The organism is Methyloceanibacter sp. (assembly GCF_041573655.1).
Taxonomy (GTDB): Bacteria; Pseudomonadota; Alphaproteobacteria; order Rhizobiales; family Methyloligellaceae; genus Methyloceanibacter.
Genome location: NZ_JBFFQD010000016.1, coordinates 1 through 51,013, shown reverse-complemented (window position 1 = coordinate 51,013; position 51,013 = coordinate 1). Strand labels below are relative to the sequence as shown.

At 63.5% G+C, this 51,013-nt stretch carries 49 protein-coding genes; 32 read left to right on the top strand and 17 right to left on the bottom strand.

Going from position 1 to position 51,013, the window contains the following annotated elements:
• From ABY454_RS05840 to pnp, 15 genes are all read left to right on the top strand, one after another.
• Window positions 1-405, top strand: a 405-nt coding sequence (locus ABY454_RS05840) for a PhoH family protein (protein WP_372929245.1), incomplete at its 5' end; no start/stop codon positions are given.
• Window positions 402-941, top strand: a complete 540-nt coding sequence (ybeY, locus tag ABY454_RS05835) for an rRNA maturation RNase YbeY (protein WP_372929244.1) — start codon at window positions 402-404, stop codon at window positions 939-941. The genes ABY454_RS05840 and ybeY, both read left to right, overlap by 4 nt.
• Entirely contained in the window at window positions 938-1,924 is a 987-nt protein-coding gene (locus ABY454_RS05830; RefSeq protein WP_372929243.1) for a hemolysin family protein, read from the top strand. Before ybeY ends, ABY454_RS05830 begins: the two co-directional genes overlap by 4 nt.
• Window positions 1,925-3,529, top strand: a complete 1,605-nt coding sequence (gene lnt, locus ABY454_RS05825) for an apolipoprotein N-acyltransferase (protein WP_372929241.1) — start codon at window positions 1,925-1,927, stop codon at window positions 3,527-3,529. It begins immediately after the preceding gene.
• Between the two features lie 101 nt (window positions 3,530-3,630).
• On the top strand, window positions 3,631-4,047 hold the full coding sequence (locus ABY454_RS05820) for a helix-turn-helix domain-containing protein (RefSeq protein ID WP_372929240.1): 417 nt from the start codon (window positions 3,631-3,633) through the stop codon (window positions 4,045-4,047).
• Window positions 4,048-4,147: 100 nt separating this feature from the next.
• Window positions 4,148-5,323 (top strand): methionine adenosyltransferase, encoded by a 1,176-nt coding sequence (metK, locus tag ABY454_RS05815; protein WP_372929248.1) that lies wholly within the window; start codon window positions 4,148-4,150, stop codon window positions 5,321-5,323.
• A gap of 74 nt (window positions 5,324-5,397) precedes the next feature.
• The gene (locus ABY454_RS05810) at window positions 5,398-6,099 is read left to right on the top strand and encodes a tRNA (guanosine(46)-N(7))-methyltransferase TrmB (protein WP_372929239.1); all 702 of its coding nucleotides are present in this window, start codon (window positions 5,398-5,400) and stop codon (window positions 6,097-6,099) included.
• A gap of 158 nt (window positions 6,100-6,257) precedes the next feature.
• On the top strand, window positions 6,258-6,800 hold the full coding sequence (gene rimP, locus ABY454_RS05805; protein WP_372929238.1) for a ribosome maturation factor RimP: 543 nt from the start codon (window positions 6,258-6,260) through the stop codon (window positions 6,798-6,800).
• A gap of 57 nt (window positions 6,801-6,857) precedes the next feature.
• On the top strand, window positions 6,858-8,582 hold the full coding sequence (nusA, locus tag ABY454_RS05800; RefSeq protein WP_372929237.1) for a transcription termination factor NusA: 1,725 nt from the start codon (window positions 6,858-6,860) through the stop codon (window positions 8,580-8,582).
• Window positions 8,583-8,603: 21 nt separating this feature from the next.
• Window positions 8,604-9,284 (top strand): RNA-binding protein, encoded by a 681-nt coding sequence (locus ABY454_RS05795; RefSeq protein WP_372929236.1) that lies wholly within the window; start codon window positions 8,604-8,606, stop codon window positions 9,282-9,284.
• A gap of 1 nt (window position 9,285) precedes the next feature.
• Entirely contained in the window at window positions 9,286-11,781 is a 2,496-nt protein-coding gene (gene infB / locus ABY454_RS05790; RefSeq protein ID WP_372929235.1) for a translation initiation factor IF-2, read from the top strand.
• Between the two features lie 49 nt (window positions 11,782-11,830).
• A complete protein-coding gene (gene rbfA, locus ABY454_RS05785) occupies window positions 11,831-12,220 on the top strand; it encodes a 30S ribosome-binding factor RbfA (RefSeq protein ID WP_372929234.1) in 390 nt (129 codons plus the stop codon).
• 23 nt (window positions 12,221-12,243) lie between these two features.
• The gene (gene truB, locus ABY454_RS05780) at window positions 12,244-13,164 is read left to right on the top strand and encodes a tRNA pseudouridine(55) synthase TruB (protein WP_372929233.1); all 921 of its coding nucleotides are present in this window, start codon (window positions 12,244-12,246) and stop codon (window positions 13,162-13,164) included.
• Window positions 13,165-13,321: 157 nt separating this feature from the next.
• A complete protein-coding gene (gene rpsO / locus ABY454_RS05775) occupies window positions 13,322-13,591 on the top strand; it encodes a 30S ribosomal protein S15 (RefSeq protein ID WP_372929232.1) in 270 nt (89 codons plus the stop codon).
• A 103-nt stretch (window positions 13,592-13,694) separates the two neighbouring features.
• Window positions 13,695-15,815 (top strand): polyribonucleotide nucleotidyltransferase, encoded by a 2,121-nt coding sequence (gene pnp, locus ABY454_RS05770; RefSeq protein WP_372929231.1) that lies wholly within the window; start codon window positions 13,695-13,697, stop codon window positions 15,813-15,815.
• A gap of 67 nt (window positions 15,816-15,882) precedes the next feature.
• On the opposite strand, the gene ABY454_RS05765 is transcribed toward pnp, so the two are convergent.
• The 4 genes from ABY454_RS05765 to fabA all read right to left on the bottom strand — a co-directional run bounded on the left by ABY454_RS05765 (window position 15,883) and on the right by fabA (window position 18,990).
• Complete coding sequence (locus tag ABY454_RS05765; protein WP_372929230.1) at window positions 15,883-16,095, bottom strand: hypothetical protein; 213 nt, start codon at window positions 16,093-16,095, stop codon at window positions 15,883-15,885.
• A 158-nt stretch (window positions 16,096-16,253) separates the two neighbouring features.
• Window positions 16,254-17,138, bottom strand: coding sequence for an enoyl-ACP reductase FabI (gene fabI, locus ABY454_RS05760; RefSeq protein WP_372929229.1), 885 nt, complete (start codon window positions 17,136-17,138; stop codon window positions 16,254-16,256).
• Between the two features lie 49 nt (window positions 17,139-17,187).
• Window positions 17,188-18,408, bottom strand: coding sequence for a beta-ketoacyl-ACP synthase I (gene fabB / locus ABY454_RS05755; protein ID WP_372929228.1), 1,221 nt, complete (start codon window positions 18,406-18,408; stop codon window positions 17,188-17,190).
• A 33-nt stretch (window positions 18,409-18,441) separates the two neighbouring features.
• Window positions 18,442-18,990, bottom strand: a complete 549-nt coding sequence (gene fabA, locus ABY454_RS05750) for a 3-hydroxyacyl-[acyl-carrier-protein] dehydratase FabA (RefSeq protein ID WP_372929227.1) — start codon at window positions 18,988-18,990, stop codon at window positions 18,442-18,444.
• A 283-nt stretch (window positions 18,991-19,273) separates the two neighbouring features.
• Between fabA and irrA the strand changes: the two genes are divergently transcribed.
• Complete coding sequence (gene irrA / locus ABY454_RS05745) at window positions 19,274-19,681, top strand: iron response transcriptional regulator IrrA (RefSeq protein WP_372929247.1); 408 nt, start codon at window positions 19,274-19,276, stop codon at window positions 19,679-19,681.
• Here irrA and ABY454_RS05740 read toward each other — a convergent pair.
• A complete protein-coding gene (locus tag ABY454_RS05740; protein WP_372929226.1) occupies window positions 19,678-20,211 on the bottom strand; it encodes an SH3 domain-containing protein in 534 nt (177 codons plus the stop codon). The two genes, irrA and ABY454_RS05740, sit on opposite strands and share 4 nt — an antisense overlap.
• Window positions 20,212-20,419: 208 nt before the next feature.
• Here ABY454_RS05740 and ABY454_RS05735 point away from each other — a divergent pair, with 208 nt between their 5' ends.
• Window positions 20,420-21,412 (top strand): 2-hydroxyacid dehydrogenase, encoded by a 993-nt coding sequence (locus ABY454_RS05735; RefSeq protein ID WP_372929225.1) that lies wholly within the window; start codon window positions 20,420-20,422, stop codon window positions 21,410-21,412.
• Here the strand turns inward: ABY454_RS05735 and ABY454_RS05730 are convergent.
• The 6 genes from ABY454_RS05730 to ubiE form a co-directional block, all read right to left on the bottom strand.
• Complete coding sequence (locus tag ABY454_RS05730) at window positions 21,409-22,659, bottom strand: FAD-dependent oxidoreductase (protein WP_372929224.1); 1,251 nt, start codon at window positions 22,657-22,659, stop codon at window positions 21,409-21,411. The genes ABY454_RS05735 and ABY454_RS05730 overlap by 4 nt on opposite strands.
• Window positions 22,660-22,739: 80 nt before the next feature.
• A complete protein-coding gene (locus ABY454_RS05725; protein ID WP_372929223.1) occupies window positions 22,740-23,576 on the bottom strand; it encodes a ThiF family adenylyltransferase in 837 nt (278 codons plus the stop codon).
• A gap of 46 nt (window positions 23,577-23,622) precedes the next feature.
• A complete protein-coding gene (gene dut / locus ABY454_RS05720) occupies window positions 23,623-24,072 on the bottom strand; it encodes a dUTP diphosphatase (protein ID WP_372929222.1) in 450 nt (149 codons plus the stop codon).
• Complete coding sequence (coaBC, locus tag ABY454_RS05715) at window positions 24,069-25,292, bottom strand: bifunctional phosphopantothenoylcysteine decarboxylase/phosphopantothenate--cysteine ligase CoaBC (RefSeq protein ID WP_372929221.1); 1,224 nt, start codon at window positions 25,290-25,292, stop codon at window positions 24,069-24,071. Before coaBC ends, dut begins: the two co-directional genes overlap by 4 nt.
• A 44-nt stretch (window positions 25,293-25,336) precedes the next feature.
• Window positions 25,337-26,914, bottom strand: a complete 1,578-nt coding sequence (gene ubiB, locus ABY454_RS05710) for a 2-polyprenylphenol 6-hydroxylase (RefSeq protein ID WP_372929220.1) — start codon at window positions 26,912-26,914, stop codon at window positions 25,337-25,339.
• A gap of 15 nt (window positions 26,915-26,929) precedes the next feature.
• Entirely contained in the window at window positions 26,930-27,703 is a 774-nt protein-coding gene (gene ubiE / locus ABY454_RS05705) for a bifunctional demethylmenaquinone methyltransferase/2-methoxy-6-polyprenyl-1,4-benzoquinol methylase UbiE (RefSeq protein WP_372929219.1), read from the bottom strand.
• An 87-nt stretch (window positions 27,704-27,790) separates the two neighbouring features.
• On the opposite strand from ubiE, the gene mutM reads away from it, so the two are divergent.
• The 10 genes from mutM (at window position 27,791) to ABY454_RS05655 (ending at window position 40,101) form a co-directional block, all read left to right on the top strand.
• A complete protein-coding gene (gene mutM, locus ABY454_RS05700) occupies window positions 27,791-28,672 on the top strand; it encodes a bifunctional DNA-formamidopyrimidine glycosylase/DNA-(apurinic or apyrimidinic site) lyase (RefSeq protein ID WP_372929218.1) in 882 nt (293 codons plus the stop codon).
• Between the two features lie 13 nt (window positions 28,673-28,685).
• Window positions 28,686-29,504: an enoyl-CoA hydratase gene (locus ABY454_RS05695; protein WP_372929217.1), complete on the top strand. Its 819-nt coding sequence runs from the start codon at window positions 28,686-28,688 to the stop codon at window positions 29,502-29,504.
• Between the two features lie 62 nt (window positions 29,505-29,566).
• Complete coding sequence (locus ABY454_RS05690; RefSeq protein WP_372929216.1) at window positions 29,567-29,866, top strand: putative quinol monooxygenase; 300 nt, start codon at window positions 29,567-29,569, stop codon at window positions 29,864-29,866.
• Window positions 29,867-30,011: 145 nt separating this feature from the next.
• Window positions 30,012-30,278: a 30S ribosomal protein S20 gene (gene rpsT, locus ABY454_RS05685; RefSeq protein ID WP_372929215.1), complete on the top strand. Its 267-nt coding sequence runs from the start codon at window positions 30,012-30,014 to the stop codon at window positions 30,276-30,278.
• A gap of 590 nt (window positions 30,279-30,868) precedes the next feature.
• Window positions 30,869-31,315, top strand: a complete 447-nt coding sequence (locus tag ABY454_RS05680) for a rhodanese-like domain-containing protein (RefSeq protein ID WP_372929214.1) — start codon at window positions 30,869-30,871, stop codon at window positions 31,313-31,315.
• A 114-nt stretch (window positions 31,316-31,429) separates the two neighbouring features.
• A complete protein-coding gene (gene dnaA / locus ABY454_RS05675) occupies window positions 31,430-32,881 on the top strand; it encodes a chromosomal replication initiator protein DnaA (RefSeq protein ID WP_372929213.1) in 1,452 nt (483 codons plus the stop codon).
• A gap of 203 nt (window positions 32,882-33,084) precedes the next feature.
• Window positions 33,085-34,206, top strand: coding sequence for a DNA polymerase III subunit beta (gene dnaN / locus ABY454_RS05670; protein ID WP_372929212.1), 1,122 nt, complete (start codon window positions 33,085-33,087; stop codon window positions 34,204-34,206).
• Window positions 34,203-35,396 (top strand): DNA replication/repair protein RecF, encoded by a 1,194-nt coding sequence (gene recF, locus ABY454_RS05665; RefSeq protein WP_372929211.1) that lies wholly within the window; start codon window positions 34,203-34,205, stop codon window positions 35,394-35,396. Before dnaN ends, recF begins: the two co-directional genes overlap by 4 nt.
• Window positions 35,397-35,463: 67 nt before the next feature.
• Window positions 35,464-37,896 (top strand): DNA topoisomerase (ATP-hydrolyzing) subunit B, encoded by a 2,433-nt coding sequence (gene gyrB, locus ABY454_RS05660; protein WP_372929210.1) that lies wholly within the window; start codon window positions 35,464-35,466, stop codon window positions 37,894-37,896.
• Window positions 37,897-38,262: 366 nt separating this feature from the next.
• Window positions 38,263-40,101 (top strand): transglycosylase domain-containing protein, encoded by a 1,839-nt coding sequence (locus ABY454_RS05655; RefSeq protein WP_372929209.1) that lies wholly within the window; start codon window positions 38,263-38,265, stop codon window positions 40,099-40,101.
• Window positions 40,102-40,111: 10 nt separating this feature from the next.
• Here the strand turns inward: ABY454_RS05655 and ABY454_RS05650 are convergent, their stop codons facing one another.
• From ABY454_RS05650 to ABY454_RS05630, 5 genes are all read right to left on the bottom strand, one after another.
• Complete coding sequence (locus ABY454_RS05650) at window positions 40,112-40,954, bottom strand: M48 family metallopeptidase (RefSeq protein WP_372929208.1); 843 nt, start codon at window positions 40,952-40,954, stop codon at window positions 40,112-40,114.
• An 89-nt stretch (window positions 40,955-41,043) separates the two neighbouring features.
• Entirely contained in the window at window positions 41,044-42,315 is a 1,272-nt protein-coding gene (locus ABY454_RS05645) for a polyhydroxyalkanoate depolymerase (RefSeq protein ID WP_372929207.1), read from the bottom strand.
• A 108-nt stretch (window positions 42,316-42,423) separates the two neighbouring features.
• On the bottom strand, window positions 42,424-43,023 hold the full coding sequence (locus ABY454_RS05640; RefSeq protein ID WP_372929206.1) for an SCO family protein: 600 nt from the start codon (window positions 43,021-43,023) through the stop codon (window positions 42,424-42,426).
• Between the two features lie 2 nt (window positions 43,024-43,025).
• Window positions 43,026-43,778, bottom strand: a complete 753-nt coding sequence (locus tag ABY454_RS05635; RefSeq protein ID WP_372929246.1) for an ABC transporter permease — start codon at window positions 43,776-43,778, stop codon at window positions 43,026-43,028.
• A gap of 98 nt (window positions 43,779-43,876) precedes the next feature.
• Window positions 43,877-44,689, bottom strand: a complete 813-nt coding sequence (locus ABY454_RS05630) for an ABC transporter ATP-binding protein (protein WP_372929205.1) — start codon at window positions 44,687-44,689, stop codon at window positions 43,877-43,879.
• Window positions 44,690-44,753: 64 nt separating this feature from the next.
• Between ABY454_RS05630 and ABY454_RS05625 the strand changes: the two genes are divergently transcribed.
• Window positions 44,754-46,157, top strand: coding sequence for an ActS/PrrB/RegB family redox-sensitive histidine kinase (locus ABY454_RS05625; protein ID WP_372929204.1), 1,404 nt, complete (start codon window positions 44,754-44,756; stop codon window positions 46,155-46,157).
• 208 nt (window positions 46,158-46,365) lie between these two features.
• Window positions 46,366-46,941 (top strand): ActR/PrrA/RegA family redox response regulator transcription factor, encoded by a 576-nt coding sequence (locus ABY454_RS05620; RefSeq protein WP_372929203.1) that lies wholly within the window; start codon window positions 46,366-46,368, stop codon window positions 46,939-46,941.
• Between the two features lie 12 nt (window positions 46,942-46,953).
• On the opposite strand, the gene ABY454_RS05615 is transcribed toward ABY454_RS05620, so the two are convergent.
• Entirely contained in the window at window positions 46,954-47,433 is a 480-nt protein-coding gene (locus ABY454_RS05615) for an MmcB family DNA repair protein (RefSeq protein WP_372929202.1), read from the bottom strand.
• 127 nt (window positions 47,434-47,560) lie between these two features.
• Between ABY454_RS05615 and egtB the strand changes: the two genes are divergently transcribed.
• The 3 genes from egtB to ABY454_RS05600 all read left to right on the top strand — a co-directional run.
• Complete coding sequence (gene egtB, locus ABY454_RS05610) at window positions 47,561-48,850, top strand: ergothioneine biosynthesis protein EgtB (protein WP_372929201.1); 1,290 nt, start codon at window positions 47,561-47,563, stop codon at window positions 48,848-48,850.
• Window positions 48,850-49,857: an L-histidine N(alpha)-methyltransferase gene (egtD, locus tag ABY454_RS05605; protein WP_372929200.1), complete on the top strand. Its 1,008-nt coding sequence runs from the start codon at window positions 48,850-48,852 to the stop codon at window positions 49,855-49,857. Before egtB ends, egtD begins: the two co-directional genes overlap by 1 nt.
• Window positions 49,858-49,933: 76 nt before the next feature.
• Window positions 49,934-51,013 (top strand): diphosphate--fructose-6-phosphate 1-phosphotransferase (locus ABY454_RS05600; protein ID WP_372929199.1); only part of this gene is annotated, 1,080 nt, incomplete at its 3' end.

Below are 51,013 nucleotides of genomic sequence, written 5' to 3'. Positions count from 1 at the left end.
GCGCCGGAGCGGGTCGAGCGCGGGCTCGAGACCGGCGTCATCGAAATTGCGCCGCTTGCCTTCATGCGCGGGCGCACTCTCTCCCATGCCATGGTCATTCTCGATGAGGCGCAGAACTGCACGCCCATGCAGCTCAAGATGTTCCTCACGCGCCTCGGCGAAGAGAGCAAGATGATCGTGACGGGCGATCCGACGCAAGTCGACCTGCCGCCCGGCCAGGATTCCGGCTTGAACGCCGCCATCGAGATTTTGCACGGCGTCGATGAGATCGACGACATCGCCTTCTCGAGAGCAGACGTGGTGCGCCGCGAACTCGTCGGACGCATTGTCGAGGCCTACGAGGCCGCCCCCAAGGACCAGAGTTCAAAACGGTCCAAGCCGCGTAAGGGCGGGGGAAAGCGATGAGCGAGGACGGCCCTAGTCGCAACAGCGAAGACTCTCCGCAAGCGGCGACGCTGGCGGTCGAAGTCGTGCGCCATGGCGATGCCTGGGAACACAGCGCGATCAGCGATCCCAGCGTGACGCTCGCCGCGCATGCCGCATTCACTGCGGCACCGCCGGCGCGGCTTGAGCCTTGCGAACTGGCCATCACGCTCACCGACGATGCGGAAATGCATGACCTCAATCGCAACTGGCGTGACAAGGACCAGCCGACAAACGTGCTATCGTTTCCCGCAGGTGACGCGCCCGGCGAACACGGATCGCTTGGCGATGTGGTAATCGCTTTTGAGACCACGCAGCGCGAGGCGGAGGAGACCGGCATCGCGCTTGCCGACCACGTTTCCCACCTCGTCGTGCACGGGGTCCTTCACCTGCTCGGCTTCGACCACCGCAACGATGCTGAAGCCGAGCAGATGGAAGACCTGGAGAGACAGGCGCTAGCCTCGCTTGGGATCGCCGATCCTTTCGCAAGCGTGGCCGCCGCGGAGGTGACACGATGAGCAACCCCTCGCCCGAGCGGATGCTTGAGAACGCGCGAGCACAAACCGACGACGAGGAGTCGACGTGGTTCGCCCGCTTGTTGCAGACCTTCGGCCTTAACGAAGAGCCGGACTTGCGCGAGCTGATCGAGAGCGCGCTGGCGCGCAGCAAGAGTGACACGCTGAGCCCGCAAGAGCGCAGTATGTTGCGGAGGATCTTGCACTTCGGCGCACTGACGGTCGAGGACGTCATGGTGCCCCGCGCCGACATCGTCGCGGTGGACGACAGCGTCAACATCGAGGAGCTGATGCGCGTGTTCCGCGATGCTGAGCATTCGCGCTTGCCCGTGTACCGCGAAACGCTCGACGACCCGCGCGGCATGATTCATATCCGCGACTTGATGTCGTGGATCACCGAGCAGGCCAACGTAGACGACAAACTCGGCCTCGGCCGAGTCGATCTCAAGCGAAGCGTTGGTGCGATCAGAATCGCCCGTGAGCTGATCTACATCCCCGCTTCCATGTCGGTGCTCGATCTTCTTTTGAAGATGCAATCGTCGCAACTCCACCTCGCACTCGTGGTCGACGAGTATGGCGGCACCGACGGGCTGGTCTCGATCGAGGACCTGGTGGAGGAGATCGTCGGCGAGATTGCCGATGAACACGACGTCGAGGACGAGCCGCTGATCCATCTCGACCCGCGCCTCGGGCTCATCTGCGATGCGCGCACGCCTGTCGAAGATCTCGAGAAGCATCTCAAGATCGATCTGGTTTCCGACGAGCAAGAAGAGGACATCGATACGCTGGGCGGCGTGGTGTTCTCGATCTCCGGACGCATTCCGGCACGCGGCGAGCTCGTGGCGCACCCCTCGGGAATCGAGTTCGAAGTGCTGGACGCCGATCCGCGGCGCATCAAGAAGCTGCGCGTTCATGTTCCGAAAGACAAAGACCCGGCAAACGCCGGTACCGGGACCGACGCCAAGCCGGAACAGAGCGCGCCTTAAGTGTCCGTTCTAACCGTCATGTCCGGTGCCGCGGCCTGGGTCGGCGGATTGGCGGGCGTGCGGCGCGCGGGCTTCGCGTTTTTGCTCGGCGCGCTTGCCGTGCTTGCCTTTGCCCCTGTTCACGCCTGGCCGGTGATGTTCCTGAGCTTCGGCGGTTTGGTGTGGCTGCTCGACGACTGCGCCGCCAATGATGCGCGCGGCGCGCGTCTGAAGTGCGGAGGCGCAACGGGGTTCTGGTTCGGCTGCGGATTTTTTCTTGCCGGGCTGTATTGGCTCGCCGAGGCCTTTCTCGTGGAGCCGACGCGGCATGCCTGGCTGATCCCCTTTGTGATGACGGCATTGTCCGCCGGCATGGCGTTGTTCTATGCGGCGGCCGGCGTGCTTGCCATGGCGCTGTGGCAGCCGGGACCGGGCCGCATCTTCGCGCTTGCCATTGCCTTTGGGCTCGCGGAATACGCGCGCGGCCATGTCCTCACCGGACTCCCTTGGAATCTGATCGGCTATGCGCTGTTGCCCGAAGGTCCGCTGATGCAAATGGCCGCCCTGCTCGGCGTGTACACGTTGTGTGTTCTTGCGGTCGCGCTCTTTGCGGCACCGGCTGCAACCTGGAGTGGGCAAAATACGTGCAGCAAGTGTGCTGCGGGCGTTGCCGCGACACTCCTTGTGCTGCTCGGGCTTGGCTATGTCTGGGGCGACCGACGCCTTGCGGCGACCACGGACGGCGACACGGACTTACGCCTTCGCATCGTCCAAGCGAATATTGACCAAGCCGACAAGTGGCGCCCCGAGAATGCCGCGAAGATTTTCGGCGACTATGTCGAGCTTACGCGCGCTCCGGGGCTTGAGGACACCGACCTCGTCATTTGGCCGGAGACGGCGCTACCGTTCTTTCTTGCCGATACGTCCGAAGCACTCACCGCCATCGGCGACGCACTGCCGCAAGGGACACATCTGCTGGTTGGCGCTGCGCGCGCCGTGCAGGAGCGAGACGCGGACGCAATCCTGTCAGAGGAGCGCGTCTACAATAGTCTTCTCCTATTGGACGAGAACGGACGCGTGCGTGAAGCTTACGACAAGGTCCATCTCGTGCCATTTGGCGAGTATTTGCCGTTCCAGGATTTTCTCGAAAGCCTAGGCGTCATGCAGATGACCGGCGTGCGCGGCGGCTTCAGCGAGGGGACCGGCTCGCGCTTGCTGGAGGTTCCCGGCGCACCATTGATGCGTCCGCTTATCTGTTACGAGATCATCTTTCCCGGCGAAGTCGGCGATACGCGGGTGCGTCCAGGTTGGCTTCTCAACGTCACCAACGATGCGTGGTTTGGCACGAGCGCCGGGCCTTATCAGCACTTTCACCAAGCGCAAGTTCGCGCTGTCGAACAAGGCTTGCCGTTGGTCCGCGCGGCGAACACTGGAATCTCGGCGGTGATTGATGCGCAAGGACGCGTTCTCGCCGAGATCGGTCTCGGCGAGCGCGGACTGATCGACGCAGTTTTACCCAATGCGGGCCCGCATCTCGGCGAGAAACATTATACCTTAGTACTATGTTTCGTTCTGTTCGCTTTGCTCTGCATCGTCTTGTACTTTCGTCGCACGCTGCAACCTTGACGGACTCAAGAGCCGCCCCTATGAACCAGAGTGGGAAGGGGAAGGTCCCAAAAAGTCTTTGATGAAGTTTCCTTTTTTGAGATGAGGATTCTAAAAAACGAATGGCAGGCAAAAAGCCCAACCCCGTTGACACGCACGTCGGTAGCCGCGTGCGGTTGCGCCGAATGCTACTCGGCATGAGCCAAGAGCGTCTCGGCGAAAGCATGGGACTCACTTTTCAGCAGGTTCAGAAATACGAGAAGGGCGTGAATCGCGTCGGAGCGAGCCGCCTGTTTCAAATCTCCAAGATCCTCGATGTTCCGGTGCAATTCTTCTTCGAGGATGCACCTCATGTGGACGGAGCAGGACAACCGGCGGGCTCCTCTGAGCCTGACTCGGAGACCTTTATCCTGGAGTTCCTGAATAGCCGTGAGGGGCTGGAGCTGAACCGCGCATTCGTCAAGATATCGGACGCCAAAGTCCGCAAGAGCGTTGTCGATCTTGTCCGCGCTTTGGGTTCGGGCGGAAGCGCGAGCTAACTCTCGAGTTTTCTGGGCTTGACCTTCGGCTTCGCCGTTGCCAGAACCGGAGCCAATCTTGGCCGCCGGGCCTATCGTCTTGTCCAATTGGGAGTTTGCAGTGTCCCGAGGAAGCTATCTCTTCACCAGTGAATCCGTGTCGGAGGGCCATCCCGACAAGGTGTGCGACCGTATTTCCGATGCGGTCGTAGATCTTTATTTGGACGCCGATCCGCACTCCCGGGTCGCCTGCGAGACGCTTGTCACCACAAACCGGATCGTGCTCGCCGGCGAGGTCCGCGGGCCGGAAAGCGTGACCAAGGCCAAGATCGAAGCGGCGGCGCGCAACGCCGTACGCGAGATCGGCTACGAGCAGGACGGCTTCCACTGGCAGAACGCCGCCTTCGATAACTATCTGCACGAGCAGTCGGCCGACATCGCCATGGGCGTGGATGCCGATGCCGAGAGCGAGAAGGACGAAGGCGCGGGCGACCAGGGCATTATGTTCGGTTATGCCTGCCGCGAGACCGAGCAGCTCATGCCGGCGCCGATTTTCTATTCGCATCGCATTCTCGACGAGATGGCAAAGGCACGTCATGCCGGCCGCACGCCCGAACTCGGACCCGATTCCAAGAGCCAGGTGACGCTGGTCTATGAGGACGGCAAGCCGGTGCGCGCCGACTCCGTCGTGGTCTCGACCCAGCACGGCGAGGCTGCAAGTTCAGAGCGCATCGAGGAGATCGTGCGGGGTTTCGTCGAAGACGTCCTGCCCAAAGGCTGGATGAACGGTTCGACCAAGCTCTACGTCAACCCGACCGGCCGCTTCGTCATCGGCGGACCTGACGGGGACGCCGGTCTCACCGGCCGCAAGATCATCGTCGATACATATGGTGGCGCGGCGCCGCATGGCGGTGGCGCCTTCTCCGGCAAGGACCCGACCAAGGTGGACCGCTCGGCAGCCTACGCCGCGCGGTATCTCGCCAAGAACGTCGTCGCCGCCGGCCTTGCCGACAAATGCACGCTTCAAGTCGCCTACGCCATCGGCGTGTCGCAGCCTCTGTCGCTCTACGCCGACCTGCACGGCACCGGCAAGATCTCCGAGGACAAGCTGGAGAACGCGTTGCGCGAGGTGATGGACTTGAGCCCGCGCGGCATTCGCGAGCATCTGGGCCTGAGCCGGCCGATCTACGAGCGCACAGCGGCCTACGGCCATTTCGGCCGCCAGCCCGACAATGACGGCGGTTTCTCGTGGGAGCGCCTCGATCTCGTCGAGCCGATCCGCGGCGAACTTAGCTAGCGCGCCGGTTCCCTTCGCCAAATCAATCCATGCGGCTAGGCTCGCCCGGGCTAGGGGCGTAAAACGCCGGCATGATGACGGACGATCCCGACCGGCTTGAGGCCACACGCTTGCGCTCCTACGGCCGGCGCAAGGGCAAGCGCTTGAGCCCGCGGAAGGAGCGCTTGGTTGCGGAGTTGCTGCCGCGCCTGCGTCCCGACCTCACTCAGCCTCCCCCGTCCGATCCTACCGCGCTCTTCCCCGTGCCGGTGCGGGAGGTGTGGCTCGAGATCGGCTTCGGCTCCGGCGAGCACCTCCTCTGGCAAGCCGAGCACCACCCGGGCGCCGGCATCATCGGCTGCGAGCCCTATATCAACGGCGTCGCCGCAGCACTCGGCGGGATCGAGGATCGAGGCCTGCAACGGGTGCTGCTCCACGATGACGACGCGCGGGATGTCCTGGCGTGGTTGCCGCAGAGCTCGATCGCCCGCGCCTTCATCCTGTTTCCCGACCCCTGGCCCAAGAAGCGTCAACAGAAGCGGCGTTTGGTCACGCCGGAGATGGTGCAGGCCCTCGCCCGCGTCGTGAGGCCCGGCGGGACCTTGCGCTTTGCCAGCGACGACACCGACTATGCGGGCCAGGTCCTATATGCGGTCAACCAGAACGGCGCCTTCGCCTGGTGCGCGGAAAAGGCGGACCATTGGCGGGAGCGGCCGGACGACTGGCCGCAGACCCGTTATGAGGGCAAGGCCTTGAGTGGGCGTAAGCCCGTTTACCTTGAGTGGCGGCGCCTTTAGGGCCCAAGCGGCTTGAACCCCAAGAAAAAGCCCGTATATTACGGGCAGAAACTCATGGTTGATTTGATCAGGAGTGGGCCGCGGCCCGCTCCTTTTTATTAGGGTCCCCGGCTTTTTTCCGAGGAGCCTGAACCCCGCCATCAATACCGAGCCTTGCGTTGAGTGAAGAACGCCTTTTCGTCAGAGAGACAGGGCCGGAGCGAGCGGTTGCCGACCTCGCCGAGCCCGTGCTCAACGAGCTCGGGTTCCGGCTGGTGCGGGTGAAGATTTCAGGCCGCGACGGCGGCACGGTGCAGATCATGGCCGAACGGCCCAGCGGTGAGATGTCGGTGGACGATTGCGCGACCATCAGCCGGAGATTGTCTCCAGTGCTCGAGGCGTACGACCCGATGCCGGGGACCTATCGTCTGGAAGTCTCCTCGCCGGGCATCGACCGGCCACTGGTACGGCCGAGTGACTTCGCCAATTGCGCCGGTCACGAGGCAAAAGTCGAACTGAAGGAGCTCGTCGACGGACGCAAGCGCTTCAAAGGCGCGATCGAGGACGTGACCGATGAAGAGGTGCTTTTGAAGATCGAGCTGGAAGGCAAGGCCGAGCCCGTGATCATCGGCCTTCCCTTCCCGCTCATCAGCGAGGCGAAGCTCGTCGTCAACCTCGATGGCTTCAGGACAGATCTTTCGGGCGACAAGCCCGTTCATTGAACTTTCGCGGGCCCACGAGGCGGCGCGAACGAACACAACGGAGTTGGAGGCTAGAAAATGTCTCAGGCAGGCGTTAGCGCCAATAGGCTGGAGCTCTTGCAGATCGCCGATGCGGTCGCGCGCGAGAAGGCGATCGACCGCGACGTCGTGATCACCGCCATGGAGGACGCCATCCAGAAGGCGGCGAAGTCCCGCTATGGCAGCGAGAACGAGATCAAGGCGGAGGTCGACCCCAAGACCGGCGAAATCTCGTTGGCGCGACTTCTCGAAGTGGTCGAGGACGTTACCTTGGAAGCGACGCAGATCGCGCTCGCCGAGGCGCGCCGCAAGAACCCGGCCGCACAGGTGGGCGACTTCATCGCCGAGCCCCTGCCCCCGCTCGACTTCGGGCGCGTGGCGGCGCAGAACGCCAAGCAAGTCATCGTGCAGAAAGTGCGCGAGGCTGAGCGCGAGCGCCAATTCGAAGAATATAAGGATCGCGTCAGCGAGATCGTGAACGGCATCGTCAAGCGCGTCGAGTACGGCAATGTGATCGTCGATCTCGGCCGGGCCGAGGCCATCGTGCGCCGTGACGAGACTCTGCCGCGCGAGAATTTCCGCTATGGCGACCGCATCCGCGCTTTCGTCTACGACGTGCGGCGCGAGCAGCGCGGCCCGCAGATCTTCCTGTCGCGCACGCATCCCGAATTCATGGCGAAGCTGTTCGCGCAGGAAGTTCCGGAAGTCTACGAAGGCATCGTCACCATCAAGTCGGTGGCGCGCGATCCGGGCAGCCGCGCCAAGATCGCGGTCGTCTCCCGCGACGCCTCCATCGATCCGGTTGGCGCGTGCGTGGGCATGCGCGGCAGCCGCGTGCAGGCGGTGGTGAACGAGCTTCAGGGCGAAAAGATCGACATCATCCAGTGGTCGCCCGACGCCGCCACGTTCATCGTGAACGCGCTTGCTCCTGCGGAAGTGGTCAAGGTCGTGCTCGACGAAGACGCCGAGCGCATCGAGGTGGTCGTGCCGGACGAGCAGTTGTCGCTTGCCATCGGCCGCAAAGGCCAGAACGTGCGGCTCGCCTCTCAGCTCACTGGCTGGGACATCGACATCATGACCGAGGCTTCGGAGTCGGAGCGGCGCCAGGCGGAGTTCGCCGAGCGTTCGGCCAAGTTTATGGAAGCGCTCGACGTGGACGAGGTGATCGCCCAGTTGCTCGCTTCGGAAGGCTTCTCCTCGGTGGAGGAAGTGGCCTTCGTCGAGCCGACGGAGATCTCCTCCATCGAAGGCTTCGACGAGGAAACGGCCGCCGAGATTCAGACCCGGGCGCGCGAGCACCTTGAGAAGCTCGAGGCGGAGCTGAACGCCAAACGTAAGGAACTCGGCGTCGCCGACGAGTTGATGGAGGTGCCCGGTCTCAATACTGCGATGCTGGTGGCGCTTGGTGAGAACGACGTAAAGACCGTCGAGGACCTCGCCGACTGTGCCACCGACGACCTGGCCGGCTGGAACGAGCGCCAGGAAAAAGAGACCACGCACTACGACGGCTTTCTTGAGGCCTCCGGCCTGACGCGGACGCAATGCGAGGACCTGATCCTGGCGGCGCGGGTGAAGGCCGGCTGGATCGACGAGGCCGATCTCGTGGCCGACGAGGAAGAGGCGGAAGGCGAAGAGGTGGACGGCGAAGTCGAGGGCGAATCCGGGGCCGAGGCGGCCGAGACCACTTCCGAAGGCCAGACCGAGACTGAGACCAAAACTGAAACGGGCGAGAAGCCTGCTGAAGACGACGCCTCCGCGTCATGAGGCGGTTAGGAGACAGAGCTGTTGCGGATCGAGGCGACGGAGATAGGCGAGACCAAAGGGCAGCCGGCAACGGATACGTTGCGCCGCTGCGCGGTCACGCGCGTCCAGCGTCCTAAGGACGACCTCATCCGCTTCGTGCTCGGGCCTGACGGCACCGTCGTTCCCGACCTGAAGGAAAAGCTCCCCGGCCGCGGCGTCTGGCTGACCGCAGCCCATGAGACCGTGGCGCAAGCGGTCAAGCGCAAGGTCTTCAGCCGGGCACTGAAAGCCGAGGCGAAGGCCTCAGAAGGCCTTGCCGACCAGGTCGGCGCCCTTCTCACCGAGACCGCGCTCCAGGCACTCGGGATCGCCAACAAGGCGGGCAACGTGGTTTTCGGCCACACCAAGGTCGAACAGGCGTTGGGCGCGGGAAGCGGCAAGGGGCACGTTGTTGCGCTGATTCACGCCTCCGACGCCGCCGACGATGGCTGCCGGAAACTTGATGGAAAAGCCCGCGCAACCACCGAAGGACGCGGTTTCCCAACGGTTCGCGCCTTCAGCGCTGATGAATTGAGTTTGGCATCGGGCAGGCCAAATGTGATACATGCTGCCCTAATCCCGGGCGGAGCGGCTCGAAAATTTCTCGCGGCGGCCTCGCGCGTTGAGCGCTACCGCATGGGTCCCTCCGCATTCGCGGACAGATACGGATTGGATACGGACTAGAATGAGCGAAGCGAACGAGAGCGACGGCAAGACGAGCGGGCGCAAGATGACGCTCAATGTGCGCCGAACCGTGGAGTCTGGCCATGTGCGCCAGAGCTTTAGCCATGGGCGCTCAAAGTCCGTTGTGGTCGAGAAGAAAAAGCGCCGCACGATCGGCTCGGGCAGCGCCGCACCGACTGTTGAAGAGCCCAAAACCAAACCGAAGGCAAAGGCCGCCGAACCGGCCCCCAAGCCGGCGCCGGAAGAGAAACAGCGCCGCTCGGGCGTGGTGCTGAAGCAGCTTTCCGAAGAGGAAAAGGGTGCCCGCGCCAAGGCACTCGCCGATGCGAAAGTCCGGCAGGCTGAGGAAAAGGAGCGCGCTAAGGAGAACGCGACCCAGGAGGCCCAGCTGGCCGAGCAGCAGGCCACGGAGGCGCGCGAGGCCGAGGAACGCAAGCGGAAAGAAGAAGAAGAAAAGGCAAAGGCCGCCGCCGAGGAAAAAGCCAAGCCGAAGACCGTGGAGCTGCAGCGCAGCAAGCATCTCAAGCCGGAAGCAGAGAAGCAGCCTTCGCGCGCCCCCGATGCCCGCCACAAGAAGGGCCCCGCTGCCCCCCGGCGCGGCGAGGAGCGGAGGGTCCGCGGCCGCCTTACCATCACCAACGCGCTCGACGAGGAGCAGCGTCAGCGGAGCCTTGCCTCGCTCAAGCGTCACCGCGAGCGCCAGAAGAAACAGGGTGCCGGACCGCAATCGACGCAGAAGATCGCGCGTGAGGTCACGATCCCCGAGGCCATCACCATCCAAGAGCTCGCCAACCGTATGGCCGAGCGCGGCGTCGAACTCATCAAGCACCTGATGAAGGACGGCGAGATGCACAAGATCACCGATGTGATCGACGCCGATACGGCGGAGCTCATCGCCGAGGAGTTCGGTCATACCGTCCGGCGCGTGTCCGAAGCCGATGTTGAAGAAGGCTTCATCGGTGACGACGACGATGCCGAGAATCTTCAGCCGCGCGCGCCGATCGTCACGATCATGGGCCACGTCGATCACGGCAAGACCTCGCTGCTCGACTCCTTGCGCACCGCGAACGTCGTCGCCTCGGAAGCCGGCGGCATCACCCAGCATATCGGCGCCTATCAGGTCACCGTGCCGTCGGGCCAGAAGATCACCTTCATCGACACGCCCGGCCATGAAGCGTTCACCGCCATGCGCGCCCGCGGCGCGAAGGTGACGGACATCGTGATCCTGGTTGTGGCCGCCGACGACGGCGTGAAGCCGCAGACAATCGAGGCGATCAACCACGCCAAGGCCGCCGAAGTGCCGCTGATCGTGGCCATCAACAAGATCGACACCCCGGGGGCCGACCCAAACAAAGTCCGCACCGAGCTGCTTAGCCACGAGATCGTGGTGGAGAGCATGGGCGGAGACACGCTTGAGCTTGAGGTCTCGGCGCTCAAAAAGACGAATCTCGACAAGCTGCTTGAGGCCATCGTGCTCCAAGCTGAAGTGCTCGAACTCACCGCCAATCCCGATCGGCCCGCCGAAGGCGTCATCGTCGAGGCGAAGCTGGAACGCGGACGCGGGCCCGTGGGCACCGCGCTGATCCAGCGTGGCTCACTGAAGCTCGGCGACATTGTGGTGGCAGGCTCCGCCTGGGGCCGCGTGCGCGCGCTGATCAACGATGTCGGCGACCAAGTCAAGGAAGCCGGACCGTCGGTCCCGGCGGAAGTTCTCGGTTTCGATTCCGCGCCGGAAGCGGGCGATCAGTTCGCCGTCGTGGAGAACGAGGCGCGGGCGCGCGAGATCACCGACTACCGCGATCGCGAGCGGCGCAAGCGGCAGGCCGTTGCCGGCCAGCGCGGCAGCCTCGAGCAGATGATGACCCAACTCCAGGAGACCGGAGTCCAGGAGTTTCCGCTTGTCATCAAGGGCGACGTGCAGGGTTCGGTCGAGGCCATCTCGGCGGCGCTCGCCAATCTGGGCACCGACGAAGTTCGGGCTCGCGTCGTGCATTCGGGCGTGGGCGGCATTACGGAGTCGGACGTGTCTCTGGCATCGACGTCAGGCGCGGTACTCCTCGCCTTCAATGTGCGCGCCAACACGCAGGCCCGCGAGCACGCTGCCCGGGACGGCGTCGAAATCCGTCAGTACGCGGTGATTTACGACCTGGTCGACGACATCAAGGCGGCCATGTCCGGCCTGCTTGCCCCGACCGTGCGCGAGACATTCCTCGGCAACGCCGAAATCCTGGAGGTGTTCAACATCTCCAAGGTCGGCAAGGTGGCCGGCTGCCGCGTAAGCGAAGGAAAGGTCGAGCGTGGCGCCCATGTCCGGCTGATCCGCGACAACGTTGTGGTGCACGAAGGCAAGCTGTCCACGCTCAAACGCTTCAAGGACGAAGTGAAAGAGGTGGTGGCGGGCCAGGAATGCGGCATGGCGTTCGAGGGCTACCAGGACATGCGCCAAGGCGACGTGATCGAGTGTTTCGAGGTCGAGCACGTTCAGCGCACGCTGTAGGCCTGAGCGCCCGCGTCATCCATTCGGCGCTTTCGAGAGAAGCCAGACAATGACCCCGCGAGACAAGGGCCGCGGCCCGAGCCAACGCCAATTGAAAGTCGGAGAGCTGATCCGCCACGCACTGGCGGAGGTCCTTTCGCGCGGCGACGTCATGGACGACGTGATCGCGCGTCATTCGCTCACGGTTCCCGAAGTCCGTATGTCGCCGGATCTCAAGCTCGCGACCTGCTTCGTGATGCCGCTGGGCGGCGGGGAAGCGGACGATGTCGTCGCACACCTGGAGAAGCACAAGCGCTTCTTGCGCGGTGAGCTGGCCAGCCGCGTCTCGCTCAAATTCATGCCGGAGCTGCGCTTCAAGGTCGATACCTCGTTCAAGACGTCGGCGCGGATCGATGAACTGCTCGCCTCGCCGCAAGTCGCGCGCGATCTCGACGAGTAGGCGATTCGCAAGGGAGCGACGGCATGGCGCGGCGGCGCAAGGGCCTGGCGATCAGCGGTTGGCTGATCCTCGACAAGCCGGAAGGCATGACTTCGACCAAGGCCGTGGGCCGCGTCCGGTGGCTCTACAACGCGGCCAAGGCGGGCCATGCCGGCACGCTCGACCCACTTGCCACGGGCATCCTGCCGATCGCGCTTGGCGAGGCGACCAAGACCGTGCCGTTCGTGGTGGACGGCTCCAAGACCTACCGCTTCACGGTGCGCTTTGGCGCCGAGACCGACACCGACGACACGCAAGGCAAGGTGCTGGAGACGTCGGACCGGCGGCCGACGCTCTCGGAGATCGAGGCGGCGCTGCCACGCTTCACCGGCGAGATTTCGCAAATCCCGCCCCGCTACTCGGCGATCAAGGTCGAGGGCGCGCGGGCCTACGATCTGGCCCGTGACGACGAGGACTTCGTACTGGAGCCGCGGATCGTGAACGTCGACCGGCTCGATGTGGTGGACCAGCCGGACGCCGATCATTGCGTGCTGGAGGCGGATTGCGGCAAGGGCACCTATGTGCGCGCGCTGGCACGCGATCTCGGCCGGGCGCTTCAGTGCCTCGGCCATGTGTCGGCACTTCGGCGCACGAAGGTGGGCGCCTTCACGGAGGATCGCGCCGTTCCCCTTTCGGTATTGGAGGAATGCGCCGATGAGAGCCGGGAGACGCTGATGGCAAGGCTGCTACCGGTGGAGGTGGGGCTTGAAGACCTTCCGTCGCTGACCATGAGTTCGGCCGACGCCAGCCAGCTCCGCCAGGGGCGCGCCGTTCTCCTCAGGGGCCGGGACGCGCCGCTCGTCACTGGCCCGGTCTACGCGGTTTCCAAGGGCGAATTGGTCGCACTTGGGGAGGTCGAGGAAGGCGAATTCAGGCCCCGGCGGATCTTTAACCTTTCGTCCTAGGCGCCCAAATTCCGCTGGTCTCTAGCCCCATAATCCCTATAGTGCAGCGCATCGTGCGGGGGCCGGATTTGGCCCCTGTCGCGATTCTAGAACCGACCGTGCTGGACGACATCCCGGCTCGGCCCTGTCAAAACCCTCAAATTACAAGGATATCCCGATGTCGATTAGCGCTGAGCGCAAGCAAGAGCTTATCAAGGAATACGCGACCAAGACGGACGATACCGGGTCGCCAGAAGTTCAGGTCGCGATCCTCACGGAGCGGATCAGCAATCTGACCGGCCATTTTAAGACACATGGCAAGGATAACCATTCGCGGCGCGGGCTCCTGAAACTCGTGAGCCAGCGGCGCCGGCTGCTCGACTACGTCAAATCGACGAACGAGGACAGGTACCAGAAGCTCATCAACCGGCTCGGTATCCGCCGGTAGCTTTCCGTTGAAAATGCGGCCCGAGCTTCCATGCATATAACCGGGCTCCCGCGCCACCGGGCGCGGGATAGCCTTATCTTTCCCCACTTACTGGGACACACACATGTTCGATAAACACACCGTAGAAATTGATTGGGGCCGACGCCCGCTGAAACTTGAGACCGGGCGCGTCGCCCGCCAGGCCGACGGCGCAGTGCTCGCCACCTATGGCGATACATCCGTTCTCGCCACCGTCGTCTCGGCCAAAGAGGCAAGAGTCGGGATCGACTTCTTTCCCCTCACCGTGAATTACCAAGAGAAGACCTTCGCCGCGGGCAAGATCCCGGGCGGCTACTTCAAGCGTGAAGGACGCCCGACCGAGAAGGAGACGCTCACGTCTCGCCTGATCGACCGGCCGATCCGTCCGCTGTTCGCCAAGGGCTTCAAGCACGAGACGCAAGTCGTCACCACCGTGCTGTCGCACGACATGGAAAACGACCCGGACATCGTGGCCTTGGTGGCTGCGTCCGCCGCGCTCACGCTCTCTGGCGTGCCGTTCCTCGGACCCATCGGCGCCGCGCGCGTCGGCTATATCGACGGCAAGCATGTGCTGAACCCGATGGTGGACGAGATGCCCGAGACGCAGCTCGACCTCGTCGTCGCCGGCACCACCGACGCCGTGCTCATGGTTGAGTCGGAGGCCAAGGAGCTTCCTGAGGACATCATGCTCGGCGCCGTGATGTACGGGCACGAGCACTTCCAGCCCGTCCTCGACGCCATCGTCAAGCTCGCCGAACGCGCGGCCAAGGAGCCGTGGGAGCTCAAGACCGTAGACAACTCGGAGATGGTCGAGAAGGTCCGCGGGATGGCCGATAGCGGTCTGCGCGAAGCCTACGCCATCGCCTCCAAGCAGGAGCGCCGCGACGGGATCTCCCAGATCAAGGAGAAGATCGTCACCGAGCTCGTGCCGGACGACGACGACGGCACCCTCGCTGGCAAGGTCTCCGGCGCCTTCAAGGAAGCCGAGAAGGACGTGGTCCGCGGCAGCATCCTTGACACCAAGAAGCGCATCGACGGACGCGACCTAGAGACGGTGCGTCCTATTTCATGTGAAGTCGGCATCCTGCCGCGCACGCATGGCAGCGCGCTGTTCACCCGCGGCGAGACGCAAGCGCTGGTGGTCACGACCTTGGGCACCGGTGAGGACGAGCAGTTCGTTGACGCCCTTCAGGGTACGTACAAAGAGACGTTCCTGCTGCACTACAACTTCCCGCCCTACTCGGTCGGTGAGACTGGGCGCATGGGCTCTCCGGGGCGGCGCGAGATCGGCCATGGCAAGCTCGCTTGGCGTGCCGTCCACCCGATTTTGCCGGACCGCGAGCAGTTCCCATACACCCTTCGCGTCGTATCGGAGATCACCGAGTCCAATGGTTCTTCGTCCATGGCAACGGTCTGCGGTACCTCGCTCGCCATGATGGACGCCGGTGTGCCGCTCAAGCGCCCCGTCGCGGGCATCGCCATGGGCCTCATCAAGGAAGGCGACAAGTTCGCCGTTCTGTCCGACATTCTTGGTGATGAGGACCATCTCGGCGATATGGACTTCAAGGTGGCTGGCACGTCCGAGGGCGTCACGTCCCTCCAGATGGACATCAAGATCACCGGCATCACCGAGGAGATCATGAAGATCGCGCTCGACCAGGCTAAGGGCGGGCGCATGCATATTCTCGGTGAGATGGACAAGGCGCTGACCGGCGCACGTCCGGAGCTCGGCGAGTACGCACCGCGCATCGAGACGATCAACATCCCGGTCGACAAGATCCGCGAAGTCATCGGTTCGGGTGGCTCCGTGATCCGCGAGATCGTGGCGGAGTCCGGCGCCAAGATCGACATCTCCGACGACGGCACAATTAAGATCGCCTCGTCCAACGCAGAGTCGATCCGCGACGCCATCGCCCGCATCAAGTCGATCGCGGCAGAGCCGGAGGTTGGCGTGATCTACCAGGGCAAGGTCGTGAAGGTGATGGAGTTCGGCGCGTTCGTGAACTTCTTCGGCCCGCGCGACGGCTTGGTCCATATCTCGCAGTTGGATGAGGGCCGCCCGAAGCAGGTCACCGACGTGGTCAAGGAAGGCGACCAGGTCTGGGTCAAGCTGCTCGGCTTCGACGAGCGCGGCAAAGTCCGCCTGTCGATGAAGGTCGTCGACCAGGATACCGGCAAGGAAAAGGAACCCGCCGAGGCCAGCTAGGCCGGCGGAACCTTACCAATCGTCAGAATATTGAGAGGGGCGCTTCGGCGCCCCGATCCTTTTGTGGCTAGCTGTTCGGCGCCTTGGGGATCTTGGTTGTGTCCTTGGTGCACCGCGTACCGATGATCGTGTACTTGGTGTTCTCGCCCTGCCACACGCTGCCCACGCCATGACTGTCGCGGATGCAGCTCACGGCGTCGGTGTACTCCTTGGTGAGCTTGAACTCCTTGCACTGCTCGCCGGTAGCGGCAAGACACACCATCAAAATCACTTGGAACATGTTTCCTCCTTGGCGGACCACATCTTCGGCTCGGCACGCGGCGGGCCCTATGTACCTGTCTAGACGGTAAAATCGTGACCGTGCGGGCCCATGTCAATATGGCCACGCACACAGCGTTACCCGCTTTCAGACCGCCTGCTGGGCGGCCTCGCGGGCCTCTATTGGGCGGCCTCGCGGGGCGTGGCCTTCTGCATCGCGCTTTCGAACTCCTCGGCCTGCTCGATCGACTTCAACGACTCCAGATCGGGCATGAAGGTGGTCGAGTAGCCGCAGTCCACGAAATGCACCTCGCCGGTCACGGCGCCCGACATATCGGACAAGAGATAGAGCGCGGCCCCGCCGACCTCGTCCAGCGTGGGCGAGCGGCGCATGGGCGCGTGCTTTTGCTGATAGTGGAACAGCGTGCGCGCATCGGAAATGCCGGCGCCGGCCAGCGTCCGCATGGGCCCGGCCGAAAGTGCGTTCACGCGAATGCCCCGCGGACCCAGATCCGAGGCGAGGTATTTCACGCTGGTTTCCAGCGCGGCCTTGGCCACACCCATCACATTGTAACAAGGCACCACGCGGGTCGAACCGCCATAGGTGAGCGTGAGCAGCGAACCGCCATCGCTCATCATGTCGGAGGCGCGCTTGCAGATCTCCGTGAAGGAAAAGCAGGAGATCACCATGGTGTGCTCGAAGTTCGCACGTGTCGTGTCGCAGTAGCGGCCCTTCAACTCGTTGCGATCGGAGAAGGCGAGCGCGTGCACGACGAAATCGAGGGAACCCCACTCTTTGCGGATCACGTCCAGCATGCGGTCGACGCTGTCCAGATCCTCAACATCGACCTCTTCGATGATCTTGGCGCCGATGGATTGCGCAAGAGGCGCGGCACGGCGCCCGAAAGCACCCGCCTGATAGCTGAATGCCAGCTCCGCGCCCTGACCATGCAGGACCCGGGCAATGCCCCAGGCGATTGACCGGTCGTTGGCCACACCCATAACGAGGCCCCGCTTCCCAGCCATCAGCGGCCCCGGCTCAGCAATGTCGTTCTTTGTTGCCATGTTACTTACTCTGCTTCGAGTTGACTTTAATTCTGCCGTTCACCGGCTTTTAGCTATCCAATCGGCGGAAGACGAGTGATGCATTGGTACCGCCAAAACCAAAACTATTCGACATCACGGTGTCGAGGGCCGCGCCGTCCTTCCGTTTGCGAACGATCGGCATGTCGGCCAAGTCCGGATCCAAGTTTTCAATATTTGCGGACTCGCAAATGAAACCGTTGTTCATCATCAGGAGCGAGTAGATCGCCTCGTGCACACCGGCGGCGCCGAGCGAATGTCCGGTCAGCGACTTGGTGGCACTGATGGGCGGACGGTCGTCGCCGAATACCTCGCGGATTGCTTCGATCTCCCGCACATCGCCCTGCGGCGTCGAAGTGGCGTGCGGGTTGATGTAGTCGATCTTGTCGCCATTGAGGTTCTGCATCGCCATGCGCATGCAGCGCACCGCGCCCTCTCCGGAAGGCAGCACCATATCGAACCCGTCCGACGTCGCACCGTAGCCGACGAGCTCACCGTAGATCTTCGCGCCGCGCGCCTTGGCGTGCTCCAGTTCCTCAAGCACAAGAACGCCGGCTCCGCCCGCGATGACGAAACCATCCCTCGCCGTGTCGTAGGCGCGGCTCGCCTTGTCAGGCTGATCGTTGAAGTCCGACGACATCGCGTTCATGGAATCGAACAGCACAGACAAGGTCCAGTCCAATTCCTCGCCACCGCCGGCGAACACAATGTCCTGCTTGCCGAGCTGGATCAGTTCGCCCGCGTTACCGATGCAGTGGGCGCTGGTGGAACAGGCCGACGAAATCGAATAGCTGACGCCCTTGATGTGATACGGCGTGGAGAGCGTCGCAGAATTGGTGGAGCACATGGATTTCGGCACCTCGAAGGGGCCGACCTTCTTGGGGCCCCTATCGCGGGTGGTATCGGCCGCCTTCACGATGGCGCGGGTCGAGGGGCCGCCGGACCCCATGATCAGCCCGGTGCGCTCGTTGGAGACATCGCTCTCCTCAAGGCCCGCATCGCGGATCGCCTGCTCCATGGCGATATAGTTCCAGCCTGCGCCAGCGCCCATGAAGCGGCGGACCTTGCGGTCGATCATCCCCTCCCAGTCGATTTTTGGCTCCCCATGCACCTGACAGCGGAACCCAAGCTCCGCATAGGTGTCGGCCTTGACGATTCCGGATTTGGCCTCCCGCAATGAAGCGAGCACCTCCTGGGCACTGTTGCCGATGGAGGACACGATGCCCATGCCGGTGACGACCACGCGTTTCATACTTTCAGCGTCCTTGAAATCTATGCCGCTAAATCAAGCTTCGGCGGAAGCAGCGTCGTCCGCCTGGAATAGTCCGACCTTGAGGTCCTTGGCCGTGTAAATCGTTTCGCCGTCGGCCTTGAGCCAGCCATCGCCGGTGCCGAGCGTGAACTTGCGCCGAATGACGCGCCTCAGTTCGACAATATATTCGAGCTTTTTCATGGTGGGCAGCACCATGCCGGAGAACTTGACCTCGCCGACCCCGAGCGCGCGGCCCTTGCCGGGAGCCCCGACCCAGCCGAGGAAGAAACCGAGCATCTGCCATAGGGCGTCGAGTCCGAGGCAGCCTGGCATCACGGGGTCGCCTTTGAAGTGGCAGGCGAAAAACCAGAGATCGGGCGTCACGTCGAGTTCGGCCACGATGCGGCCACGGCCGTGCTCGCCCCCCTGCTCCTCGACATGGGAAATGCGGTCGAACATCAGCATTGGCGGCAAGGGAAGCTGGGCGTTACCGGGGCCGAATAGCTCGCCCCTGGCGCAAGCCAGCAAAGCCTCATAGTCGAAACTTGCCTGCCGGTCGGCCGTCGATTTCTGCACGCTCATTCGTCCTTCGCTTTAGGCCTGAGATATGGGCTGGTTAGTTAACATATGCCGGGACCCACAAAAAGCCCGGCCGTTGGCTCTTTAGGGCCGCCATGGCCCTGGCGCGCCGGGCCATTTCACCTCTCCGATCACCCCTTCGGGCCGGGATACCGCGGCAAAAAGTCAACCATCCCACAGCGTTGCGGGGGAGACCGTGACCGCCTATATTTCCTATCATCGATCATCGCGCGAAACGAAGACCATGGACAATCCCTCGCAGGCACCTCAGAAGGACGCCGAAATCATGACAGGCAGTGTTGCCGAAATCCTGAGGGGTGCAGGCTTGCGGCCTACCCGTCAGCGGGTAGCCCTGGCGCGGCTGCTGTTCGCCGAGGGCGACCGGCATGTCACGGCCGAGCGGCTGCACGAGGAGGCTTTGGCGTCCAAGGTGCCCGTGTCGCTGGCGACCGTGTACAACACGCTGCACCAGTTCACCGAGGCGGGGCTTCTGCGTGAGGTGGCCGTTGAAGGCGCCAAGACCTATTTCGACACCAATACGTCGAACCACTATCACTTCTTCTGCGAGCGTTCGGGTCGGCTTCTCGACATCGACACGGCCGATATCCGCATCGAGGGCTTGCCTGAGGCACCTGAGGGCATGGCCGTTTCGCGTGTCGATGTCCTGGTGCGGCTGGTCAACAAGAACAGCTAGTCGATCTCCTCGCCCCGGTAGACCCCCCACAGCTTTTCCTGCTCGATATAGCCGGAATAGCCGTCGACCGTGAGTTCGCACCATTTTCCATCGCACGAGACCACGTTGCCGAGCACGCCGGATTGAAGCTGGGCCACGGGCCGCGACCCTGCCGACGCCCCATCGCGCAGCGGCACGGCCTGGCCCTTGGCCCAGGGGCTGATGAGCGCGGTCCGTCGCCCGCTTAAGAGGCTATGGAACACCCAGCCATCGGCGCCTTCGCTGTCACGGACCCGGCGCCAATTGTCGGCCTCGGCGATGATCTCCACCGGCAGGCCGGCGCGGGCGAAGACCCAGACGATCGCCTGGTCGGTGCTGGGGCCCCGGCGGACATTGACCTTGTTGGACTTGAGGCTGACGAAACGGGGTACGCCCAAGCCGGACTGCGAGCCGTTGGGCGCCTGCTTTGCGCCTTCCTGGGCCGGCGCGCTCCCCGCCCACGGCACCAGGGCGAGAGCCAGTCCAATCGCGATCAACCTGCCAGTGCGCACCAGCGATTCCCCTCTTCCGTCCCCCGAATCGATGCCCCTTGAATGGCCGAGAAAAGTGAACGGATCGTGGCCCGGGTGCATTTCCGCCCCCAGAGCCAATATGACGCTTTATCTGGTAATCCGCCTTCTGTTAGACAAAGCGCGCAAATCAAGCATGTGGCGTCCACCGTGGGACCTACCCACCGCGGGCCACCTGACGGGATAGATCATGGCTTCTGACCAACCGCTCGTTATTGTCACGCGTAAGCTGCCTGATGTCGTGGAGACACGGCTTAAGGAGTTGTTCGACGCGCGGCTCAACATTGAAGACAAGCCGTTCTCGCGGGACGACCTGATCGACGCGGTCAAGACCGCCGACGTCCTCGTGCCCACGGTCACCGACCGCATCGACCGGGCCGTGCTGAGTCAGGCCGGGCCAAACCTCAAGCTAATCGCGCAGTTCGGGACCGGCGTCGACAATATAGACCTCGACACGGCGCGGAACCGCTCCATCCTGGTCACCAACACGCCGGGCGTGTTGACCGAGGACACGGCCGACATGACCATGGCGCTCATTCTGGCCGTGCCGCGGCGCCTAACGGAAGGCGCGGCCATGCTCAAGGCCGGCAGCGACAAATGGCAGGGCTGGTCGCCCACCTGGATGCTGGGCCACCGCATCTTCGGCAAGCGGCTCGGCATTGTCGGCATGGGGCGCATCGGCCAAGCCGTGGCCAAGCGCGCCAAGGCCTTCGGCCTTCAGATCCACTATCACAACCGGCGCCGGGTTCAGCCCGATGTCGAGCAGGCGCTCGAGGCGACCTATTGGGACAGCCTCGACCAGATGCTGGCGCGCATGGACATTATCTCCATCAACTGCCCGCACACGCCGGCGACCTATCATTTGCTGTCGGCGCGGCGGCTGTCGCTGCTCAAGCCAAGCGCCTATATCGTCAACACGGCGCGCGGCGAGGTGATCGACGAGAATGCTCTGGCCCGCATGATTGATAACAACGAACTTGCCGGTGCCGGGCTCGATGTGTTCGAGCACGAGCCTGCGGTGAACCCGAAGCTCCTGCGCAGCGACAAAGTCGTGGTCCTGCCGCATATGAGCTCGGCGACGCTCGAGGGCCGGGTCGACATGGGCGAGAAGGTCATCATCAACATCAAGACCTTCCTCGACGGCCATGCGCCGCCGGACCGCGTCCACCCCGCAATGTTCTAAGAGCTTTGCGGCTTGGCCGCTTGCGCCGGCGCTTCTTGCGTTTTCACGTGCTCGGGCCGGAAGCCCATGCCGATCAGACGCGCCGGAAGCCGCCTGAGAACCGGGAAGCGATTGAACATCTTGACCATGAAGGGCGGTTTCGGCCGCTTGTTCATCGTGAGCACGTTGGAGATGACGCGGTTCTGGAGGAAGATCTGCAGACCTTGCGTCAGTTCCGTCGGCAATTGCCGCCGCTTCTCCACTTTCCGCAAATCGTCTTCGGTGACTTTGCCTTCGCGCAACGGGCCCGCCAGGATATTGGCCGCCGCGACGGCATCTTGAATCGCCAGGTTTATACCAACGCCTCCGATCGGTGACATGGCGTGCGCCGCATCGCCAATGCACAGGAGACCCGGCCGGTACCAGCGCTTCAAGCGGTCGACGCGCACGGTCAGCAGCTTGACGTCATCCCAGGACACGATCTCGCGCACGCGGTTCGACAGGGACGGCTGGAGCGCGACGATCGCCAGACGAAACGCTTCCAGCCCTTTGCGGCGCAACTCGTTGAAACCGCCTTTCGGAATGACGAAGGCACACTGCCAGTAGTCGCCGCGGTCGATCGTGATGAAGAAGCGTCCCGGCTCGATATGGCCGAGGCTCTCCGAGCCGTCCTCCGGGCGCTTGGATAGACGCAACCACAAGACGTCCATGGGCGCGCCGCGATTTTCGACCTCAAGTCCCGCGAGATTGCGGACCGTCGAGTGCCGCCCGTCAGTGCCAACCACGAGATCGGCGTGAACCTCCAGGTCGCCTTGCGGGGACGCCGCCTTCAGGCCGGCCACGCGATCGCCGTCCTTGATCAGCTCGTCCACTTCCGCCTGCATACGCAAATGAAAGCCGGGATATTGCTTTGCCTTCAGGGCGAGAAAATCGAGGAAGTGCCATTGCGGCATGAAGGCGATGAACTTGCAGACCGTCGGCAGGTGCGTGAAGTCGGCGATGCGGACCATCTCTCCGCCGATCTCCGACCCGAGCGTTTTCACCTCTTGGTGCGGCCGGGTGAGAAATTCATCGAGCACCCCAAGCTCGTGCATGACTTGCAGGGTCGAGGGGTGGATGGTGTCGCCGCGAAAGTCGCGGAAGAAGTCTTCGTGCTTTTCCAGCACGACGACATCGACCCCGGCGCGGGCCAGCAGATAGCCCAGCATGATTCCGGCCGGACCGCCGCCGGCGATGGCGCATTTGGTGGTGATGCTCTCCGTGGCCATGGCGTTCCCTCAATGCCGCGTGCGGGGCCACTCCTAGCCAGCATGCCGCCGCAACCTTCGGCTGAAAAGATTTAGAAACCCTATGGGGTGGCTGCGGGCGCGGCGGCCGTGGCGCCTGCGCGATGATGGCTGAGATCGCGAAACCTTGGATTTCTGCCGTTCAGGGGGTTTTCCGGGTCCCATCCATAGGCGACGGTCGAGAAGCGTGCGGAGAGCGCATCGTAGAGAAGGAGCCGGCCCACCAGCCCCTCGCCGATGCCGAGCAGCTCCTTCACCACCTCGACCGCTTGGAGGCAGCCGACCACGCCCGCCACGGCGCCGAGAATTCCGGCTTCGGCGCACGCCGGCACGGTGCCCTCCGGCGGCGGATCGGGAAATAGGCAGCGATAGCTGGGGCGGGAGTTCCCGTTCTCGTCCGCCTCGAAGGCGCGGAAGGTGGTGAGCTGACCGTCGAACGGCCCCACGGCAGCCGTAACCAACGGCGCCTTGGCGAAATAGCACGCGTCGTTGACGAGATAGCGCGTGGCGAAATTGTCGGATCCGTCGGCGACGATGTCGAAACCCCGCACAATATCGAGCGCGTTCTCCGCAACGAGGCGCGTAGAGAAGAGCGTCGTCTCCACATGCGGGTTGAGGCGTTCGAGCATGGCCGCCGCGCTTTTGGTCTTGAGGCGGTCAACGCTTTCCGTGTTGTGTGCAATCTGGCGCTGGAGGTTATCGACACTGACGCGGTCATCGTCGATGAGACCGATCTGCCCAACGCCCGCCGCGGCGAGATACAGCATCAGCGGTGAGCCAAGACCGCCCGCGCCGACGATCAGCACGCGCGCGGCCTTCAAGCGCTGCTGGCCTTCGCCGCCGATCTGCTTCAGCACCAGATGGCGCCGATAGCGTTCGATTTCCTCGTCGCTGAGCATGGCTTCAATCTATGCCTTGCGTCGCCTCGCGGCCAGTCAGGCGCGCCTAGCCCGTGGAGCCAAAGCCGCCGGCGCCGCGCTCCGTCTCGTTCAGCGCATCCGCCTCCACGATCTCCACTTGGGTGACCGGCGCGACGATAGCCTGGGCAATGCGGTCCCCGCGTCTAATCAAGAACGGGACGTTGCCGAGATTGATGAGCAGCACTCTCACCTCGCCGCGATAATCCGCATCAATGGTGCCTGGACTGTTCAGCACGGCAATGCCGTGCTTTAGCGTGAGCCCTGAGCGCGGGCGGATTTGCGCCTCGTAGCCGGCGGCGAGCTCGAACACGAGCCCGGTCGGCACCAGCACACGGTCGCTAGGGTCGAGCGTAATGGGGCCGTCTTCAGGGACGGCGGCGAGAAGATCGAAGCCCGCGGCATGAGCCGATTGATAGGCAGGGAGCGGCAACTCTTCGGCGTGGGGTAGGCGCAAAATCCGAAGCGTGGCGCTCATTCGGCGGCCGCGCTCAACGTGGTGAGAGCTTCGCCCGCGCGGGCGAGCAGCTTTGCTGCCATCTCGTCCTTGCTCATGGCGGGCCAGTCCTCGACGCTCGTGCCGGTGACAAGATGCACTTCCGTGCGATCGCCGCCCATAATGCCGGTGCCGGCCGACACGTCGTTGGCGACGACCCAGTCGGCACCCTTGGCGCGGCGTTTGTCGCGCGCGTGCTCGACGACGTCTTGCGTCTCCGCGGCGAAACCGATCACGAGATCGGGCCTCATGGGTCCTTCGACCGAAATGGTGGCGAGGATGTCGGGGTTCTTGGCAAGGGCGAGCGACAACTCCGTCACGTTGTCTTGCTTCTTGAGCTTCTGAGAAGCTTCGGCCTGCGCGCGCCAATCGGCGACAGCGGCGGCGCAGATCGCGATGTCGGCAGGCAGTGCATCGATCACCGCATCCAACATCTCCTGCGCGGTCTCTACCTTGATGGCGGTGACGCCGTCGGGCGCGGGCAGCGCGACGGGACCGGAGATCAGCGTAACGCGCGCGCCCAACTCTACCGACGCGCGGGCGAGCGCATGGCCCTGCTTGCCGGAGGACCGGTTGGCGATGTAGCGCACCGGATCGAGCGGCTCATGTGTCGGACCGGAAGTGATCAATACATGCCGCCCCGAGAGCGGCCCGCTGGGCGCGGCCGCAAGCGATCCCTCGATCGCGGCAACGATCGCCTCCGACTCGGCCATACGGCCGGGCCCGTGTTCACCGCACGCCATGTCGCCGTCATCCGGTCCAACAAAATGAATGCCGTCGGCGCGGAGCGTCGTGACATTGCGGCGCGTCGCCGGGTGCTGCCACATGCGCACATTCATGGCGGGCGCCACCAAAACAGGCTTGTCGGTGGCAAGCAGCACGGTCGAGGCGAGATCGTTGGCAAGCCCTGACGCCATCTTGGCGAGAATGTCTGCCGTGGCGGGCGACACCACGACGAGGTCGGCCTCGCGCGACAAGCGGATATGACCGATCTCTGCTTCGTCCTTGAGGTCGAACAGGTCGGTGAAGGTCTTGTCCCCGGAGAGTACGGAGAAGGAAAGCGGCGTCACGAATTCCGCGCCGCCTTTGGTCAGGATCACGCGCACGGACGCGCCCCGCTCGGTCAAGCGGCGCACGAGCTCGAGGCTCTTATAGGCGGCGATGCCGCCGCCAACGATCAAAAGGATACGCTTTCCTTGCACGGGTCTCTTTCCTGGCTCTGGGGTCCTTTAGTCTACCACACCGCCTAGAGCAGCAGCGCCAGCGCGATAGCGACGAGCGCGGCCGCGCCGACCCAGATGCCGACACGGCTCCAGCGGTCGCGCGTATACTGGGCCTCCGCCAAGCGCTCCACGCTCTGATCGTCCAGGCGGAGCCCGTCGCCCACGATGGCTCCGAAGGCGTCCACGGTGCGCTCGGCTTGCGTCAGGAGCCGCGGCAGATCGCCGACGAAGCGGCCTACGGACGCTGCGCCCTCGGCCGCCTGCTCCAGCCGTGCACCGGCGCCCAGCTGGCTCTCCAGCCACTCCTTCACCACAGGCTCGGCCACGACCCACATGTTCAGTTCGGGATCGAGGCTGCGGCCCACGCCTTCCACGACGACCATGGTCTTTTGCAGCATGATCAGCTCGGGCCGGGTCTGCATGTCGAAGACCTCGGTGTACTGGAGGAGCTGGCCCAGAAGATGCGCCATGGAGATTTCGCTGGCAGGACGGTCCATGATGGGCTCACCAATGGCCCGCAAGGCTTGCGCGAACTGCGCCACCGAATGTTTGCGCGGCACATAGCCCGCATCGAAATGCACCTGCGCCACACGCATATAGTCGCGCGTGATGAAGCCGTAGAGAATCTCGGCGAGGAAGCGCCGCTCCTTCATGCCGAGCCGGCCCATGATGCCGAAGTCGACGGCAACGATACGCCCTTCGCCGTCGACGAACAGATTGCCCGGATGCATATCCGCGTGGAAGAAGCCGTCCCGCAAAGCATGCCGCAGGAAAGTCTGCATGAGCCGCGCGCCGAGTGGCTTGAGGTCATGACCAGCCGCGCGGAGCTTGTCATGGTCGGCGATGGGAACGCCGTCGATCCATTCCAGGGTCAGCACGCGGCGGGCACTGCGCGTCCAGTCGACTTTCGGCACACGGAAGCCTTCGTCGTCCTTGGAGTTTTCCGCCATCTCCGAGAGCGCCGCGGCTTCCATGCGCAGGTCCATCTCGATGGCGACGGACTTCGACAGCGTGTCCACCACGGCGATAGGCCGCAAGCGCCGGGACGGCGAATGGAAGCGCTCGATCAGGCGCGCGGCGAAGAAATAGGAATCGAGGTCCTTCTTAAAACGCTGCTCGACGCCGGGACGCAGAACCTTCACCGCAACGTCGCTCAATGTGCCGTCCGGTGCCTTCACCTTGGCCTTGTGCACTTGCGCGATGGACGCAGCCGCGACCGGCGGGCCGAACTCGGCGAAGAGCTGACCAATGGGCGCTTCGAGTTCCGTCTCGACTGCCTTGACTGCTTCTTCGTGTGAGAACGGCGGAAGTCGGTCTTGCAGCGTGGAGAGATCGCGCGCCAGCTCACGGCCGATAATGTCGTCGCGAGTGGCGAGGAACTGTCCAAGCTTGATGTAGGAGGGCCCTAGCGATGTCAGCGCGGTCGACAACCTCGCCTCGTTGCCGGAAGCGGCGCCGTTCTGCCGCAAGGGGGCCGTGACCCTGCCGAACACGGCAAGCGGCCCGGACAGTTTGGTGTCCGCGGGCAGTACCCGCGCGCCGCTCCAGGCGAGCGTTGCGCCCGCCTTGGTTAGCCGCGCCATATTCGCGATGGCGTTCACTTATCGCTGCCTCATCTAAAGCCGCCAAGCGGCGTGGATCGCCGCGATCCCGCCGGTCAGGTTCCGATAGCGCACGCGCTCGAACCTTGCATCTCTTATCATCTGCACGAAGCGTTCCTGATCGGGAAAGCGTCTTATGCTTTCCACCAGATAGCGGTAGGACTCCGCGTCGCCAGCGACAAGCTGGCCAAGCTGCGGAATGGCATTCAAGGAATAGGCGTCGTAGAGCGTGTCGAGCAGTGGCATCTCGACGCTCGAGAATTCCAAGCACAGGAACCGCCCGCCGGGCTTCAGCACGCGGAAGGCCTCGCAAAGCACCTTATCGATATGGGTGACGTTGCGGATACCGAAGGCAATCGTATAGGCGTCGAAGCTGCGGTCTTCGAAGGGGAGGTTTTCGGCATTGGCTTGCACGAATTCGAGGGCCCTGCGCCCGCCAGCGCGCGCCTTCCCCGCCTCCATCATCTCGGCGCTGATATCGCAGATCACGGCGCTGCCGCCCCGCCCCGCCGCATCGAGAAAGCGGAAGGCCACGTCGCCGGTGCCGCCGGCCACGTCGAGCAAGGCAAAGGGCGTTTCGCCCTTGGGCGGAGCGAGCGCGCCGATGAGCTCGTCCTTCCATAGGCGATGGAGCCCCCCGGACATCAGATCGTTCATCAGGTCGTAGCGGGGTGCGACCTTGGAAAACACTTGGTTTACAAGGCCTTGGCGCGCGCCCTCGGCCACGCGGGCAAAGCCGAAGCTCGCCTCAGTGTCCCTGGGGGCTGTGTCTTTGTGGTCTTCGGGCATGGCAGCGGACAATAGCCTAAGCCAAAAGTTCAGGCTATTGTTGCAGTGCAATGAGGTTATTCTGCGCTGCAATATGCAGGGACGGCCATGCCTGAGCTTCCTGAAGTGGAGACCGTCCGCCGTGGGCTGGCGCCCATTCTCGTGGGCAACAGCTTCGCCCGCGTGGAGCAGCGGCGTCCCGATCTGCGCTTTCCTTTGCCCGAGCGGTTCAGTGAGCGGCTGCAAGGGCGGACGATCGAAGCGCTCGACCGGCGCGCGAAATATCTCTTGGCCCGGCTCGACGACGGCGAGGTTCTGATCATGCATCTGGGCATGACGGGGCGCTTCGCCATCGACAAGGCGAACGGCGTGGGCGCGCCAGGCCGCATCGCACGCGCGCCGGCTCAAACACCGAAGCACGAGCATATTGTCTTCCATCTGCGCGACGGCTCGGCGGTGCGCTACAACGACGTGCGCCGCTTCGGGATCATGGATCTCGTTCCTTCGAGCTCCCTCGACAGTCACGCATTGTTCAAAAGCCTCGGGGTGGAACCTCTTGGCGATGCGCTGACCTCCGAATGGCTCGCGGGAAAGCTCAAAGGCAAAGCCACGTCGATCAAAGCCGCCCTGCTGGATCAGCGGCTGATCGCGGGGATCGGCAACATCTATGCGTGCGAGGCGCTGCATCGCGCGGCCATCTCACCTCTCAAGCTCGCCGGTGCGCTCACAACAAAGACCGGCAAGCCGACAAAAAAGACGGACGCGCTCGTTCGGGCGATCAAGGCGGTGCTGGAAAGCGCCATCAAAGCCGGCGGGTCGTCGTTGCGCGACTATCGCCACACCGACGGCCGGCTCGGACGTTTCCAGCATCGATTCAAGGTCTATGGCCGCGAGGGCAAGCCGTGCCCACGGACGGGATGCGGCGGCACGGTCCGCCGCAACGTTCAAAGCGGCCGTTCGACCTTCTTCTGTTCAACCTGCCAAAAATGAGGGACTGACATCCATGCTTGCCGAGGACATCGCACAAGGCGAGGAAGCGCCCGCCCAGAACCCTTATCAGACGTTGATCGTCACGCGAGAGGGCAAGGTCGGGCTGATCACGCTCAACCGTCCCAAGGCGCTGAACGCGCTCAATACGCAGCTCATCGGAGAGCTGAACAAGGCCTTGAAGGCATTCGACACCGATCCAGAAATCGGCTGCATCGTCATCACTGGCAATGAGAAGGCGTTTGCCGCCGGCGTCGACATCAAGGAGATGCACACCAAGTCGTTCGTTGAGGCGTATGGCAGCGACTTCTTGGCGCCGTTCGACAAGATCAACAATATCCGCAAGCCCATCATCGCCGCGGTCGGCGGGTATGCGCTCGGCGGCGGCTGCGAGCTTGCCATGTGCTGCGACATCATCCTGGCTGCCGACAATGCCGTGTTCGGTCAGCCGGAGATCAATCTCGGCATCATGCCGGGCGCAGGCGGGACGCAGCGCCTGACGCGCGCCGTGGGCAAGGCCAAAGCGATGGAGCTGTGCCTCACCGGACGCCAGATGAATGCCGAAGAGGCGGAGCGCGCGAGCCTGGTGAGCCGCGTGGTGCCTGCCGGTGAGCTGCTCGGCGAGGCCATGAAGGTCGCGGCCAAGATCGCCAATCTGTCCCAGCACGCGGTGATGATGATCAAAGAGGCGATCAACCGCGGGTTCGCCACGACGCTCGCCGAAGGCACGCGCTTCGAGCGCGGCCAGTTCTACTCGCTGTTCGCGACCGAGGACCAGAAGGAAGGCATGACCGCCTTCATCGACAAGCGGAAGCCGGCCTTCAAGAACCGCTAGGAGCCGGTGAGGCTTGCCCTTCGCCGCACGATCTTCCAAGCTCTTGGGAAGGGAGTTCGCCGATGCGCGGGAAGGTGACAGTCATTGCGTTTCATCGAGCCAAGCCCGGCAAGGAGCGCGCCTTACGCGAGACCCTGCTGGCGCTGTGTGGTCCGACGCGCGTGGAGAAGGGCTGCATAAATTACGACCTCCATGTTTCCGCCGATGATCCTAGCCTTCTGGTCTTCCACGAGAACTGGGTCTCCAAGGCGGATCTCGAGGCGCACCTCGCCTCCCCGCATATCGACGCCTTCCGGGAGATTGCCGGGGAACTGCTCGCCGAACCCCCTGACATCACCCTATGGAGCGAGGCGGAGGCTTAAGGGCCCTCCAGGAGCCTTCGGGCGCCTCGGCGCCATAGTTGACGCTTTGGGGGGCGCTCGGTATAGAGCACTCAAATTTCGCGTTTCCGGCACTTTTGAGAGCCGCAAAACGGCGAACCGAAAGTAGCCCTCAAGGACCCTAAATATGGCCAATACCAAGTCGGCGAAGAAAGCCGTTCGCCAGATCGCCCGTCGCACCGAAGCCAACAAGGCTCGGCGCAGCCACATGCGCAGTTCAATCCGCAGAGTGGAGGAGGCGATCGCGACAGGCAGCAAGGAGGCCGCTCAGGCAGCCTTGAAGGAAGCCGAGCCGATCATGGCGCGGACGGCCCAGAAGGGCCTGCTCCACCGCCGTGCCGCGTCCCGCAAAGTGTCCCGCCTCGCCAAGCGCGTCAGCGCGATGGGCGCGTAGCCGGACCCGCTCAAAATCACACGCGCAATATTTGTTGCTTAAGTGCCACAGCGTTTGCACGCGTGTCTGCGCGCGCGTTCGCGCTTCATGTCAATTTGACGACTATTTCAATCGCTTGACGATTGGCAGCGCCAACATGACAGATTGGTTTTCCACCAACTTCCCTCTGAAAAAAAAATTTGAGGTTGCACTGCCTCCAAAAGCCCTGTCCGCAGAGGGATCGGCCCTCTAGCTCCGTCGATTCGCGCTTTCGACACAGAGGCTTGCGGATCGCGCGTAGTCGGACCGCTTACTGATCAATACTGTCGCTCGCGCCCCTTGCATACGCTTGATTGCTGGGGTTTCCGTGTGTATAGTCTGGTTAACCGAACGGGGAAGTCCCCTCCTTACAATTGAGTATCTTGGCCTTGGCGCTTGCTGGGATAGGTTTTATTTGTCTTCGCAGTAAGGGGGGATGAACATCTTGTGGAATGCTTATGCGTAATCTGTGAGTATTTCGGGTGTAAGTTTCGTGAAGTCAGCACGAATTGTGGTTGGCACCGAAACTGTTCTTAAGACGTGCTCAAACTTTTGCGGGAGGAGGCTCGATCTTGGGCGCGCAGTCGGATGAAAACCCGGTCGACGAGGTTGATGTGGCAACGGCCTGGAATGGCCTCAAGGCAACCCCTCGATCACAACTCGTCGATGTGCGCACCCGTGCGGAGTGGACCTATGTAGGGATCCCCGATCTTGTGCCGTTGGGAAAGCGGACTGTACTCGTTGAGTGGCAAACCTTTCCCGATCAGTCCGTGGATCCGCGCTTTGCCGAACGCCTTGCCAATGAGTTGACGGCGCTCGGTGTCCAGTTAGACGACGACCTCTTCTTTATTTGCCGTTCGGGTAGCCGGAGCTTGGCCGCGGCCAAGGCGATGGCAGCGGCTGGGTACCGTGCGTGTCACAACGTGTCAGAGGGGTTCGAGGGACCGCTCGACGACGCAAGGCATCGCGGGGCCCAATTGGGTTGGAAAGCGATTGGACTTCCCTGGCAGCAAAGCTAGGGACCGATCGAATGGGACGGTTGTGGCTGTCCGCGTCGATCAAGTTGGCTGCTCAAGTAACATGCGTGCGGTGCGTAATGGCGCGACAAAAAATGAACAGGAAAGAACAACACCGTGGCAGAGGCACAAGCACGGGCTCATCACGAGCCAGAGGAGCAGTGCGCACCAAGCGAAGCTTGGACGAGAGTAAAGGCCCGCTTACGTGGGGAAGTGGGGGAGGACGTCTACGCAAGCTGGTTTAAGGGCGTGGAGGTCCAAGAGGTGGGCGAAGGCGTTGTCCATCTCACCGTGGCGACACGTTTTTTACGGAACTGGCTGCGCACCCACTACTACGAATCCGTCTTGAGGCATTCGCGCGGCGAGTGGCCCGCGGCTGAACGCCTTGAGTTCACGGTTCGGCAGCCGCATTTTGCGGTCGAGCCGGTCAAGGACCCGCCACGCGTACAGCGCGCGCCGGCGCCCGCCGCAAACGACCGGACGCTCCTGCCGATGCCGTTGCGCACCGGCTATGAGGGCTTCGAAGGCTCGCCCCTCGACCCGCGCCTCAGCTTCTCCAGTTTCGTCGTGGGCAACACGAACAAGCTGGCGCACGCAGCGGCACAGCAGGTCGCACACGCTTCGTCGAGTCCGCAGTCTTCATTCAATCCATTGTTTTTGCACGGTAATGTCGGCCTGGGCAAAACCCATTTGTTGCACGCCATCGCCTGGGAGGTCACGCAGCAGAAGCCCGAGGCCGAGGTGCTTTACCTCACGGCCGAGCGCTTCATGTCCGGTTTCGTGCAAGCGTTGCGGGCGCGTGATGCACTGGCCTTCAAGGAGAAGCTCCGCAACATCGACATCTTGCTGATCGACGACATGGAGTTTCTGCAAGGCCCGACCATCCAGCAGGAGTTCTGCCACACGCTGAACTCACTGATCGACGGCGGACGGCAAGTGGTCGTCGCGGCCGATCGCGCGCCGACCCATCTCGACAAGCTCGACATGCGCATGCGCTCACGGCTTGGCGGCGGGCTCGTGGCCGAGATCAAGGCCATGGACTACGATCTGCGGCACAAGATTCTGGAGAAGCGGGCGCAAGAGGCCTGCACCGAGACGAACGGACTGGAAGTATCGGACACCGTGCTCGCCTTCCTTGCCGAACGCCTGAGCGAAAGCGGGCGGGAGCTCGAAGGCGCAGTTCACCGCCTTAGGGCGAGCTATCAGCTCACCGACGAGCCGGTGACGATCGCCATCGCCGAGCAGATCGTGCGCGATCTGATGCGGGGCGCGGAGCCGCGGCGGGTGCGTATCGACGACATCCTACGGACGGTGTCGAAGCATTACGGCGTCAACCGCGGCGATCTCCTGTCTGGACGGCGCAACCGCTCGATCGTGCGGCCGCGTCAGATCGGCATGTATCTCGCCAAACTCCTGACCTCCCGCTCTCTGCCGGAGATTGGGCGGCGGTTCGGCAACCGCGATCACACCACGGTGCTGCATGCGATCCGCAAGATCGAGCAGCTGATGAGCGACGACAACCAGCTTCGCGAGGAGATCGAACTGTTGAAGCGTCTGCTGCGCGACTAGGGGGAAAGGCAGGAGGGGCCTTGCGCTTTGGCCTGAGGCCTCTCCCCTGCTCTTGCAAATTTCGCGGCGTCGCGCCAAGTTCGACTGGGCTTTCCGCCCGTTTTCCCTAGGCCTCCACCAAGGCCGGACCGGAGCAGAAAGATGCTTCTGGCTGGGAAACACTCGGCGAGAAAACGAACCAATTTTCGGGGTATTCTCCAACCATGCGCCTCACCATCGACAAGCCCGGTCTGGCCAAGTCGCTCGCCCACGTGGCGAGCGTGGTCGAACGGCGCAACACCATCCCCATTCTTTCGAATGTGCTGCTCACGGCGGACGCGAACGAGCTGAAGCTGACCGCGACCGACCTCGACATGGAGCTCGTGGAACGGGTGGCCTGCACCGCCCAAGGCGACGGCGCGGTCACCGTGCCAGCCCATATGTTCTACGACATCGTCCGCAAGCTGCCGGACGGCGAGATCGAGCTCAATCGCGATGCGGAGCAAGAGCGTCTCGTCATCACCAGCGGTCCCGCGCAGTTCTCGCTACAAACGCTTCCCGCCGACGATTTTCCGTCGCTCAGCGTGGAAGACCTCGACCATGCCTTCAAGGTCCCGGCCGGCGATCTCAAGCGGCTGATCGAGAAGACGCGCTTCGCCATCTCCACCGAGGAGACGCGCTACTATTTGAACGGCATCTATCTCCATGAGGCCAAGGGTGAGAGCGAGGGCAAACCTACGCTTCGGGCCGTGGCCACGGACGGACACCGTCTGGCGCAAGTCGAGTTGCCGCTGCCATCAGGCGCTGCCGGCATGCCCGGCGTGATCGTGCCGCGCAAAACCGTGCAGGAGCTCTCCAAGATCGTGGAGGACGAGGACGGCGAGGTGACCATTGAGCTGTCACCGTCGAAGATCCGCATCGCCGCTGGCCGCGTGGTGCTGACCTCCAAACTGATCGACGGCACCTTCCCCGACTACGAGCGCGTCATCCCGCAAGGCAACGACAAGCAGCTCGAGGTGGACAACGAGACCTTCTCGAAGGCCGTGGACCGGGTGTCGACCCTGTCCAGCGACAAGGGCCGCGCTGTGAAGCTCGCGCTGGCCGACGGCACGCTGACCCTGTCGGTGAACAATCCCGAATCCGGCAGCGCCACTGAGAAACTTTCTGTCGAATACGAACACGATCCGCTCGAGATCGGGTTCAACGCCCGCTACCTGCTCGACATTTCCGATCAGTTGGAGGGCGAAACGGCCGAGTTTCATCTGGCCGATCCGGGATCGCCGACCATGGTGTGCGACGTAAAGGATCCATCGGCGCTTTATGTCCTCATGCCGATGCGGGTATGAACGCAACGCCGCGGCAGCACACACCCGAGGATGCGCACGCGTCCCAGCCTGACCTGACGCGGCTTTCCGTCCGCACGTTGAAGCTCACCAACTTTCGCAACTATGCAAGCGCGCGCCTCGATCTCGATGCGCGGCCCGTGGTGCTCACCGGCGACAACGGCTCGGGCAAGACCAACCTGCTGGAGGCTGTGTCGTTGCTGGGTCCCGGCCATGGCTTGCGGGGCCGCCCCTATGTCGAGCTTGCACGCAAAGACGGGGACGGCGGATTTGCCATCGCCGCCACGGTGATGACGCGGGCTGGGGAAACAGAAATCGGTACCGGGCTGCTTGCCAGTGCGCGCGAAGAGGGCACGGGCCGCACGGTACGCATCAACGGCAAGGACCATAGCGCGGGCGCCCTCGGCGAGTATGTGAAGCAGGTCTTCCTCATCCCCGCCATGGACGGACTGTTCACGAGCGGCGGATCGGAACGGCGGCGCTTTCTCGACCGCCTCGTGCTTTCCATCGACCCGCTGATGCGCACGCCGCTGAACCGCTATGAACGGGCCATGCGCCAGCGCAACCGGCTGTTCCAGATGCGGGAGCATTCGCGCAGTCTCTTCGAGGGCCTGGAGGAGCAGATGGCTGAAGCCGGGGTCGCCATCGCCGCCGCGCGGTACGACGCCGTGGAGCGGCTCACCGGCCTGATCGAGGAGACACGAGAAGCCCAGGGCGAAGGCCCCTTCCCGCACGCGGTGCTGGCGCTTCACGGCACGCTGGAATCGGAGCTGACCGAGCGGCCCGCAACGGAGGTTGAGGACGTCTTTCGCATCCTGCTGGAGGACGGCCGGGAGCGGGACCGTGCGGCGTCGCGGACCCTTGAAGGTCCGCACAGAAGCGACCTATTAGTGGTTCACGGGCCTAAGAACGCGCCCGCCGCCCAGTGCTCCTCCGGCGAGCAAAAGGCCCTTCTGCTGGGTCTCATCCTCGCCAAGGCCGAGCTCATCAAGTCGCTCGAAGGCAACGCCCCCCTTATCCTCCTGGACGAGGTCGCGGCCCATCTCGATGCGGCCCGCAGGGAAGCCCTTTTTGGCGAGATTTTGCGGCTCGGAGTGCAGGCCTGGATGACCGGAACGGATAAGGAGCTTTTTTCGCCGATCGCCCAAGACGCCCAAATCTTTGCTGTGAATCAGGGTAATATCGAAGCCTGAATCAGGGGCCTCTCGGGCCTCCCAAAAAGACCCATTACTGCGACCTTCAAGAACACCTCAGGACACCATGACACCAGCTGCCAAACGCAAAGCTGAAGCTGCCGCAGACTACGGCGCAGAGTCGATCAAAGTGCTGAAAGGCCTCGACGCCGTGCGCAAGCGGCCGGGCATGTATATCGGCGACACCGACGACGGCTCCGGCCTGCACCACATGGTCTACGAGGTGGTCGACAACGCCATCGACGAGTCGCTCGCCGGCTATTGCGACGAGATCAACGTCATGCTCAACGCCGACGGCTCGGTGACCGTGGAAGACAACGGCCGCGGTATTCCCACCGAGATCCACAAGGGCGAAGGCGTGTCCGCGGCCGAAGTGATCATGACGCAGCTCCACGCCGGCGGAAAGTTCGACCAGAACTCCTACAAGGTCTCCGGCGGACTGCACGGCGTGGGCGTGTCGGTGGTGAACGCGCTGTCGAGCATGCTGGAACTCACCATTTGGCGCGACGGCAAAGAGCACACGATGCGCTTTGCCGACGGCGTGCCCGAGGTGCCGCTGAAGCCCATGCGCGACTCGCAAGGGCGGACCGGCACACGCATCACTTTCGTGCCGAGCACGAACACCTTCACCATGGTCGACTTCGATTACGCGACATTGGAGCATCGCTTGCGCGAGCTCGCGTTCCTGAACTCCGGCGTACGCATTATCCTGTCGGACTTGCGCGGCGTCGAACCCAAGACCGAGGAGATGCACTACGAAGGGGGTTTACGCGCCTTCGTGCAGTTCCTCGACCGCACCAAACATCCGCTCATCAACGAGCCGGTTGTCGTGGAGAAGACGCAAAGCCGCATCACGGTGGAAGCGGCCTTGTGGTGGAACGACAGCTACCACGAGAACGTCTTGTGCTTCACCAACAACATCCCGCAGCGGGATGGCGGCACGCATTTGGCCGGCTTCCGCGCGGCGCTGACCCGCACGGTGAACACTTACGCCGCGGCGTCCGGCATCGCCAAAAAAGAGAAGGTGGCGCTCACGGGCGACGATGCGCGCGAGGGACTCACTTGCGTGCTTTCGGTGAAGGTGCCCGATCCGAAATTCTCCAGCCAGACCAAGGACAAGCTCGTCTCCTCGGAAGTGCGCCCGGTGGTCGAGAGCGTGGTGGCCGAGCGGCTCTCCCAATGGTTCGAGGAGAACCCGGGCGAGGCACGCAATATCGTGCAGAAGATCGTGGAAGCGGCGGCCGCGCGCGAAGCGGCGCGCAAGGCCCGCGAACTCACGCGGCGCAAGGGCGCGCTGGACGTGGCCTCGCTGCCCGGCAAGCTTGCCGACTGTCAGGAGCGCGATCCGGCCAAGTCCGAGATCTTCCTGGTCGAGGGCGACAGCGCCGGCGGCAGCGCCAAGCAGGCGCGCGAACGCGCGTTCCAGGCGGTACTGCCCTTGCGCGGCAAGATCCTCAACGTGGAGCGCGCGCGCATCGACAAAATGCTGTCGAGCGCGGAGATCGGTACGCTCATCACCGCGCTTGGCACAAGTATCGGCGATGAGTTCGACCTAGCGAAGCTGCGCTATCACAAGATCATCATCATGACGGACGCCGATGTCGACGGCTCGCACATCCGTACGCTGTTGCTCACCTTCTTCTACCGGCAGATGCCGTCGATCATCGAGGCGGGCCACCTCTATATCGCCCAACCGCCGCTCTACAAGGTGAAGCGCGGGAACCATGAGCGCTATCTCAAGAACGAAGATGGTCTTGAGGACTACCTCATCGGCGAGGGGCTTCAGGACACCGTGCTGACGACCGGCGAGGACGCCGCGCGCGGCGGCGGGGACTTGCGCGACATCGTGGAGCAGGCGCGGCTCGTTACGGGCATCCTGCGTGGGCTGCATAGCCGCTATCCGCGTTTCGTCATCGAGCAAGCGGCCATCGCGGGTGCCCTCAGTCCGGACGTGCTGAAGGACACGAAGCAGGCGCAGGCCGCGGCGGCCTATATCGCCAAGCGGCTCGACTCGCTGTCGGAAGAGACCGAGCGCGGCTGGCACGGCGAAGCGCTGCCCGAAGGCGGACTTCGCTTCTGGCGCGAGCTGCGCGGCGTGATGGAGTCTCATCTGATCGACGGGCCGTTCATCGCCTCCGCCGATGCACTGAAGCTCGATCAGTACGCCCCGCACCTGCAAGAGGTCTACGCCAAGCCGGCCACCCTCAAGCGAAAAGACACGAGCCTGGAAGTCCACGGGCCCTCGGAACTGCTCGATGCGGTGATGGAGACCGGACGCAAGGGCCTTACGCTCCAGCGCTATAAGGGCCTTGGCGAAATGAACGCCGACCAGCTCTTCGAGACGACGCTCGACGTCGATACGCGCACCATCCTCCAGGTGAAGATCCGGGAGGGTGAGGACGCCGACGACATCTTCTCGCGGCTGATGGGCGACGTGGTCGAGCCCAGGCGCGAGTTCATCCAGGAAAACGCCCTGGAAGTTGCCAATCTGGACGTTTAGCGGCGCCTCCTACGCCTCCATTCCTTAACGCTGTGGCAAGGCGGGCCCCTTAAGGTTTCCGCGCGAAGAGCCTTGCGATTCACCATTTTTGGTGGCGAGGCTCACCTTCGAGTTCAGTTGAGGCGTTGAGTTGAGATGAGCGGCGTGCGGCGAAAGGCCAAACCCCAAGGCAGGAGCAGCAAACCGGCGGGCTCGCGTGGACCCACGCGGCGCCGGCCACCATCGAAGCGGCGCCCTTCCAGCCGGCGTCCCAAGGGCCGCTTTGCCCGCCTAAGACGCACCGCCCGGGCGCATCCTTACCTCTTCAAAGCCCTCCGCTTCAGCCTTTTAGCTGCGATCTGGGGCACCATCGCGCTCGGCGGAGCGGTGGTCTATTTCATTTCCCAGGTCCCCGATCCCCTGCTCGCCACCCTCGACGACCGTCCGCCCAACGTTACGGTTCTGGCCGCCGACGGCACCGTTTTGGCAGAGCGGGGTTTGCGCCGCGGGCATATCCGCGTGGACGTGCTTCCCGATCACCTCATCAAGGCGGTGATGGCGACGGAGGACCGCCGCTTCTACCATCATCTCGGCATCGACCCGGTTGGCCTCGCGCGCGCCAGCTACCGAAATTTCACCGCGGGCACCGTCGTCCAGGGTGGCTCCACCATCACCCAGCAGCTTGCCAAGAACCTGTTCCTCAAGCCGGACCGCACGATCACGCGCAAGTTGGAGGAACTCATCTACGCGGTGTGGCTGGAGCAGCGCTTCTCCAAGGACGAGATCCTCGAGCTTTACCTGAACCGCGTCTATTTCGGCGGCGGTACTTACGGCGTGGAGGCCGCGGCCCGGCATTATTTCGGCCGCTCTGCACGTGACGTTTCGCTGGCGCAGTCGGCGATGCTGGCTGGCCTTCTCAAGGCGCCCTCACGCTACGCACCGACCCGCAGTGTGCGTGCGGCGAGCACGCGTGCCCAGGTCGTGCTCGACAACATGGTCGAGGCGGGATTCATCACAGAGGCGACGGCCCGCAAAGTCGCCGCGCAGCCTCTGAAGCTTCGCGCCAAAGGCGATGATACGGGCTTCCCTTACGCTGTCGACTGGGTGGCGGAGCTGCTGCCCGAATATGTCGGCGAGAACGACGGCGCACTTGTCGTAAACACGACGGTCGACGCGCATCTGCAACGCGCCGCGCAGGAACGCCTGCGCAAGCTGCTCGACACCGAAGGACGTAAAGTGAAAGCCGGCCAAGGCGCCGTGGTCATCCTCGACCCCGCATCGGGCGCGGTAATGGCGCTGGTCGGCGGCCGGTCCTACAAAGCAAGCCCTTACGACCGCGCTCTGAAAGCCCTGCGCCAGCCGGGCTCTGCCTTCAAGCCCTTCGTCTATCTCGCGGCGCTGGAAAGCGGCTACACGCCAGACTCGGTCGCCTATGACGGTCCGGTCAATATCCGTGGCTGGCAGCCGAAGAACTACACGAACAAGTACAAGGGCAAGGTCACGTTGCGCTACAGCATGGCGCACTCGCTCAACACGGTCGCCGTCAAGCTGACCTCCGCGGTCGGGCCAGAGCGTGTGGCCCACACGGCGCGGCGTCTCGGCGTCAATTCAAAACTTCATACGCAGCCATCCATCGCCCTCGGCACGGCGGAGGTGACACTGCTGGAACTCGCCGGCGCATACGCCCCGTTTGCCAATGGCGGGAAACGCGTTCTGCCGCATGTTATCACACGCATCCGCAACGGCGAGGGCAAGACACTCTACAAGCGCCGGAAATCCGTTACAGGACAAGTGGTTGCGCTCCACAACGTCGGCGCCATGAACGACATGCTCAACACCGCGCTGGTGCGCGGGACCGGCAAGCGCGCAGCCATCCCCAAACACATGGCCGGGGGCAAGACCGGCACCACCCAGAATTCACGGGATGCCTGGTTCGTCGGCTACACGGCGCATTACGTGGCGGGCGTGTGGGTCGGAAACGACAACGGCAAGCACATGAAGAAGGTCACCGGCGGCACACTGCCCGCCTCGCTATGGCACGACATCATGCTCTCTGCACATGAGGACAAGCGGCCCTTACCGCTCCCGGGTGCACACAGCCGGCGGCCGCGTGAGGAGACCATCGCGGTGCGGCTGCCGTGGCCATCGCAAACGGCCAAAGCCCGCGACGACGCGACGGAGCGTCCCTTCTACCAACGCGTCTTTGGCTTCTTCGGCGGCGGGTAGAACTCTTCTGCTATTCGATGCTGTCCGCAGGCGAGGTGCCTTGCGAATGATGCGGCATGGCCTCCGCCCCGTAAGCATGGAGGTTGGAGCCGTATTTGCCCAGCCAGTCCCGCGCCTCCTCGTGCCGCGGCATGGTGCGCGCGACAACCGCCCAAAAGCGCGGCCCATGATTCATGTGGGCGAGATGGGCAACCTCGTGCGCGGCGAGATAGTCGAGCACGAAGGGCGGCGCCAGGACGAGCCGCCACGAGAAGGACAGCGCGCCGGTCGTAGAGCATGATCCCCAGCGCGTCGTCTGATCGCGCACGAAGATACGCTTCGGCTGCAGGTTCAGGCGCCTGGCATGAATGTCCACTCGCAGCTTCAGATCCAAATGGGCCTGGCGCCTCAGCCAGTCCAGCAGCCGGCGGGGCGCGTGTTCGTCCTCTCCGGAGATATGCAGGCGCGGCAGGCGCTCTTTGGCGACGCGCGCGCCGACTGGCCATGCGGGCGCGATCATTGCGTCCTCCGGGTCCTCGACCCAGACTACGCCACGGCGGCGCACGGGGCCGGCGAAACGCAAGAGGTGGGCGAGCCCGCGCAAGGGAATGACGGCGCCGTCGGTGAACGGCACTGGCTCGGGCAGGTCGGCGACCCGCTCCTTGAGCCAGTCCAAATGGCGTGACAGGAATTCGTCGGCATCGGCGAAGCTGGAATAGGCCGGCATGGTCAGGACCGCGCCGCGCCGTGCCTCGCTGACTTGAAGGCTGAACCGCCTGGCCCGCGTGCTGCGCCGCAGCAGCATCGGAATTTCCAAGCCCTGAATTTTGACCTCGATCGTCTCACCCCGCCCGAGATTGAGCCGCTTCAGCATCCCCGTCTCCCATACGCCACACCTTGAGGGCTACCCGAATCTGCGCCTTCAGCGTAGCACAGGGGCTCGCAAAAACGCTCGCCTGTGGTTTAGGCAACGCGGCTCAAGGCCCGTCCCAGAGCGCTTTTGCGGCGCTGGTGAGCCCGGATAAAACGACGGATTTCCGGCAAAATATCCGACCGGAAGCGCGAACCATTAAAAACGCCGTAGTGGCCGACGCCAGGCTGCAAATGGTGGGCGCGGAGACCGTCTGAGAGTTTGCTGCACAATGTTTGGGCAGCCTCAGTCTGGCCGATCCCGGAAATATCGTCCTTCTCGCCCTCGACCGTCATGAGCGCGACCCGCTTGACTTTCGAGGGGTCCACGGGCGTGCCCCGATGGCGCATTTCGCCCTTGGGCAGCTTGTAGTCGAGGAACACCGTCTCGATGGTCTGAAGGTAATACTCGGCCGTGAGGTCCATGACCGCGAGAAACTCGTCGTAGAACTCACGGTGCTTGTCGGCGGAATCGCCGTCGCCGCGGATCAGGTTATGGAACAGATCCCGGTGGGCGGTCAGGTGCCGGTCGATATTCATGCCCATGAAGCCGGAGAGCTGGAAGAAGCCCGGATAGACGAGCCGCATCATGCCGGGATACGGCCAGGGCACCTGGGTGATGACGTGTTGGCGGAACCAGCTCAGCGGCTTACCGTCGGCGAAGCGATTGACGGCTGTCGGGCTCTGCCGCGCATCGATGGGACCGGCCATGAGGGTCATGGAGCGGGGCACGGCGCGGTCCTTCTGCGCCTCCATCAGCGACACGGCGGCGAACACCGGAACGGTCGGCTGACAGACCGCCATGATGTGCACGTCGCCCTCGAAGGCTCTCAGAAACTCCGTGATGTAGTCGATGTAGACGTCGAGGTCGAAGGCCCCTGCGGCGCGCGGCACGAAGCGCGCGTCCTGCCATTCGGTGACATAGACGTCGTGATCGGGGAGGAGATCGCGAACTGTGCCGCGCAGAAGCGTCGCGAAGTGACCCGCCATAGGCGCCACCACGAGGACTTTCGGATCTTTTCGCCGGCGCGAACCCATCAGGTCCCGCTCGAAGTGCACGAGATTGCAGAACGGCTTCGACAGGACGGTGCGCAGCACGACGCCCACCTCCCGCCCGTCAACCTCGACCGTGTCTATCCCCCAGGCGGGCTTTCGGTAGCGGCGCGTCGAACGCTCGAACAGTTCGAGCGCGGCCGCGGCACCGCGGCCAAGCGCTGTCCGCGAGGCCGGGTTCAGCGGATTGCGCCACATCAAACGATAGGCTTCCGCCGTGGCGCGCGCCGGATGCAGCGCAGCCTGATTCAGCTCGTAGAGGTGGTACAGCATGATCGTCCCTCCGACTCATCAACAGTCTAATGCTGCATCGCGGAATCAGGTGGCGAATTTTTGCTGCAGTGCAATGACAGATGGCCGCAGGGGACATGCGCCGCGCGGCTATAGGTAGCGGCGCAAGGTTTCCGCCATTTTTTTAGGCGGCGTCCCATAAGGAATGTGCGTGACGAACGCGCCGTCCGGACCCATGAGGTAAACGAGCGCGGAGTGGTCGATGCTGTAATCTTCGCCCATGCTTTCGTCTTGGAACTTCTGGTAGGTCACGCGGTAGGCCTTCGCGGCCTTCTCGATCGCCTCGGGCGAGCCGGTGAGTCCGACAAAGTTCGTGCCGAAATTTTGCACATAGGCCGTGACAGCCTCGGGCGTGTCGCGCTCCGGATCGAGCGTGATGAAAATGGGGACAACCTTGTCTGCGTCCGCCCCGAGATCCTCCAGCGCCGCCGACATGACTTGCAGCTCGGCCGGGCAAATGTCCGGGCAGTGCGTGAAGCCGAAGAACACCAGCATATAGCGGCCGCGGAAATCCTTGTCGGTGACCGTCTTGCCGTCCTTGCCGGCGAGTTCGAATGGTCCGCCGATAAGCGCCTTGCCGCTCGTCACCACCCGCGTCCGTTGCGCATCGGTGTTGAGCAGCATCACGGCGCCGAGCAATGCGCCAATGACGAAGCCGCCAAGGATCACCAGAAGCAAAGGCCGTCGCATGCTTACTCCCCAAGCTGAAGCAGCGTGCCGTTCTCGCGGGCGCTACTGAGAAACCAGCTGAACGTGGCGTAGCCCGCCACGAGATAGATCGCGTTCAGGCCAAGCGCCCACCACAGATCCGCCGGATCGAACGTGCCGTGCAGCAGAATTGAGCGCATGCCCTCAAAAACATGGGTCGGCGGAAGCGCCAAGGCGACCGGCTGAAGCCAGTCAGGCAGAATCGAGACGGGATAGTAGACGCAACACAGTGGCAGCAACAGGAATGCCAGCGACCAGGCCAGTTCCTCCGCGCCAAGCCCATAGCGCAAAATGACGCCGGCGGCGATGAGCCCGAGCGACCAGCTCGTCAGCACCAGTACGAAAAAGAACGCCGCGAGCGCCAGGCCGAGATCGAGCAGGTTGAACCCGAAGAAGAGAAATGCGGCGATGGAAACCGGTACCATGCCGACGGAGAGCCGGATGATGCTCCACACGGAAAGCGCGGCGACCAGCTCGAACGGCCGCAACGGGCTTATCAGCAAATTCCCCAAATTGCGCGACCACATCTCTTCGATGAAGGTCGTGGAGAAGCCGATCTTCGAGCGGAACAGAATGTCCCACAGCAAGACCGAGCCGATCAGCACACCGGCGGCTTGCGCGTAGGGGTTCTCCGTGCTCGCCAGATATTTCTGCAAGAAGCCCCATGAGAGCATCTGGAGGAACGGCCAGTAGATCAGCTCCACGATGCGGACGCCGGAACTGCGCAACAGATACATGTAGCGGCGGACAAGCCCGGCGATGCGCCGTAGCGATGCGCGTGCGCCGCGCGGCGGCAGAAGAACCGGCTCGGTCGCATCTATGACACTGGGGACGCTCACGACGCCAGACTCTCGGGCACCGCCTGCGCATTGCGGCCACGTACGACATCGAGGAATACGTCTTCCAATGTCTGCCGGCCATGGGCTTCGATGAGCGCCTGCGGCGTCTCGTCTTCGATGATGCGCCCGGCCTGAAGCAAGATCACGCGGTCCGCGAGCCGCTCGACTTCGGCCATGTTGTGCGAGGCGAGCAGCAGTGTCGCTTTGCGTTCCCGCGCATAGCTCTTCAGCTTGCGCCGGACCCAGTCTGCCGTGTCGGGATCAAGCGAGGCAGTGGGCTCATCGAGCAGCAAAAGCTCAGGCGCATTGAGTAATGCCTTGGCAAGTCCGACGCGCGTCTTCTGTCCGGCAGAGAGCTTTCCGGTCTGCCGGCCGAGTAGATCCTCGATCTGCAGATGTTCAGCGACATAGCCGATCCGCTCGCCGGCGTTGGCGATCCCGTAGAGTTCGGCATAGACCGTGAGGTTCTGCTTCACGGTCAGCCGGGCCGGAAGATCCACATAAGGACTTTGGAAGTTCATGCGCTGCGCCACGCTGTAGCGGTCGCGGGCCATGTCCGCGCCGAACACACGCACCTCGCCCGCCGTCGGCTTGATGAGCCCCAGCAACATGGCGATGGTTGTGGTCTTGCCGGCGCCGTTGCCGCCGAGCAGTGCGACAGTGGCCCCGGGCTCGACGGTAAAACTAATGTGATTGACGGCCATAACCGTGCCATAGCGTTTGGTGAGATCGCGTACGGCGACGGGGAGGGGCACGTTCGCGCCCACCTCAACACTATCTTTCGAGAGATTTCGGGCCGTCTCGTTCATTTCTTTGCACTGCGCGCCTGCTTTGTCGGAATTATGATTTCCCGCCACATGCTAAGGTTCACCTATGGCTGCACTCGACAATAGTCAAACCGCCGACGCTGGCGGCGGACCGGAATGGTTGCGCGCTGTCGACAGCCGGTTGCGCTTGCATACGATCGTGCGTCTGCGCTGGCTCGCCGTGCTCGGTCAGAGCCTGACGGTGATCTTTGCCTACTGGGTGCTCGGCCTCAACGTGCCGATCGGTTGGTGCTTCGCGGTCATCGCAGCGTCGGCCTGGCTCAATGTGGCGTTACGCATCCGCTACCCGTCGAGCCACCGGCTGAAAAGCAACCACGCCTCCCTCATGCTGGGCTATGACGTTCTCCAGCTTGCCGCGCTTCTGTATCTCACGGGCGGCCTGGCGAACCCCTTTGCCTTCCTGCTCATCGCACCCGTCACGGTATCCGCTTCGACCTTGCCGATACGGATCACGGTGGCGCTGGGCATCCTCACCATTATCGCGGCGAGCGTACTGACCAAGTACCACTACCCGCTTCCCTGGTTCGGCGGCGAGAGCCTTGCCCTTCCGCTCATGTACGTCTTTGGGGTCTGGGCGGCAGTGGTCGCCGGCATTCTGTTTATCGGGCTCTACTCCTGGCGCACGGCCGAAGAGGGCCGGCGCATGGCCGAGGCCTTGGCAGCCGCCGAGATGGTGCTCGCGCGTGAACAGAAGCTTTCCGCGCTGGACGGCTTGGCTGCGGCGGCGGCGCATGGGCTCGGCACGCCCCTGGCCACGATTGCCGTGGTGACCAAGGAGCTCCTGCACGACACAAAAGGGGACGATCCTCACTTCGACGACCTGACCTTGCTCCGTGCGCAAGCCGAGCGCTGCCGCCAGATCTTGAAGGAACTTGCCGAGCACGGCGAGCAACTCGACATCATCGTCTCGCGCTTGCCCGTCAGCCACTTGATCGACGAGGTGGTCGAGCCGCACAGGCTCATGGCGGTCCCCATCGAGATTACGGCCAGACCGGTGCCCGGCACCGAGCCGGGCGCACCTGCGGCGCTCGAGCCTGTCACGCAACGCAATCCCGGCGTCATCTACGGTCTCGGCAATCTCGTGGAGAATGCGGTCGACTTCGCCGCGACCAAGGTCGATGTCGAGGCGGATTGGTCGACGGACGAGGTGCGCATCGTTATCGCCGACGACGGCGAGGGCTTTCCGCCCAACGTTCTCGAGCAGCTTGGCGAGCCCTTCGTCACGACGCGGCCCGGTAAGAGCTGGGGAGACGAAGAGCCGGACGAGCATATTGGCATGGGCCTCGGCTTCTTCATCGCCAAGACGTTGCTCGAGCGGTCGGGCGCACGCCTAGAGCTTGCCAACTGTCCAGAACCGCAGACCGGCGCCGTGGTGACCGTGGTCTGGCCCCGCGCGAAGTTCGAGCGAGCCGCGAGCATAGAGCCGGACACACCCGCGCCGATCCTGTGATTTTCGGCTTTCGTACCGTTCTTGATGCGCGGCAGCCCCAAATGGGCCTGATTTCAACTGATTCCGTTCACTTTGACGGTGCGTTGCGCAGGCCGAAGGCTTGCCACCCCACACGAAAGCGCCTACCTGTACCTCAAAAGAAATTCACTAATGCAATTGGGAGCTTACGCCAGGGTTGGGCTTCGAGAACGTAACGAGGAGTTCATCAATGGAAGCCCAGGTCTCCACCTTTTCGCCACAGGGCATGCTCATGCCACCGGAAGACAATACGCTTTTGATCGTCGACGATGACAAGGCCTTCCTCCAGCGCCTTGCACGCGCCATGGAAGCACGCGGCTTTGACGTCGAAGCAGCGGCGTCCGTCGAAGAAGGCTTGGCCTCGCTCAAGCGGCGCCCACCGGCATTCGCCGTGGTGGACATGCGACTCGACGATGGCAACGGCATCGACGTGATTGCCACGCTGAAGGAAGTTCGTCCCGAGTCCCGCGCCGTCGTGCTGACCGGCTATGGCAACATCGCGACTGCCGTGAGCGCGGTGAAGATCGGCGCGGTCGACTATCTGGCGAAGCCGGCGGACGCCGACGACGTCTATAACGCGCTAACCGCTTCGCCCAACGACAAGGCGCCGCCGCCGGAGAATCCTATGTCGGCGGACCGCGTGCGTTGGGAACACATTCAGCGGGTCTACGAGCTGTGCAACCGCAACGTCTCGGAGACGGCGCGGCGGCTCAACATGCACCGCCGAACGCTTCAGCGTATTCTCGCCAAGCGCGCGCCGAAATAATTTTCAGCGCCTTCAGCTTTTGAAACCGCAGCCGGGATCGAGTTGGTGCTGGAGGCGCAAGGCTGCAGCGTGCGCGAAGTTCAGCATCATGGCCTTACGGCGCGCGGCGTTGAGCCGTTCCTCGGCGGGCTCGCGCACGAGCTCCGCACCGTAGCGATCGGCCAAGATCAGACCGGCTGCCTCGGGAATGACCTCGCACGGAAAATCCGACGCAACGCCGAAGTAAAGCCGGTCGCAATAATCCAGATATTCGTGCCACTTCCCGTCCGTGCGGTAATCGACCAGGCACGATTTGATCTCGACGATCAACACGTCTCCCGACGGCGACAGGCCGACGACGTCGGCGCGGCGCCCGTTCGCCAGCGGCAACTCGGTGACCACGGCGTGACCCAGTGCACGAAACGTGCGGCAGACGCCACGCTGGATCGCGGCCGCCGCCTCTGACTGGCGCCCGTCCACGGAAATCAACGGATCTTGGTCGGACTGGAGCACTGGACAGCGTCCCCGGAAAATCAAACAATCGTCACGGAATTGTGCATGGTTGCGCGTTTCCTGAATAGGAACAAGCTGCTAAATCGCACGTTGCGAGTCAGACCCCCGAACCCCCACGGGAGGAACCATGAGCCTCAGTCACGCCTTCCTCGCCGAGCCCCGGCACGAAGCCCCTTCGCATGCAACATCCCTCCGCGATCGCCTGATGCAGACACGCCGCCTGTCACTTCGGCTCGCGGGCCCATTGAGCGACGAGGATCAAGTCGTCCAGGCCATGGACGATGCAAGCCCCACCAAATGGCACCTTGCGCATACCACGTGGTTTTTCGAGGCGTTCGTGCTGCCGCGCTTTTCCCCCGGCTACCGCCTATTCGATGAGGCGTTCGAATATTGCTTCAACTCCTATTACGAGGCCGTCGGACCGCGGCATCCGCGCCCGAAGCGCGGGTTGTTGACCCGGCCTTCGGCGCAGGCCGTGCGCGATTACCGCGCCCATGTGGATGCAGGCCTTGAGCGCTTACTCGAGACCGGCCTGCCGGCTGAAGCTGAGGCGCTCATCGAACTCGGCGTCAACCACGAACAGCAGCATCAAGAGTTGCTGCTGACCGACATCTTGAGCCTGTTCGCCGCCGAACCGCTCAAGCCCGCTTATCGCGAAGGCGCGCCCCGCCTTTCTGCAGGCGAGCACGCACCGCTCGCGTTCAGCGCCTTTGACGGCGGCGTGCACACTGTCGGGCACGACGGTGACGGCTTCGCCTATGACAACGAAGGCCCGCGCCACGAGCAGTTGATCCGGCCCTTCAAGCTCGCCAATCGCTGCGTCACCAATGCGGAGTGGATTCAATTCATCGAGGACGGCGGCTATCGCACGCACACGCTGTGGCTCGCCGACGGCTGGAATACGATCAATGCCGAAGGCTGGCGTGGACCGCTCTATTTCGAGGAGGCCGATGGCGGCTACATGCAGATGAGCCTTTTAGGTTTCCGCCCCGTCGAACCGGCCGCGCCCGTCACCCATGTGAGCTATTTCGAGGCGGATGCGTTCGCGCGTTGGGCCGGTTGCCGGCTGCCGTCGGAGTTCGAATGGGAGCACGCCTCGTTGAGCCTGCCCGTGACGGGCCGCGACCTCGGCGCCGACCACTTGCGGCCTTTGCCGGCCGCGAACGAGACGGGGCTAACCCAGATGTTCGGCGATGTGTGGGAATGGACGTCAAGCGCCTACCTGCCTTACCCGGGCTTCAAGGCTGCCCCCGGCGCCGTCGGTGAATACAACGGCAAGTTCATGTGCAACCAGTTCGCACTCAAGGGCGGCTCCTGCGCGACACCGCCCGGGCACGTGCGGCGGACCTATCGCAATTTCTTCTATCCTCACCAGCGCTGGCAGTTCACAGGCCTGCGCCTTGCGGCGGACGCATAGTGGCGAGCGACGTGTCGTCCCCTCAGGTCTTGTCCGCGGCGTTGCCGGCCGACGCTCCTGTCGCCGAACCTGCGCGCCGCGCGACGGAGATCGCGGAGTTTGGCGAGGCTGTGTTGAGCGGGCTCGCCAGGCACCCGCGCAGCATTCCCTCCCGCTTCCTCTACGACGCGGTGGGCTCGGCGCTGTTCGAGGACATTACTCGCCTCCAGGAGTACTACCCGACGCGCACGGAGACAGCGCTGCTGGAAGCGCACGGCGCGGGGATCGCGGCGCTTTCGGGCGATGTTCGCGTTCTCGTCGAGTTCGGCTCCGGCTCGAGCCGCAAGACCGGTCTGCTGATCGACGCTCTTACCAATCTCGATACCTATGTCCCCATCGACGTCTCCGAAGCGTTTCTCGTCGAGGCTGCGAAGCGGCTCATGGCCCAGCATGACGGGCTGACCGTGAGACCGTTGGTGGGCGATTTCACCCGACCGCACACGCTTGACGGTACGCCACACGGTGACAGGCTCGGCTTTTTCTCCGGCTCGACCATCGGGAACCTTACCCACGAAGAAGCGCATGGCTTTTTGGAGAATGCCGCGCAGCTTCTGGGACCGGACAGCGCCTTTCTCGTTGGCGTCGACCTCAAGAAGAGTCTCGACATTCTGATCCCCGCCTATGACGACGACGGCGGCGTGACCGCCTCGTTCAGCTTGAACCTACTGACGCGCATCAACCGTGACCTCGACGGCGACTTCGACACGACGCGCTTCGCCCACGTCGCGCTTTACAATGCCGACAAGGGCCGGATCGAGATCTATCTGGAGAGCCTCACCGACCAAGATGTGCAGGTCCTCGGGCAGACCTTCTCCTTCACCAAGGGCGAGCGCATCCACACGGAGAACTCACACAAATATTCGGTGCCGGAGTTCCAGACCCTGGCCGAAGACGCCGGCTGGACCCCAGTGAAAGTGTGGACCGACGAGGCTCAACTGTTCAGCCTGCATCTGATGCGGCGCGCTTAGCCGCAACATTCTGCCGGCCTTGCGCGGCGGATAACACCAGGGCATGTTGCCGCCTCCAAACACTCAAGGAGGGGGCGTGGTCGATCTTCCTGCCGGCAACGCGGTCATCGGTCAATCCGGTGGTCCGACAGCCGTTATCAATCAATCGCTGGCTGGTGTCGTCGAGGGCTTGCAGGCTGGCCTCGCCGCATCGGGCAAGGTGCGGCAGATATTCGGCATGCGCCATGGCGTGCGCGGCATCGCCAAGGGCCGAACCAAGGGCCTGGTCGATTTGACCAGCCTCACCGCGGAGCAGCTCGAGGCCGTCGCGCGGACCCCGTCCGCGGCTCTGGGCTCCACCCGCGATAAGCCCGACGATATCTACTGCGCGCAGATTCTCGAGGGCTGCCGCGACCACGACATCCGCTACTTCTTCTATATCGGCGGCAACGATTCCGCCGATACGTGCCGCATCGTCAGCGAGAAGGCGGCGGAGGCCGACTACGAGATGCGCTGCTTCCACGTGCCGAAAACGATCGACAACGATCTGCGCGAGAACGACCACACGCCGGGCTTTCCGTCCGCGGCGCGCTTCGTGACGCTCGCGCATATGGGCGATGCCCTCGACAATGCGAGCCTTGGCGGCATCAAGATCAACATCGTCATGGGCCGCAATGCCGGCTTCCTTACGGCGTCTGCCGCACTGGCGCGGGGCTTGCGCGAGACGGACCTCGACCCCGCAAGCCGGCCTGCACCGCACCTCATCTACCTTCCCGAGGTGCCGTTCATCATGGATGAGTTCCTGGCCGACGTGGACGCGGTCTACACCAAGCTCGGCCGCTGCCAGATCGCGGTGAGCGAAGGCATTCGCGACGGTGATGGCAACGAGATCGGTCCGCAGCTCATGGGCACAGGCGAGGTGGATGCGCACGGCAATGTGCAGCTCTCGGGCTCCGGCGCGCTCGGCGACGGGCTTGCGGGCGTCATCAAGAATGGCCTAACGCCGGAAGGCGGCAAGCCGCCGCGCGTGCGCGCTGACACGTTCGGTTATCTGCAGCGCTGCTGGACGGATCCCTCCGCAGTGGACGCCGCCGAGGCGCGCGGCGTGGGGCGGCATGCAGCAGCGCTTGCCGCTGAGGGCGATGCGGGCGCATCAATCACCATCGTGCGCACCTCG

Coding starts and splice junctions, on each gene's coding strand:
- ABY454_RS05820 (WP_372929240.1), top strand. CDS start 3,631: ATGGCAGGCAAAAAGCCCAACCCCGTTGACACGCACGTCGGTAGCCGC.
- truB (WP_372929233.1), top strand. CDS start 12,244: ATGGCGCGGCGGCGCAAGGGCCTGGCGATCAGCGGTTGGCTGATCCTC.
- ABY454_RS05810 (WP_372929239.1), top strand. CDS start 5,398: ATGACGGACGATCCCGACCGGCTTGAGGCCACACGCTTGCGCTCCTAC.
- fabB (WP_372929228.1), bottom strand. CDS start 18,408: ATGAAACGCGTGGTCGTCACCGGCATGGGCATCGTGTCCTCCATCGGC.
- ABY454_RS05725 (WP_372929223.1), bottom strand. CDS start 23,576: ATGCTCAGCGACGAGGAAATCGAACGCTATCGGCGCCATCTGGTGCTG.
- dnaN (WP_372929212.1), top strand. CDS start 33,085: ATGCGCCTCACCATCGACAAGCCCGGTCTGGCCAAGTCGCTCGCCCAC.
- ybeY (WP_372929244.1), top strand. CDS start 402: ATGAGCGAGGACGGCCCTAGTCGCAACAGCGAAGACTCTCCGCAAGCG.
- ubiE (WP_372929219.1), bottom strand. CDS start 27,703: ATGCCCGAAGACCACAAAGACACAGCCCCCAGGGACACTGAGGCGAGC.
- ABY454_RS05640 (WP_372929206.1), bottom strand. CDS start 43,023: ATGCGACGGCCTTTGCTTCTGGTGATCCTTGGCGGCTTCGTCATTGGC.
- ABY454_RS05735 (WP_372929225.1), top strand. CDS start 20,420: ATGGCTTCTGACCAACCGCTCGTTATTGTCACGCGTAAGCTGCCTGAT.
- ABY454_RS05630 (WP_372929205.1), bottom strand. CDS start 44,689: ATGAACGAGACGGCCCGAAATCTCTCGAAAGATAGTGTTGAGGTGGGC.
- infB (WP_372929235.1), top strand. CDS start 9,286: ATGAGCGAAGCGAACGAGAGCGACGGCAAGACGAGCGGGCGCAAGATG.
- ABY454_RS05635 (WP_372929246.1), bottom strand. CDS start 43,778: ATGTATCTGTTGCGCAGTTCCGGCGTCCGCATCGTGGAGCTGATCTAC.
- rpsT (WP_372929215.1), top strand. CDS start 30,012: ATGGCCAATACCAAGTCGGCGAAGAAAGCCGTTCGCCAGATCGCCCGT.
- fabI (WP_372929229.1), bottom strand. CDS start 17,138: ATGGCAACAAAGAACGACATTGCTGAGCCGGGGCCGCTGATGGCTGGG.
- pnp (WP_372929231.1), top strand. CDS start 13,695: ATGTTCGATAAACACACCGTAGAAATTGATTGGGGCCGACGCCCGCTG.
- gyrB (WP_372929210.1), top strand. CDS start 35,464: ATGACACCAGCTGCCAAACGCAAAGCTGAAGCTGCCGCAGACTACGGC.
- ABY454_RS05650 (WP_372929208.1), bottom strand. CDS start 40,954: ATGCTGAAGCGGCTCAATCTCGGGCGGGGTGAGACGATCGAGGTCAAA.
- dut (WP_372929222.1), bottom strand. CDS start 24,072: ATGAGCGCCACGCTTCGGATTTTGCGCCTACCCCACGCCGAAGAGTTG.
- ABY454_RS05620 (WP_372929203.1), top strand. CDS start 46,366: ATGGAAGCCCAGGTCTCCACCTTTTCGCCACAGGGCATGCTCATGCCA.
- irrA (WP_372929247.1), top strand. CDS start 19,274: ATGACAGGCAGTGTTGCCGAAATCCTGAGGGGTGCAGGCTTGCGGCCT.
- ABY454_RS05695 (WP_372929217.1), top strand. CDS start 28,686: ATGCTTGCCGAGGACATCGCACAAGGCGAGGAAGCGCCCGCCCAGAAC.
- mutM (WP_372929218.1), top strand. CDS start 27,791: ATGCCTGAGCTTCCTGAAGTGGAGACCGTCCGCCGTGGGCTGGCGCCC.
- ABY454_RS05765 (WP_372929230.1), bottom strand. CDS start 16,095: ATGTTCCAAGTGATTTTGATGGTGTGTCTTGCCGCTACCGGCGAGCAG.
- ABY454_RS05830 (WP_372929243.1), top strand. CDS start 938: ATGAGCAACCCCTCGCCCGAGCGGATGCTTGAGAACGCGCGAGCACAA.
- ABY454_RS05730 (WP_372929224.1), bottom strand. CDS start 22,659: ATGGCCACGGAGAGCATCACCACCAAATGCGCCATCGCCGGCGGCGGT.
- fabA (WP_372929227.1), bottom strand. CDS start 18,990: ATGAGCGTGCAGAAATCGACGGCCGACCGGCAGGCAAGTTTCGACTAT.
- rpsO (WP_372929232.1), top strand. CDS start 13,322: ATGTCGATTAGCGCTGAGCGCAAGCAAGAGCTTATCAAGGAATACGCG.
- egtB (WP_372929201.1), top strand. CDS start 47,561: ATGAGCCTCAGTCACGCCTTCCTCGCCGAGCCCCGGCACGAAGCCCCT.
- ABY454_RS05690 (WP_372929216.1), top strand. CDS start 29,567: ATGCGCGGGAAGGTGACAGTCATTGCGTTTCATCGAGCCAAGCCCGGC.
- recF (WP_372929211.1), top strand. CDS start 34,203: ATGAACGCAACGCCGCGGCAGCACACACCCGAGGATGCGCACGCGTCC.
- rbfA (WP_372929234.1), top strand. CDS start 11,831: ATGACCCCGCGAGACAAGGGCCGCGGCCCGAGCCAACGCCAATTGAAA.
- nusA (WP_372929237.1), top strand. CDS start 6,858: ATGTCTCAGGCAGGCGTTAGCGCCAATAGGCTGGAGCTCTTGCAGATC.
- ABY454_RS05625 (WP_372929204.1), top strand. CDS start 44,754: ATGGCTGCACTCGACAATAGTCAAACCGCCGACGCTGGCGGCGGACCG.
- ABY454_RS05645 (WP_372929207.1), bottom strand. CDS start 42,315: ATGCTGTACCACCTCTACGAGCTGAATCAGGCTGCGCTGCATCCGGCG.